48 protein-coding genes and 1 pseudogene (1 of these 49 running past the window's edge) are annotated in these 57,671 nt (G+C 58.9%); 21 read left to right on the top strand and 28 right to left on the bottom strand.

Features of this window, described 5'->3' with window-relative positions; genetic code table 11:
- The 5 genes from QA648_RS19560 to QA648_RS19540 all read left to right on the top strand — a co-directional run.
- Positions 1 to 716, top strand: the final stretch of a protein-coding gene (locus QA648_RS19560) for an ABC transporter substrate-binding protein (RefSeq protein WP_104825991.1). 1,186 nt of this gene lie to the left of the window's left edge; the window shows 716 of its 1,902 coding nt (coding positions 1,187-1,902); its start codon lies off the left edge, out of view; it ends in the stop codon at positions 714 to 716.
- A gap of 110 nt (positions 717 to 826) precedes the next feature.
- On the top strand, positions 827 to 1,831 hold the full coding sequence (locus tag QA648_RS19555; protein WP_104825990.1) for an ABC transporter permease: 1,005 nt from the start codon (positions 827 to 829) through the stop codon (positions 1,829 to 1,831).
- Between the two features lie 3 nt (positions 1,832 to 1,834).
- On the top strand, positions 1,835 to 2,692 hold the full coding sequence (locus QA648_RS19550) for an ABC transporter permease (protein WP_104825989.1): 858 nt from the start codon (positions 1,835 to 1,837) through the stop codon (positions 2,690 to 2,692).
- Between the two features lie 2 nt (positions 2,693 to 2,694).
- A complete protein-coding gene (locus tag QA648_RS19545; protein WP_283053053.1) occupies positions 2,695 to 3,684 on the top strand; it encodes an ABC transporter ATP-binding protein in 990 nt (329 codons plus the stop codon).
- The gene (locus QA648_RS19540; protein ID WP_260304595.1) at positions 3,681 to 4,514 is read left to right on the top strand and encodes an ABC transporter ATP-binding protein; all 834 of its coding nucleotides are present in this window, start codon (positions 3,681 to 3,683) and stop codon (positions 4,512 to 4,514) included. Before QA648_RS19545 ends, QA648_RS19540 begins: the two co-directional genes overlap by 4 nt.
- A gap of 27 nt (positions 4,515 to 4,541) precedes the next feature.
- On the opposite strand, the gene QA648_RS19535 is transcribed toward QA648_RS19540, so the two are convergent.
- From QA648_RS19535 to QA648_RS19465, 15 genes and pseudogenes are all read right to left on the bottom strand, one after another.
- The gene (locus QA648_RS19535; RefSeq protein WP_283053051.1) at positions 4,542 to 7,121 is read right to left on the bottom strand and encodes a methyl-accepting chemotaxis protein; all 2,580 of its coding nucleotides are present in this window, start codon (positions 7,119 to 7,121) and stop codon (positions 4,542 to 4,544) included.
- 61 nt (positions 7,122 to 7,182) lie between these two features.
- The gene (locus QA648_RS19530; protein WP_283053049.1) at positions 7,183 to 7,572 is read right to left on the bottom strand and encodes a tautomerase family protein; all 390 of its coding nucleotides are present in this window, start codon (positions 7,570 to 7,572) and stop codon (positions 7,183 to 7,185) included.
- A gap of 77 nt (positions 7,573 to 7,649) precedes the next feature.
- Positions 7,650 to 7,763 (bottom strand): annotated as a pseudogene (locus QA648_RS19525) (5-deoxy-glucuronate isomerase); the annotation flags it as partial.
- Between the two features lie 12 nt (positions 7,764 to 7,775).
- Positions 7,776 to 9,614: a 3D-(3,5/4)-trihydroxycyclohexane-1,2-dione acylhydrolase (decyclizing) gene (gene iolD, locus QA648_RS19520; protein WP_283053047.1), complete on the bottom strand. Its 1,839-nt coding sequence runs from the start codon at positions 9,612 to 9,614 to the stop codon at positions 7,776 to 7,778.
- Positions 9,611 to 11,533 carry a 5-dehydro-2-deoxygluconokinase gene (gene iolC, locus QA648_RS19515; RefSeq protein WP_283053045.1) on the bottom strand — a complete coding sequence of 641 codons (1,923 nt, stop codon included), beginning with the start codon at positions 11,531 to 11,533 and terminating at the stop codon, positions 9,611 to 9,613. Before iolC ends, iolD begins: the two co-directional genes overlap by 4 nt.
- A gap of 18 nt (positions 11,534 to 11,551) precedes the next feature.
- Entirely contained in the window at positions 11,552 to 12,481 is a 930-nt protein-coding gene (locus tag QA648_RS19510; protein ID WP_283053043.1) for a TIM barrel protein, read from the bottom strand.
- The gene (locus QA648_RS19505) at positions 12,482 to 12,775 is read right to left on the bottom strand and encodes a putative quinol monooxygenase (protein ID WP_283053041.1); all 294 of its coding nucleotides are present in this window, start codon (positions 12,773 to 12,775) and stop codon (positions 12,482 to 12,484) included.
- Positions 12,772 to 13,713, bottom strand: coding sequence for a sugar phosphate isomerase/epimerase (locus tag QA648_RS19500; RefSeq protein WP_283053039.1), 942 nt, complete (start codon positions 13,711 to 13,713; stop codon positions 12,772 to 12,774). The genes QA648_RS19505 and QA648_RS19500 overlap by 4 nt, the downstream gene beginning before the upstream one ends.
- A gap of 78 nt (positions 13,714 to 13,791) precedes the next feature.
- Positions 13,792 to 14,964 carry a Gfo/Idh/MocA family oxidoreductase gene (locus tag QA648_RS19495; protein ID WP_260304590.1) on the bottom strand — a complete coding sequence of 391 codons (1,173 nt, stop codon included), beginning with the start codon at positions 14,962 to 14,964 and terminating at the stop codon, positions 13,792 to 13,794.
- A gap of 11 nt (positions 14,965 to 14,975) precedes the next feature.
- Positions 14,976 to 16,037: a Gfo/Idh/MocA family oxidoreductase gene (locus QA648_RS19490; protein ID WP_283053037.1), complete on the bottom strand. Its 1,062-nt coding sequence runs from the start codon at positions 16,035 to 16,037 to the stop codon at positions 14,976 to 14,978.
- The gene (locus tag QA648_RS19485) at positions 16,034 to 16,939 is read right to left on the bottom strand and encodes a sugar phosphate isomerase/epimerase (protein WP_104825977.1); all 906 of its coding nucleotides are present in this window, start codon (positions 16,937 to 16,939) and stop codon (positions 16,034 to 16,036) included. Before QA648_RS19485 ends, QA648_RS19490 begins: the two co-directional genes overlap by 4 nt.
- 97 nt (positions 16,940 to 17,036) lie before the next feature.
- Positions 17,037 to 17,843: an ATP-binding cassette domain-containing protein gene (locus QA648_RS19480; protein WP_283053035.1), complete on the bottom strand. Its 807-nt coding sequence runs from the start codon at positions 17,841 to 17,843 to the stop codon at positions 17,037 to 17,039.
- A gap of 10 nt (positions 17,844 to 17,853) precedes the next feature.
- Positions 17,854 to 18,849 (bottom strand): ABC transporter permease, encoded by a 996-nt coding sequence (locus tag QA648_RS19475; protein ID WP_104825975.1) that lies wholly within the window; start codon positions 18,847 to 18,849, stop codon positions 17,854 to 17,856.
- Between the two features lie 10 nt (positions 18,850 to 18,859).
- Positions 18,860 to 19,909, bottom strand: a complete 1,050-nt coding sequence (locus QA648_RS19470; RefSeq protein ID WP_283053031.1) for an ABC transporter permease — start codon at positions 19,907 to 19,909, stop codon at positions 18,860 to 18,862.
- Between the two features lie 96 nt (positions 19,910 to 20,005).
- Positions 20,006 to 20,980, bottom strand: coding sequence for a sugar ABC transporter substrate-binding protein (locus tag QA648_RS19465; protein WP_199773635.1), 975 nt, complete (start codon positions 20,978 to 20,980; stop codon positions 20,006 to 20,008).
- Positions 20,981 to 21,127: 147 nt separating this feature from the next.
- On the opposite strand from QA648_RS19465, the gene QA648_RS19460 reads away from it, so the two are divergent.
- Positions 21,128 to 22,168 carry a LacI family DNA-binding transcriptional regulator gene (locus QA648_RS19460; RefSeq protein ID WP_104825973.1) on the top strand — a complete coding sequence of 347 codons (1,041 nt, stop codon included), beginning with the start codon at positions 21,128 to 21,130 and terminating at the stop codon, positions 22,166 to 22,168.
- A 63-nt stretch (positions 22,169 to 22,231) separates the two neighbouring features.
- On the opposite strand, the gene QA648_RS19455 is transcribed toward QA648_RS19460, so the two are convergent.
- Both QA648_RS19455 and QA648_RS19450 read right to left on the bottom strand, forming a co-directional pair.
- On the bottom strand, positions 22,232 to 24,193 hold the full coding sequence (locus QA648_RS19455; RefSeq protein ID WP_283053028.1) for an elongation factor G: 1,962 nt from the start codon (positions 24,191 to 24,193) through the stop codon (positions 22,232 to 22,234).
- A gap of 240 nt (positions 24,194 to 24,433) precedes the next feature.
- A complete protein-coding gene (locus tag QA648_RS19450) occupies positions 24,434 to 25,993 on the bottom strand; it encodes a radical SAM protein (RefSeq protein ID WP_283053026.1) in 1,560 nt (519 codons plus the stop codon).
- A gap of 290 nt (positions 25,994 to 26,283) precedes the next feature.
- Between QA648_RS19450 and QA648_RS19445 the strand changes: the two genes are divergently transcribed.
- Positions 26,284 to 26,880 (top strand): hypothetical protein, encoded by a 597-nt coding sequence (locus tag QA648_RS19445; RefSeq protein ID WP_245464138.1) that lies wholly within the window; start codon positions 26,284 to 26,286, stop codon positions 26,878 to 26,880.
- Positions 26,881 to 26,922: 42 nt separating this feature from the next.
- Here QA648_RS19445 and QA648_RS19440 read toward each other — a convergent pair whose 3' ends face one another.
- From QA648_RS19440 to repA (QA648_RS19430), 3 genes are all read right to left on the bottom strand, one after another.
- A complete protein-coding gene (locus QA648_RS19440) occupies positions 26,923 to 27,273 on the bottom strand; it encodes a hypothetical protein (protein ID WP_104825970.1) in 351 nt (116 codons plus the stop codon).
- 83 nt (positions 27,274 to 27,356) lie between these two features.
- Positions 27,357 to 28,382, bottom strand: coding sequence for a plasmid partitioning protein RepB (gene repB / locus QA648_RS19435; protein ID WP_283053024.1), 1,026 nt, complete (start codon positions 28,380 to 28,382; stop codon positions 27,357 to 27,359).
- Positions 28,379 to 29,554: a plasmid partitioning protein RepA gene (repA, locus tag QA648_RS19430; protein ID WP_283053023.1), complete on the bottom strand. Its 1,176-nt coding sequence runs from the start codon at positions 29,552 to 29,554 to the stop codon at positions 28,379 to 28,381. Before repA (QA648_RS19430) ends, repB (QA648_RS19435) begins: the two co-directional genes overlap by 4 nt.
- 399 nt (positions 29,555 to 29,953) lie before the next feature.
- Between repA (QA648_RS19430) and QA648_RS19425 the strand changes: the two genes are divergently transcribed.
- From QA648_RS19425 to QA648_RS19385, 9 genes are all read left to right on the top strand, one after another.
- Positions 29,954 to 31,006 carry an alpha/beta hydrolase gene (locus QA648_RS19425; protein WP_283053021.1) on the top strand — a complete coding sequence of 351 codons (1,053 nt, stop codon included), beginning with the start codon at positions 29,954 to 29,956 and terminating at the stop codon, positions 31,004 to 31,006.
- A gap of 124 nt (positions 31,007 to 31,130) precedes the next feature.
- Complete coding sequence (locus tag QA648_RS19420; RefSeq protein WP_104827811.1) at positions 31,131 to 31,871, top strand: response regulator; 741 nt, start codon at positions 31,131 to 31,133, stop codon at positions 31,869 to 31,871.
- Complete coding sequence (locus QA648_RS19415) at positions 31,868 to 33,190, top strand: ATP-binding protein (RefSeq protein ID WP_283053020.1); 1,323 nt, start codon at positions 31,868 to 31,870, stop codon at positions 33,188 to 33,190. Before QA648_RS19420 ends, QA648_RS19415 begins: the two co-directional genes overlap by 4 nt.
- A 182-nt stretch (positions 33,191 to 33,372) precedes the next feature.
- Positions 33,373 to 35,139: a cytochrome c biogenesis protein DipZ gene (locus tag QA648_RS19410; protein WP_283053018.1), complete on the top strand. Its 1,767-nt coding sequence runs from the start codon at positions 33,373 to 33,375 to the stop codon at positions 35,137 to 35,139.
- Positions 35,140 to 35,150: 11 nt separating this feature from the next.
- Positions 35,151 to 35,888, top strand: coding sequence for a peptide-methionine (S)-S-oxide reductase MsrA (msrA, locus tag QA648_RS19405; RefSeq protein ID WP_245464214.1), 738 nt, complete (start codon positions 35,151 to 35,153; stop codon positions 35,886 to 35,888).
- A 282-nt stretch (positions 35,889 to 36,170) separates the two neighbouring features.
- Positions 36,171 to 36,587 carry an organic hydroperoxide resistance protein gene (locus tag QA648_RS19400; protein WP_104827810.1) on the top strand — a complete coding sequence of 139 codons (417 nt, stop codon included), beginning with the start codon at positions 36,171 to 36,173 and terminating at the stop codon, positions 36,585 to 36,587.
- A gap of 247 nt (positions 36,588 to 36,834) precedes the next feature.
- Complete coding sequence (locus QA648_RS19395; RefSeq protein WP_283053015.1) at positions 36,835 to 37,791, top strand: trypsin-like peptidase domain-containing protein; 957 nt, start codon at positions 36,835 to 36,837, stop codon at positions 37,789 to 37,791.
- Between the two features lie 150 nt (positions 37,792 to 37,941).
- Positions 37,942 to 38,307: a hypothetical protein gene (locus QA648_RS19390; RefSeq protein WP_283053013.1), complete on the top strand. Its 366-nt coding sequence runs from the start codon at positions 37,942 to 37,944 to the stop codon at positions 38,305 to 38,307.
- 277 nt (positions 38,308 to 38,584) lie between these two features.
- Complete coding sequence (locus QA648_RS19385) at positions 38,585 to 39,784, top strand: MFS transporter (RefSeq protein ID WP_283053012.1); 1,200 nt, start codon at positions 38,585 to 38,587, stop codon at positions 39,782 to 39,784.
- Positions 39,785 to 39,819: 35 nt separating this feature from the next.
- On the opposite strand, the gene QA648_RS19380 is transcribed toward QA648_RS19385, so the two are convergent.
- Complete coding sequence (locus tag QA648_RS19380; RefSeq protein WP_283054324.1) at positions 39,820 to 41,049, bottom strand: ATP-binding protein; 1,230 nt, start codon at positions 41,047 to 41,049, stop codon at positions 39,820 to 39,822.
- Between the two features lie 226 nt (positions 41,050 to 41,275).
- On the opposite strand from QA648_RS19380, the gene QA648_RS19375 reads away from it, so the two are divergent.
- From QA648_RS19375 to QA648_RS19365, 3 genes are all read left to right on the top strand, one after another.
- The gene (locus QA648_RS19375) at positions 41,276 to 41,434 is read left to right on the top strand and encodes a hypothetical protein (protein WP_283053010.1); all 159 of its coding nucleotides are present in this window, start codon (positions 41,276 to 41,278) and stop codon (positions 41,432 to 41,434) included.
- Between the two features lie 143 nt (positions 41,435 to 41,577).
- Positions 41,578 to 43,461, top strand: a complete 1,884-nt coding sequence (locus QA648_RS19370; protein WP_283053008.1) for an MFS transporter — start codon at positions 41,578 to 41,580, stop codon at positions 43,459 to 43,461.
- A gap of 149 nt (positions 43,462 to 43,610) precedes the next feature.
- Complete coding sequence (locus QA648_RS19365; RefSeq protein ID WP_283053006.1) at positions 43,611 to 44,705, top strand: LLM class flavin-dependent oxidoreductase; 1,095 nt, start codon at positions 43,611 to 43,613, stop codon at positions 44,703 to 44,705.
- A gap of 45 nt (positions 44,706 to 44,750) precedes the next feature.
- Here QA648_RS19365 and pepT read toward each other — a convergent pair whose 3' ends face one another.
- From pepT to QA648_RS19350, 3 genes are all read right to left on the bottom strand, one after another.
- The gene (pepT, locus tag QA648_RS19360) at positions 44,751 to 45,983 is read right to left on the bottom strand and encodes a peptidase T (protein WP_104825959.1); all 1,233 of its coding nucleotides are present in this window, start codon (positions 45,981 to 45,983) and stop codon (positions 44,751 to 44,753) included.
- A 354-nt stretch (positions 45,984 to 46,337) separates the two neighbouring features.
- Positions 46,338 to 46,856 (bottom strand): DUF992 domain-containing protein, encoded by a 519-nt coding sequence (locus QA648_RS19355; RefSeq protein WP_104825958.1) that lies wholly within the window; start codon positions 46,854 to 46,856, stop codon positions 46,338 to 46,340.
- 234 nt (positions 46,857 to 47,090) lie between these two features.
- Positions 47,091 to 48,353 (bottom strand): adenylate/guanylate cyclase domain-containing protein, encoded by a 1,263-nt coding sequence (locus QA648_RS19350; RefSeq protein WP_104825957.1) that lies wholly within the window; start codon positions 48,351 to 48,353, stop codon positions 47,091 to 47,093.
- 399 nt (positions 48,354 to 48,752) lie between these two features.
- On the opposite strand from QA648_RS19350, the gene QA648_RS19345 reads away from it, so the two are divergent.
- The gene (locus QA648_RS19345) at positions 48,753 to 49,919 is read left to right on the top strand and encodes a M20 aminoacylase family protein (protein WP_283053004.1); all 1,167 of its coding nucleotides are present in this window, start codon (positions 48,753 to 48,755) and stop codon (positions 49,917 to 49,919) included.
- A 76-nt stretch (positions 49,920 to 49,995) separates the two neighbouring features.
- Here QA648_RS19345 and QA648_RS19340 read toward each other — a convergent pair whose 3' ends face one another.
- Positions 49,996 to 51,096: a heparin lyase I family protein gene (locus QA648_RS19340; RefSeq protein WP_283053003.1), complete on the bottom strand. Its 1,101-nt coding sequence runs from the start codon at positions 51,094 to 51,096 to the stop codon at positions 49,996 to 49,998.
- A 381-nt stretch (positions 51,097 to 51,477) separates the two neighbouring features.
- Between QA648_RS19340 and QA648_RS19335 the strand changes: the two genes are divergently transcribed.
- Positions 51,478 to 53,148, top strand: a complete 1,671-nt coding sequence (locus QA648_RS19335; RefSeq protein WP_283053001.1) for a transposase — start codon at positions 51,478 to 51,480, stop codon at positions 53,146 to 53,148.
- 577 nt (positions 53,149 to 53,725) lie between these two features.
- Here the strand turns inward: QA648_RS19335 and repC are convergent.
- The 3 genes from repC to repA (QA648_RS19320) form a co-directional block, all read right to left on the bottom strand.
- Positions 53,726 to 55,036 carry a plasmid replication protein RepC gene (gene repC / locus QA648_RS19330; RefSeq protein WP_283054323.1) on the bottom strand — a complete coding sequence of 437 codons (1,311 nt, stop codon included), beginning with the start codon at positions 55,034 to 55,036 and terminating at the stop codon, positions 53,726 to 53,728.
- Between the two features lie 386 nt (positions 55,037 to 55,422).
- A complete protein-coding gene (gene repB / locus QA648_RS19325) occupies positions 55,423 to 56,331 on the bottom strand; it encodes a plasmid partitioning protein RepB (protein ID WP_349254311.1) in 909 nt (302 codons plus the stop codon).
- A 116-nt stretch (positions 56,332 to 56,447) separates the two neighbouring features.
- Positions 56,448 to 57,671, bottom strand: coding sequence for a plasmid partitioning protein RepA (gene repA, locus QA648_RS19320; protein WP_104827806.1), 1,224 nt, complete (start codon positions 57,669 to 57,671; stop codon positions 56,448 to 56,450).

Raw genomic sequence — 57,671 nt, 5'->3', positions numbered from 1 at the left:
AGCAGCCGAAATTCAAGGACCAGATCCCGACCGATCCGGCAGCCATCAACACCGCGTTCGGCTACGGCTGGTGGAAGCCGGATCCCCAGGCTGCAGCCGAGCTTCTGGAAAAGGCAGGCTTCAAGAAGACTGGCGGCAAATGGATGACGCCAGATGGCCAGCCGTTCAAGATCCGCATGAGTGTCGAAGGCGACACCCGCTCGGTCTTCACCCGCGCCGGCACGCTGATTGCCCAGCAATGGGCCGCTTTCGGCATCGATTCCAAAGCCGTTCCGTCCACCAGCCTGTGGCAGACGTCACTCCAGCCGGGTGACTTCCAGGTGGCGATCGCCTGGAGCGTCGAAACCTGGGGCGGCGATCCCGACCTCTCTTTCTTCCTCGATAGCTGGCATTCGGAATTCGTTGCCAAGAAGGGTGAAAACCAGCCGCCGCGCAATTGGCAGCGCTGGTCCAATCCCGAGCTCGATAAGATCATCGAGAGCATTCGCAAGGTCAGCGCCGACGATCCCAAGGGCATCGAACTGGGCAACGACTATCTGAAACTGGTGGCCCGTGAAATGCCGACCATTCCGCTGATGTCCTACAACGTCTTCACGTCGATGGATACCACCTACTGGAAAGGCTATCCGACCATTGCTGATCCTTATACCGATCCGGTTCCCAATTGGGCGAACTCCCGGTTGATGATGGTCAAGCTGAAGCCGGCGCAGCCATAATCCTCCCGACCCTGACGCGGTGTCCGCCGCGTCAGGTACCTGTCGCCGGACACTAGGCAGGTCCGGCGAACTTTCTTGAAGCAAGTGCCAGCAGCAAGGAACACCGCGGTATGGCGTCTTATCCTGTTTTCTTATTGAGGCGGTTCGGCCAGTTCCTGCTCGTGGTCTTCATCGGCATTTCCGCGACCTTCTTCGTTACGCATCTGACACCGATCGATCCTGTCGAGGAAAGCATCGGCTCGATTCAGCAGATGGGTCAGTCCGACCCGCGCGCCGTCGAATTGATGCGACAGTCCCTTCGTGCGCTTTACGGTCTCGAAGGGTCCATATGGCAGCAATACCTGCATTTCTGGGGCCGTCTTGCGACCGGCGATCTCGGCCCCTCGCTCTCGGCCTTCCCGACGCCCGTCTCCACAATCATCCTGCGCTCCCTGCCCTGGACGATTGGGCTCATGACAGTTTCGACGCTGATCACATTCATTCTTGGCAATATAGTCGGAGCGCTGGCTGGGTATTATCGGAAAAACATGGCGCTCAAGGCCGTGAGCCTCATCTTCATCGCCATGCAACCGATCCCCTACTATATCTTCGCTTTCGTGCTGATCATCCTCTTCGGTTACGTGTGGCCGATCCTGCCGATCAACGGCGGTTATGAGATGAACACCAATCTCAACCTGTCTCTGGCTCTGATCCTGGACATTCTGAAGCATTCGATCCTGCCGGCGCTTTCGCTGATTCTCGTCGGCACCGGCAGTTGGCTGATCGGCATGCGTGCCTTGGTCTCCAACATCATCACCGAGGATTACGTAGTCTTTGCCGAACTCGGCGGCGTCCAGAAAAGGCGCATTCTCCGCTCCTATATCGCTCGCAATGCCATGGTGCCGCAATTCACTGGCCTTGCGATGTCGCTCGGCGCCATCTTCAACGGCACGGTGATCACGGAGATCGTCTTCGGCTATCCCGGCATCGGCAACCTGCTGATTTCAGCGGTGCATGCCGGTGATTACAGCCTCGTCCTCGGCCTCAGCGCATTGTCGATCGTCGGTGTCGCGGCGGCCGTCTTCATTATCGACGTCCTTAGCCCGCTTATCGATCCGCGCATCAAGGTGGAATAGAGCATGTTTACGATCATCCGCGACCTCGCGCGGCAAAACGTGGAGTTCTTGAGCGGCCTGCTGCTTTTCGCCGTCATCGTCGGCCTGATAGTCGTATCCTATTTCTCGCCATACGGCCCCACGGACATCTATCTTCTGCCGCCAGACATGCCGCCCGATAGCCAATATTGGCTCGGCACGACGTCGCGCGGCCAGGACGTCTTCTGGCAGCTCGCCACTGCGCTGCGCAACACGCTTTATTTCGGCATCGGCGTCGCCTTTCTCTCGCGCATCATATCGCTGGTGGTCGGTCTCGTTGCCGGCTATGCTGGCGGCGCGGTCGACCGGGTGCTGATGGCGATCAACGACAGCGTCATGGTCATCCCGCAATTTCCGTTGCTGATCCTGTTCTACTTCGTGCTAAAGGACAGCATGACCTGGAGCGTTCTCATCGTGGTGATGGCCTCGCTCGGCTGGTCCTACGATGCAAGGCTCATTCGCTCCGTCGCAATCAGCCTCAAGACAAGACCATTTACCACCCAGAGCGTCTATTCCGGCATGAGCATGCGGAAAATCCTCGTGGAGGAGCACCTTCCCTATGTGCTTCCGATCGTCTTCGCCACGACGATGAACAATATGATCTGGTCGATCGGCATGGAAATCACGCTCTCGGTGCTCGGCTTCACCGATATCGAGACGCCGACCATGGGCATGATGATCTATTGGGCCAATGCCCATTCGGCGCTTATCGCCGGGACATGGTGGTGGGTAGCGGCGCCCGTTGCCGTCATCGTGCTCCTCTTCCTGGCGCTGTTCCTGCTGTCCATGTCGATGAACGAATACAACGATCCGCGCAGCCGGCTCAATCGGATGGGAGGTTAGCCATGGATGCCCTGGTCGAAATCGAGAATCTGAAAGCCTACTACCGCGCCTTCCTCTACGGCGTCGACCGCGAGGTGCGCGCCGTCGACGATATCAGCCTGACGATCGGCCGCGGCGAGATCTATGGCGTTGCCGGGGAGTCGAGCAGCGGCAAGACGACCCTGATCAAGACCATCGCCGGCGCCATCCGGCCGCCGCTCAGGGTCGTCTCAGGCAAGGTGACGTTCCATTTCGCCGGCGGCACGCAGGATATCTATGCCATGAAGCCGGAGCAGCGCATGGCGCTGCGCTGGCTGCATCTGTCCTATATCATGCAAGGCTCGATGAACGTGCTCAACCCGGTGCGTCGCATCCGTCTTTCCTTCACGGATTTCGCACTTCGGCATATGAAAGTCGGCAGGGACCAGTTTTTCGACAAAGTCGCCACCCATCTGCAGCGGCTGAAGCTCGATCCAAATCTGCTCGACGCCTATCCCCATGAACTCTCCGGCGGCATGCGCCAGCGTATGACCATCGCGCTCGCCACGATCCTGACCCCGGAGTTTATCATCGCGGACGAGCCGACGACCGCGCTCGACGTCATCGTCCAGCGCGATGTCCTCTCGATGATCCGCGAAATCCAGCACGAGATGGGTTCGTCCTTCCTGTTCGTCACGCATGATATGGGTGTGCACGCGACCGTCTCTGACCGCATCGGAATCGTCTATGCCGGCCGCCTGGTCGAGGAAGCGCCGACCCGCAAGCTCTTCAACATGCCGCTCCATCCCTATACGCAGCATCTGGTTGGGAGCCTCCCGCGCATCGGCGACGTCCAGACGCGTCCGTCACTGGAGGGACGTCCTCCCAATCTTGCCATGCCGCCGGAGGGTTGCCGGTTTCATCCGCGCTGTCCGAAGCGAATGGATATCTGCACGCAGAAAGTTCCGCCGCTAGTTACAGTGGAGCCCGGCCGGCGCGTGGCTTGTTTTGCCGTTACGGGAGACCAGGTTTGAGCGCTCTTCTTACCCTCTCGCATGTCACAAAGATCTTCCGGCAGGGCGGCATCCTCGGCCGGCGCCAGATCACGGCGGTCAAGGATGTCAGCTTCGAGCTCAGCGAAGAGCCGGAAATCCTGTCGATCGTCGGAGAGTCGGGCTCGGGGAAATCGACGATCGCGGCGATGATCCTCGGACAGACGACACCGTCCGCAGGCGAGCTGGATTTCCGCGGCAAAGCCGTCGCCATCCATGGCGCAGCCGAGCGCCGAGCCTTCATGAGAGAGGTGCAGCCTGTTCTGCAGAATCCTTTCGAGGCATTCAATCCGCTGAAACGGGTCGACCGCTATCTCTTCGAAACGGCCCGCAACTTTTCGGCAGGCTCGCAGCGACCGGATCGTCAAGAGATCGAGCGGATAGCCGATGCCGCATTGGCGCATGTCGGCCTTAGCCTTGCGGAGGTGAAAGGCCGTTTCCCGCACGAACTGTCCGGCGGCCAGCTACAGCGCACCGCCATTGCGCGTGCCCTCATCCCCCAGCCGCGCCTTCTCGTCGCCGATGAACCCGTTTCCATGGTGGACGCATCGCTGCGCATGTCGATCGTCAATTTGTTCGGGCAGTTGAAAAGCGAGCTGGGGCTTTCGATCATCTACATCACCCATGATCTCGCGACGGCCTACTACATCAGCGACAAGATCATCATCATGCGCAAAGGCGAAATCGTCGAGCAGGGCCAGGCGCGCGCCGTCCTCGACAATCCGCAGCATCCCTATTCCCGCGCACTGAAAGACGCGGTCCTTTCCGCCGACTTCGGATCGACCACGTTGGAGGCCCGGCGAAGGTCCTAGCCGTGGTCTCTCGTTCGACCAGAATCGCTACGCAGCCGTCACCCCATCTTCAAGATTTTTGACTTCAGTTCCGCCAAGTTCAAAACGCGCAAACTGGTCATGCAGCCGTTCGGCTTCCCCTGACAAAGCTGCCGTGCTGGCCGAGGCTTCTTCCACCATAGCGGCATTTTGCTGGGTCATATGATCCATGGAACGCACAGCGGAATTTACCGATGAGATGCTGGCAAATTGCTCCTGAGAGGAATTGGCGATTGCCTTGACGCGTTGGTGCATGTCGTTGACGTAGCGATCGATCTCCTGGAGTGTCCCACCACTTTCCGTAACAAGGCTGACGCCGGCAGTGACATCCGCGTTGGATGTGTTGATCAGGGAGGTGATCTCCTTGGCCGCCGTGGCCGATCTTGCCGCCAGTTCGCGGACCTCCTGCGCCACAACCGCGAAGCCGTTTCCAGCCTCGCCTGCGCGCGCCGCTTCTACGCCGGCATTGAGCGCGAGCAGGTTCGTCTGGAACGCAATATCGTCCATGACGGAGATGATCTGTCGGATTTTTTCCGACGATTGCTCGATCTTGGCCATGGCAGAAACCGCGTTTCGCACGACATCCTGCGCATGCGACGTCGCGTCGGATGTTTTCGCGGCAATCTGCCCGGCTTCGTTGGCGCGGTCGGCGGAGGCACTTACGGTGGCCGTGATCTCTTCCAAGGCGGCGGCTGTCTCCTCAAGAGACGTCGCCTGCTTTTCCGTCCGGCGAGAAAGGTCATTCACCGCCAAATCGAGTTCGCGCGTGTTGGAGCGGATGGAAGTGGCGCTTCGTTCGACATCAGACAAGGCGACGCGAAGATGCGCCTGCGCCGAATTGAAGTCTGTGCGCAACCGATCCAGTTCATCACTGAATTTTTCATCAATGTCGATGGAGATATCGCCGGCAGCAAGGCGTCTGAGACCGGCAGCCAAGGCATTGACGGCCTTTTGAAGCTTCGTGGCCTCCAGTAATTTTTCACGCTCGCGGTTGTTACGCTCGATCTCGCTTTCGCGTCGATTTTGTTCGGCCCTATCCTCGAGGGAGAGTTTTTCGATTGCGGTCGCTCGCAGAACCTGGACAGCTTTTGCCATGATGCCGATCTCGTCCCCACGATTAATGCCGGGGATGAGGACGTCGTTTTCGCCGCTTGCAAGCTTTCGGATGACGTCTGTCATGGATTGGATCGGGCGGCTGATGGCGAAGTTGAGCATGACGGCAAGGCAGATGCCGCCGGCAATCGCAAGCAGAACTGTGACTGCGATTTTGAATGTGGCAGAACCGGCTGCCGTATGAGCGGTATTAATTTGCTCGGCATTGAGCGTATCGATTTTCAAACTGACCTCAGTCGTCAGCTTCGCAAGCTGTTCCCGCTCCCTTGCCAGATCGGCCTGCGCAACAAGCATTTCCCTGAACGCCTTGTCAAAGATCGCAATCGAGACAGGGATTTGCTTTACGTCGTCGGCAATGGAGGGAAGTGCGGTTGCGGCAGTCGCAATGGTCTTTTCCAGCGCGACGAGGCCCTTAAGCTGCCCCTCGACCGGCGCCGGATCGGTATCGCCGAACCCACCGAACAGGTTGAGCATTTCGGCGCGGGCAGCGAGCGCCAATCTGCCGAGCGTTTCGGCCTGGACTGCAAGTTCCCTGAATTTGGAAAGCTCCGCCGATGATGCTGATGCCTTGTTCATGGCGGCATCCACCAGCGGAAAGGTCTGCGCCTGGATGCTTTGGGTCAAAGCGAGGATTTCGTTGACCGTTTTTCCGACGATCGTTTGCGCGTCGAATTTCCTCTTAAAATCCTCGGTGCTGCCAATGTCGTCCAGCGACTGTTCAAGCAGTTTGCCTGCCTGGGCGAGTTTCGGAAGCACCGCCGGGTCCAAACCGTCTATTTGCTGTCCATTGAGTTTTTCCGTCTCGGCGACGATGCTTTCAGCGACAGTTTTCGCCTGCTGAAGAAAATCGCCCAGGAACGCGCCGCCGCTTTCCTGCTGGATGCTTTTGATCGAGTTCGCACCCTGCTGCAGTTTGACCGCGCTGCCGAGCAGCCCATTGGCGGCGCTCAATTCCTTGTTCGCCGCGTCTGCTGCGACCCGGATTCGGCTCTCTTCCTTGCCCACGGCATCATTGATCGAGGCCGCCAGCGCTTCCAGATCCGAAATGCTTCGCTGAAGCGTGGCAAGGCGCTGTTGCTGCTGATCTGTCTGTGCAATCACTCTGTCAAATGTGGAAGCGAACTCATCGACCGTCGCCTTGACTTCCGCGACCTTGGCCGTGACCAACGGATCGTTCTTTACCGCTTCAGAAAGCGTTTCGAGCGCCGCGTTGAGATCCTTGATCCGCTGGCGCGTGGCGCTGGCACTCTCGATGCCAGGATCGAACAAATATCGCTCTCGCTGAAGCGATGTCGACTGCATCTCGTTGGTGACCTCTGCAGAACGACCAACGATGCTGAAGCGCGATGACAGGTCGACAATTGCGGAATATCCAACCGAGCCGACAATCGCAGCCAAAATCAATATGACAAGAAAGCCGCCTGCAACCTTGAATCTGAATTTAAGTCCGGAAAACCATTTTAAAAATAATTTCATTGCGCCCTGCTCCCGCTCTAGCAATAAAATTGGCTGATCTCATGAAATGAAGGTTCCTGTGTCAGAGCTCACCCGTCAGGAACTGCGCACGGCCATAACCGAACGACCAATCCTCATCGGAATTCTCGATGAATGAGACCATCACGTCGGAGGCTGGCACATCGCATTTGTCCGCGAGTGCCGAACATAGGTTCTGATAGAAGGCGACTTTCGCTTCTCGGCCGCGGGGTCGCGAGATGACCTCCACGAGCACAAATTTTTCAGTCCGCGGGATTCCCAGCCCGGTGTCGCAGGCCTGCATATAGGGATGCTGGTATTCCGACACGACCTGGTAACGGTCGTCCCGAGGCACGCCAAATGATTGCACCATCGCGTCATGGGCGGCGTCCAGCAGCAAGGCTACTTCGTCAGCCGTACGCCCTTTATGGAGATGAAACTTCAGCAGCGGCATGAGACGAATCTCCATGACACGACGGCTGGAAGTGCACGCTTGATCATTTTGCATCCCGCTCCATGATCCACTCGACCTCCGGCGCGCAGGCGATACAGCGAGAGGCCGACGAACCGCCAGCCTGCCGATTGAGGCGTAATCTCATGGACTTGGCCATGACTGCCAAAGGGTTTGCGCAAAAGATCGGCCATGCTCGATCGCCCTCAGTCGAAGGTCCGCTGGTCGCGGGCGTTTCGATTATAGTGTTCGCGGGCGCGCTCAAGCCGCTCGGGGCCGCCGGCCTGCGGGACGGCAACGTCCCACCAATGTCCGCCCGCTCCCGTGCCGGGGACCGCATCCGTATCGATGACGATGACCGTCGGTATCGAGCGCAAGCGTGCGTCGGCGATCTTCTTTTCCAAATCGGCGATGTCAGCGGCTTTTTCCGCTTGGGCACCCATCGAGCGCGCATGACCGACGAAATCGAGCTCAGGCATGACCTCTATGTTGGAGTCCTTGTACATATTGTTGAATTCGGCCCCGCCGCACTCGATTTGCAGGCGGTTGATGCAGCCATAGCCACGGTTGTCGGTAAGAACGACGGTGAAGGGAACGCGTCGCATCACTGCGGTCGCCAGTTCGGAATTGGCCATCATGTAGGAGCCGTCTCCGACAAAGCAGATGACCTCCTTATCGGGCGCCGCAAGCTTGATGCCCATGGCGCCTGCTACCTCATAACCCATGCAGGAATAGCCGTACTCCATGTGATAGCCACCCTTGACGGACTGCCACAGAACCTGCAGCGCACCCGGCATGGTGCCGGCGGCGCACATCACCACGGTCTTGTCGGTGGCCACGCGTTGAACGGCACCGATGACCTGGGCATCGGTGGGAAGATGGTTGACCAGGTCGGCTTCCGGCGCCGCCGTGACTGCCTTCACGGTCTCGTGCCATTGAACCCTGCTTTCCGCATCGAACGACGGAGCCCGATAGTTGCCCAGCAGGACGGAAAGCTTCTCGAGCGTCACACGTGCGTCGCCGACGACCGGCGCCGCACCATGTTTAGTGGCGTCGTAGCCATGCAGGTTGATGGAGATGAGCTTTCGCCCCTCGTTCTTGAACAGCGCCCATGATCCGGTGGTGAAATCCTGAAAGCGGGTACCGACCCCGATCACGAGGTCCGCCTTCTCCGACAGGCGATTGGCGCATTCGGATCCGGTAACGCCGGGCGAGCCGAAATTGAAGGCGTTATCCCATGCGTTCGCCCCCTTGCCTGCCTGGGTCTCCACGAACGGGATGTTGTGGCGTTTCGCGAATGCGGCGAGCGTATCTTCCGCGTCGGAATAAAGCACGCCGCCGCCCGAAATGATCACCGGGTTCTTGGCAGCGCCGATCAAGACAGCAACTTCTTCCAATTCCCGCGGATCAGGCTCCGGCCGCCGGATACGCCAAACCTTGGGCTCAAAGAAGCTTTCGGGATAATCATAGGCATCCGCCTGCACATCCTGGCAGAAAGCAAGGCATACCGGCCCGCAATTGGCCGGATCCGTCATGACCGAGAAGGCGCGCGGCAGCGCGGTCAACAAATGTTCGGGCCGGGCAATGCGGTCGAAATAGCGCACGACAGGCCGAAAGGCATCGTTGGCGCTAACCGTGCCGTCATCGAAGTCCTCGATCTGCTGAAGAACGGGATCGGGCCGCCGGTTAGCAAAGATGTCACCTGGGATGAATAGCACCGGCAGGCGGTTGACATGCGCGAGCGCCGCCGCCGTCACCATGTTGGTGGCTCCTGGCCCAATGGAGGAAGTCACGGCATGAGCGCGTTTGCGCCTTTTTGTCTTGGCATAGGCGATCGCCGCATGGGCCATGGTCTGTTCATTCTGACCACGCCACGTCGGCAAGGCATCGCCGATGCCGTGCAGGGCTTCGCCGAGCCCCGCAACATTGCCGTGGCCGAAGATCGCCCAGACACCTTCGATGAAGCGCTCGCCATCCTCCGTCATCTGGACCGAGAGCCATTTGACCAGAGCCTGTGCGGCTGTAAGCTTGATTGTCTTTGTCATGCTGCCTTCTCCCGTGCGGCCGTCCGTGCTTCGTCCCAGATCGAGGACAAGCGTCGATAGCGCCTTGCCATCTCTTCAACGGCGGCGGCGTCTTTGATTTCACCATTCATCCAGGCGCGTGCGACGTCGCCGAAGATGGTTCGGCCGACGGCAAAGCCCCTGACCAGACTAAATCCGGCGGCGACCTCGAAGCTCGCGGCCAGCTCCGCCTCCGGCGCATCGAGGCCGAGCACGACGATGCCGCGTGTATGTCGATCATTCTCTTCGATGGCGGCGATGGCGTTGGACCAGCCGGTGGCGGTTTTCATCGGCTCGAGCTTCCACCAATCGGGGAAGACGCCGATCTCGTAGAATTGCCGGATCAGGATCGCGGTCGTCGCGTCATTGACCGGCCCGACCTTCGACGGAATGATCTCGAGCAGGAACTCCAGATTGTTGCGGCGCGATGCCTCGAACAGGCGCTTCACGGTTGCTTCCTGATCGGCGCGCGTTGCGGCGTCGTCATCGGGATGGCAGAAGCAGAGCACCTTGACGACGTTTTCGCGCGCCCATTCGGCCAGGCCGCCATAGTCGCTGCCGAGTTCGGGTTCCAGTGTCAGAGGCCGCGAACCCGGCCATTCGCAGGGCCGCCCGATCCACAGACCGGCGCCGGAGGCTGCGTGCAGCGCCTTTCTGCCGATCCGGTTGTCGCAGAGGATGCCGTAGCCGGGACGGCCGGCCTGGACCTGCACGGCCGCCTGCAGGCAAAGCTCCTTGAAGGCGCCGCCTTTTTCGAGTGTATAGCCCGGCATCTGCTCAAGCTGAATGCGATGGTCGAAGGCGAAGATCCGATAGTCCGACCAATCTTGCCCATGATTGCGGTGGCGATTGGTCGACCAATGGATCTGTTCGACGGCTTGATCGTTTCGCAAATCGCTGCGCTTGACCCCGCGTTTCAGAAAGAATTCCAACTCCTCAAGCGAGGGGTAGGCCGGCGTGCAGCCGTGGCGGGATACGGCGAATGCGCCGCAGGCATTGGCGTATTTGAGCGACGTCGGCCAATCTTCGCCATCCAGCCAGCCCTTGAGAAGACCGGAGAAGAAGCCGTCTCCGGCGCCGAGCACATTGAAGACCTCGATCGGGAAGCCTTCGCCCGAAATGCCGGCATCGAGATTGTCCGGAATGGCGCCCTCGAAAGCCACGGCGCCCTTGGCGCCGCGCTTGCAGACGAGTGTTGCAGACGAGACGGCACGAACGGCCTTCAGTGCCGCGACGGTATCCGCGGTTCCGCCGGCGATATGGAATTCTTCCTCCGTCCCCACGATCAGATCGAAAAGATGTAGCGTCGACTGAAGTTTCTCCGTAACCTCCCGGCTTGCGACAAACCGGCTCTCCCCTTCGCCATGACCGGCGACACCCCAGAGGTTCGGCCGATAGTCGATATCGAGGGCAGCCCTGGCGCCACTTTCGCGCGCAAAGCCGAGCGCCTTGAGGACGGCCGCTTCGGTCCGGGGATTGGAAAGATGCGTGCCGGTTACGACAACTGCGCGCGCCGAGGCGATGTAATCCCGACGTATGTCGTCTTCGCAAAGCGCCATGTCGGCGCAGTTCTCGCGGTAGAAGATCAGCGGGAACGTGTCCTCGTCGCGGATGCCGAGCAGTACGAGCGCCGTCAGACGCTCCGGATCGGTGACGACACCGCCGACATCCACGCCTTCGCGGGTCAACTGTTCACGGATGAAGCGACCCATATGCTCATCGCCAACCCGGGTGATGAGGCCGGATTTGAGGCCAAGCCGGACGGCACCGCAGGCGATATTGGTGGGCGAGCCGCCAATGTATTTGTTGAACGAGCCCATGTCCTCGAGCCGGCCGCCGACCTGCAGACCGTAGAGGTCGACCGAGGATCGGCCGATCGTGATGACGTCGAGTGATTTCATGTCGAAACGCCCCGCTGTTTAGAAACCAACTTGTGTTAGAAACGACCGGCTGGCCGCCAGGTCATCGAGGATGCAGCCGGCGTTGCGCGGGTCGCGCTCCTGCTCGATCGTGATGTAGCCGCCGTAACCGAGTTCGGTGAGAAGAGCCCGCACCGCGGTGTAATCGATGGATCCGCGTCCAATTGGGCACATGACACCTTCGGCGCAGGCATCGAAGAACCGGATGCGCTTGCCCATCACGTCCTGATAGATTTTGGCGTCGATATCCTTGAAATGGATGTAGTCGACGCGATCCCAGTAGCGGCGCAAGGTGGCTACCGGATCCATGCCGGAATAGACCATGTGCCCTGTATCAAGGCAAAGACCGGCCAGGTCGGCGGGGATGTCATTGACGACACGCTCCAGCTCGTCGGCAAACTCTATGTAGCCACCGGCGTGCGGATGAATGGTCGCGCGCATGCCATATCGGTCACGGGCGAGCGTGGCGATGGCGCGGATATTTTCGACCATTCCGTTCCATGCAGCCTCTTTGAGGCGAGGAGCCCGATCGCTGTGACCTGCAGCATAGTCGCGCTCATCGTGGCCCCAATCCATGACGGTGAGGTAAGGCGCGGCGTAACGTTGGCCCGTATGGTTCTGAGGCCTCGGCAAATGGCTGATCAGCGCGCAGATTTCATCGGTCTGCCGCAAAAGGTTCTCGCGATTTCCAGTCGAAACAAGGTCATCGAATATGGTACCCGCGACAACCGTTAGCTCGCGCTTGTTCAGCGCCTCGGAGATCAGGCCGAGATCGAGAGGCAGATAGCCATAGGGCCCGAGCTCCAGCCCGCCGAAGCCGGCCTGTTGCGCCTCGTCCAGCACTTTTTCCCAGTGCGGCAGATGCGGATTTTTCACATCATCGACACCCCAACAGCAGGGCGCGGTGGTTATGGTGATGGGGTTGCGCATTCAGGTGTCAGCCGTGATTGTCTCGAAGATAAAGGAGCGGTGAAAAGGTTCGTAGAATTCCAGGAAGCGTTGCGTGTGCTCCTGCAAAAGATGCTCCGCATAGGCGGTTTCGTCTCTCCAGGCCTCGACGAAAACCAAGCGGTTGGGGTCATCGGTGCAGGTGAAGCAGTCGTAGGAGAGGCAACCGGTTTCCGCCCTCGTCCTCGCCTGTACGTCCGGGGCGCGGGCGAGGATTTCGTCCCGCGTCCCCGGAACAAGCTCAATCGTGACGATGAACTTGTACGGTCGTTTCATCGGCTGATCGTGGCCTGGAGCGCGTCGATCGAGGATTGGATGCCAGCGTCCGTCGACATGGTGAAATCTTCCATTTCGAGGCTGACCCAACCATTGTAGCCAACCATGCGGACGACGGAGAAGAACTCCTTCCACCATTGCAGATCGTGGCCGGCGCCAACGGCGACATAGTTCCAGCTACGGTTTGCGACGTCGGTGACGTCCTTGAGCTCAAGCAGCCCATTGACGTCAGCCAAACCGCGTTCGATGCGTGTATCCTTGCCGTGGCAATGATGGATCGCGCCGCCGAGCGCACGCGCCGAAGCGATCGGGTCCGCACCCATCCACATCAGGTGGGACGGATCGAGATTCATCCCGACCGTCGGGCCGACTTCGTTGCGAAGGCGGAAAAGGGTCTCGGGATTCCACACCAGCATAGCCGAGAAGTTTTCGAGCGCGTATTTTTCGACGCCAACTTCTTTGGCCAGCTTCACCAGATCATGCCAGAGCGGGAAGGCCCGGTCTTCCCACTGATAGCGGTCACGCTCGGGCATCTCGTCGGGCCAGCTCTTGGTATAGACGAGCCAATTGGGAACGCTGTCGCCGGGAGCCGCTTCCGGCAGGCCCGACATGGTGACGATGGTCTTCACGCCGATCTCGCCGGCAAGGCGGATGGTCTGCTCCATTTCCCTGCGATGGCGCTTGCCCATGTCGCCTGGATCAAGCGGGTTTGCCGAGCAGTTGAGCGCGGCGATTTCGAGGCCACGCGCCTCGATCTCCTTCAGCTTTGTCTTGAGAAGCTGCCTGTCCTCGAGGAGCTCGTCGGCGCGGAAATGCGGTGCGCGCGACCAGCCGCCGCCGGTCATCTCGATACCCTCGACACCGAGTTTGACGCATTTGTCGAGCATCTCCGTGAAGGAAAGGTTCCCCATCACATCGGTGCAAATGGAAAGTTTCATGGCCTTGTCTTTCTTGTTGCGAGAGGGTTGGGGGCGCACTTGGGAGGAGTTGGGAGGGATCAGCGCGCCCCCGGTTGATCACTTGAAATCGATCCAGGCAGAGCCAGCGTCAGCCGAACGCACGCAATTCTCCAGCCAGCGGACACCTTCGGTGCCGGCCTTGATGCCCGGATAATGATGATCTCTGAGAAACGCTTCGTCGCCGCGTCGCTTGGCGTCGATGGCCTGGGCAATCCAAAGGTAGATATTCGACCAACTGTCCCCGAGACCTTCGGTATGCAGCGCGCCCATGCGGTCAACTGCCAGGCTTTCCTTTTCGAGATAAGGCATGCCGTGATGCAGGATGCGGTTCGGCTCGCCCTGCACGTCATAGAGCAACTGGTCGGGATGGCTGTCGGACCATTCCACGGAAGCCTTGGAACCGACGAAGCGGTAACGCTGCGATCCCATGTTGCCAGCGTTGACGGAGGACACCCATAGCCGGCCGCGCGCGCCGTTGTCATAGTGCATGAGCACGGTGGCATGGTCTTCGAGCGGCGCGCGGCTCGGGATGAACGCCTTGCGGTCACACAGAAGCTTTTCGATCTTCAGGTGCGGCAGCACGACCTCGGACAGGTAATAGAGATGCGTGCCGATATCGCCGAGAACGAAGGTCGGGCCGGCGGTTACGGGATTGGTGCGCCACTTCACGGCTTCGGGCGCATTCACATCATCGCCCGCGTTGAAGCCGTGCGTGTATTGCAGATCGACGATGCGGATCTCACCCAGCATGCCCTTGGCAACCATCGCCGCCATCTGGTGCACCAGCGGGTGGCCGGTGAAGCCATAGGTCACGCCGACGATCAGTCCTTTTTCCTCGGCAAGCCTCTCGATCTCCTCGCATTCGGCGACGCTGAAGAACAACGGCTTTTCGCAGATCACGTGGAGGCCGGCTTCGAGGCAGGCCTTGGTGATCTCATAATGCGTGAAGTTCGGCGTGGCGATCGAGACGACGTCGACGCCGTCCTCCCGTGCCGTCTCCTTGGCGATCAGCTCCTTGTAATCGGCATAGCAGCGCTCGGCATCGACCCCGAGGTTCACGCCGAAATCGCGACCGCGTTCGGCGTCGAGGTCGAAGGCACCGCACACCAGCCGATAGGTGCCGTCGCGCAGCGCGCCGGTTCGGTGCTTGTATCCCACCTGCCCGGTGCGGCCGCCGCCTACCATCCCCCAACGCAAGGGGCGTTCGATAAGTCTTTCTCCGTTCAGCATGTATGAACCTTTCAGGACGCTGATTTCATTCGCTGTTGCGAAAATTGCCCGTGATCGGGCCGATCGTTTTCGGAAGCGTAGAGAGCCGGTCGGGTGACCATATCCACCTTTTCAAGAGCACCACTTTCCACGGCTCGAAGAGCGGCGTCGGCAACCAGCGTCACGGCATAGCCGTCCCACGTGGAAGGACCGGTCGCAGTGCCCTGCCCCGCCGCGACGATCCACTCGCGGAATTCCTGATCGTAGGCCTCTATGAAGCGCTCGCGCCAATCTATCGGCACGGCCTGGCGAACACCGTGGATGTCCCGGATAACGCTTGCGGGGCGAAGCGGCAGGCTCACCGTACCGGCTTCGCAACTGACCTCTCCGCGGATGTCATAGCCATAGGCAATGTTCACGGAGATCTCGACATCGACAAGCGCGCCGGAGGCCATATGCAGTAGCACCACGACGGGATCGCGAAGCTCGTTTCCGCGGCTTGAACGCCGAGGCACGCGGACCTCAACGCCCGCGACCTCATCATCGAGCAGCCAACGCGAAATGTCGGCGTCGTGGACGAGCGTGTCGTTGAGCGGCATCTCCGACGTATATAGTCCCTCCGGCACAGAGGCGTTTCGATGCGTCGAATGGAACATCAATGGGGCGCCGAGCGCGCCGTCGTCCAGGGTCGCTTTCAAGCGGCGATAATCGGCATCGAACCGCCGCATGAAACCGACTTGAACAAGGCGCCGACCGAAGGCGACTTCGGCATCCATCACACGGCGGGCCGCCGCCGCCGTCGTCACCAACGGCTTTTCGCAGAAAACGGGCTTTCCGACAGCGATGCATTCCAGAAGCTGTTCCTCATGCGCCGGCCCCCAGGAGCAGACGACGACCGCCTCGACTGTTTCGGCCCGAATGAGCTCACGGGCCGTATCGAATACCGTCGCTCCATCAGGCGCGACCAAGGCTGCGCGAGCGGCATCAATATCGTTCACCGCGACGACATTGACGCCGGAGAGCACCTTCGTCAGGCGGCGGATATGATCCTGCCCAATCATGCCGGTGCCGATCACTCCAACGTTGAGGCTCATTTCGCGCTCCAATACTTGTCGACGTAACGCTGCATTTCGGAACGCATGAACTTGCCGGAGTGATCGGCCTTGTCTTCCCAGGCAAAGACGCAGGCCGTCATGATGCCGTCGAAACCGATGTCTGCGAGGGTGCTGAAGAAATCGTCCCAGGGGACTTCTCCCTGACCGATATTCAGATGCTGATGTACACGCGCCTGCGTGCCGGGCGGATTGAGGATGTAGCGCAGGCCGGAAGACGCCTTATGGTTAAACGTGTCGCCGACATGGACATGCGCGAGCACATCCTTGGCTTCGCGCAGCATCGCCTTGGTGTCGTCCCCGAAATAGAAGGTGTGAGGCGCGCAATAGAGGAACTTGACGTTCTTGGAATTGACCGTGCGGATGATGTCGAGCGCCGGCTGAAGGGTTTCGCACCAATCCTCCGGATGCGGCTCGACGTGGAGATTGATCCCCTCCTTTTCGAAAATCGGCACAAGTTCTTCCATCGAGCGCCACCAGGCGTCTTCGCAGGCTTCGATCATCGAACCGGTATGGCAGCAATAGCAGGAGCCCTTGTCGGGATGCGGGCCGCGCCCGAATTCCGAGTTCATGACATCCACTTCCAGCTCGACCGCAATCTGGATGGCGCGCTTCCAGTGCTTGACCGCGGCTTGGCGCTCGACCTCGTCATTCGAGGCCCAGCGATACATCGGCAGGAGCGATGCAATGCCGACGTCCGCGTCCTTCAACGCGCGTTTGAACGATTTGATGCGTTCGGGAAACACGCGCGGCGCCTTGAACCACTCAAGGAAATCCCCACGCGGAGAAAGTTCAATCCAATCGTAGCCAAGTTCCTTCACCTTCGAGGGCAGGTCCTCGAGAGAGAGATGGCGGTGCATAAAGGGGTCGATAGCGATTTTCATGAATGGTTACCCGAAAAAGGTTGCACTTGGAGATCCCACCCGCGAGGGCGGGTGAGCCGGTTTCGTGTTTGTCGTCGTGTCTCGTGTCGGTAGCGGTTCAGGCTACCGAGGCGTGCCCGCTGTTTGCATGGGCTTCGATCTCGGCCTCCAGCTCGGCCATCGCCTCGCCGCCCGCCATGAGATCGGTAATTTCTTCGCGGCTTTTCTCACCCTTGCGGAAGTCGGCCGCCTTTTCGCCCTTGATCAGGACCGCGAAATGATCGCCAACCGTCATCGCGTGGATGACATTGTGGGTAATGAAGATGACGGCCAGGCCGCGCTTTCGTGCCTCAAGCACGATGCGCAGCACGTGCGCTGCTTCCTTGACCCCGAGCGCGGCCGTCGGCTCGTCCAGGATCAGCACGCGGGCGCCGAAATGGACCGCGCGGGCGATGGCGAGCGACTGGCGCTCACCGCCGGAGAGGCCGCCGATGAGGCGATCGCCATCGTCAATCCGGGTAATGCCGAATTCGCGAACCGCTTTGACCGCAATCTCGTTGGCGGTCTTGCGATCGTAGATCTTGAAGGGACCGAACCCTTTCGTCGGTTCCCGCCCCACAAAGAAGGATCGACCGATACTCATCAGCGGAAACGTGCCGCCAAATTGATGAACGGTGGCGATGCCCATATCGGCGGCTTCACGCGGGTTGTTGAACGACAAGGGCTGGCCTTCGAATTTCACGGTACCGCTGGTCGGCTTGTAGACGCCGGCAAAGGTCTTGATGAGCGTCGACTTGCCCGCACCATTGTCCCCGAGAAGGCAAAGGACTTCGCCGGAGTGAACTTGCAGATTGATGTTATGGAGGACATCGATAGGACCGAACGACTTGTTGACGTTCTCGAGTTCCATGATCGGCGTTTTCATTGGCCCGACCTCACTTCTTTTTCGGCGCGTAGGTAAGCGCCATGTTACGGAAAGTGTTGTTCATCAGCACAGCAACGAGCAGCATGATGCCGATGATGAGGCTCGACCAATTGCGGTCGATGCTGGTGAAGTAGATGCCCTGGTTGACGATGGCGAAGGTGATCGTTCCAAAGAAGATCCCGATGGCCGAACCAAATCCGCCCGTCAGAAGCACGCCGCCCACCACGACCGAGACGACCGCGTTGAATATGTAGTTCATCCCGCCGGAGACCTGGGCCGAATTGAACAGGATGGCGCCGCACATGCCGACGAACGATGCGCTGGTCGAGGAGAGCACGAAGAGCCAGACCGTCAGGCGGCGTGTCGGAATACCGGCGTTGCGCGCGCTTTCCTTGTCGCCGCCCATGGCAAAGATCCAGTTGCCGAAGCGGGTTTGATGGAGAACCACTGCATAAATCGCAGTCACCGCCAGCCACCAGAGAATGATGATCTGATAGTTGCCGCCGAGCAGTTGGCCGAAGATCATCTTGGCCCAATCAGGAGCATTCAAAGGAACGCTGGCGTTGCCCGTGATCAGCACGGAGGCCGTCAGCACAATGCCTTGCATGGCCACGAGGGTACCGAGGGTGATGATGAGCGAAGGCACCGAGGTGCGAACGGCGAGAATACCGTTCAGCAGGCCGACCAGAATGCCGATCCCCAGCGCTGCCCCGATGCCGACGACGATTGGCAATCCATAGTAGCCGGAGATGACCGCAATGCTCATGGACCCTGCCGGGATCATCGCACCGATCGAGATGTCCAGTTCGCCGGCGATCATGAGCAAGCCGACGGGAAGCGCAACGATGCCGAGATTGGCCGCAAAGTTCACCCAGCTTGCCGCGCCGAAGAGATTGCCGAGCTGGACACCTCCGAAGATCACATAGAAGGCGATGACGACGATAAGGCTGAGAATCGATCCGGCCTCGGGACGCCGCACCAGATTTCTGAAATCGGGTCTGTACATAGCTTCCCCCTCAGTTCTTTTTCTTTGCGGAGTAAGACAACGCCATCTTGCGGAAGGTGTCGTTCATCAGAACAGCAACCAGCAAAAGTGCACCGATGATCACGCTGCCCATGTTGGGGTCGAAGCTCGTGAAAAAGATGCCCTGGTTGACCATCGCGAAAGTGATGGTGCCCAAAACCACGCCGATGATCGATCCGAAGCCGCCGGTCAGGAGAACGCCGCCGATCACCACGCACATGATGGAGTTGAATATGAAGGATTGGCCCGCCGCGACTTGGGCGCTCTGGTAGACCATTGCCTGGCTTACACCGACAAAGGCTGCGCAGAAGCTGCTGATCATGAAGAGCGAGATCGTCAGGCGCTCGGTCGGAATGCCGGCATTGCGGGCGCTGACCCTGTCGCCGCCCATGGCAAAAATCCAATTGCCGTAGGGCGAAATGTGCAGGAGATAGGCCAGAAGGGCCGCGAAGAGAATCCACCAGAAGATCGTGACCTGGAACATGCCCGCGATGAACTGCCCGAACAAGGCCTTCGACAACTCATGGGGCACGATAGCCGTGCTGGTGGAGCCGGTCAGCAAGACCGCGAAACCCAAGGTCAGCCCCATCACGGCGAACATGACGCCGATCGTGACGATGAGCGAGGGGACCCCGGTGCGCAACACGAGATAGCCGTTCACGAAACCGACGAGAAGGCCCATGATCAGCGCCGCAGCGATACCAACGCTGTCCGGTGCGCCATAGTAGCCGGAGATGATTGCCACGGTCAGAGACGAGGCCGGAATGACGGCGCCGACGGACAGGTCGAGTTCACCGGCAATCATCAAAAGTCCGATCGGAAGCGCAACGATGCCTATTTCGGCTGCAACGTTCAACCAGCTCGCAAAGCCCGCCGCCGAAACAAAGACTTCTCCTGCGAAAATCGCAAAGAAAACAAACACGGCGATCATGCCGAGAAAGGAGCCTACTTCGGGCCGACGCGACAGTCGTCCAATTGAAGCCCGGAACCCTACGCTGGCGGGCTTCGTGGTGGCGACCTTATTCTGGGTGGCTAAAGCCATTACTTCCTCCCCGAAGGTTAAGGGTGAACTCGACCGGCGCCGCACCGCCCGGCGCTTATGGCCGGGCAATGCAGTCGTCGATTGCCCGCGACGCGCTTAGCGAGCGCCGCCCTTCACTCCCGCAAGCGTGGCTTCGACGTTTGACGCGTCGACAATCCCAGGACCGGTCAGGATTTCGCGGGTCGGCACGGTCAGGCCATAATTCACATTGCCGTTCAGGATCGACACGGCCAGATAGCCCTGCAGATAGCCTTGCTGGTCGATCGTGAACATCTGCGTGCCGCTCTTGATATTGTTGAGGATGGTCTCGTCCATGTTGACGCCGCCGACCTTGACCTTGCCGACTTTGCCGGACTGCATGATGCCGTTGATCGCGGAATTCGCGTCGACGTTTCCGATCGTGTAGACGCCGCCGACATCCGGATGCTGGAGCAGATAGGCTTTCACGGCCTGGGCAACCGCTGTGGAATTGCCGAAGGAGGTTGCCGGCAGCGGCAATGTATCTCCCTTGCCGCCCGCTTCCTTGACGCCATCGGTCATGCCCTTGCAGTGCGCTTCGATGTTGGCGGCACCCGGAAGCGTGTTGATGCAGACCAGGCTTTTGATGTCGTTCTTCGCAAAATACTTACCGGCGGCAACGCCAGCCTTGTAGTCGTCGCTGCCAATGTAATTCATGGCGCCCAGACGATCCGCAGCGGCAACACCGCCTGCATTATAAATGATCAGAGGGATCTTCTTGTCGACGACGGCCTTGAATGCAGGGTCCATCGCTTCCGGGACCCAGTCGGGGCCGACGATGGCGTCCGCGCCCTGGGAGATGGCTTGGCGGATCAGTTCAGCCGCATCGACACCGAGATTGTCGTAGTTCTGCGGGCCGAGCCAAGTGACGGAACCGCCCTGTGCCTTCACAACAGCACCGGCATCCTCTGCACCGCGCTTTACGATCGACCAGAACGGGTCGTCAGGCTTTCCGCCGACGACAAAGATTTTTGCGGCGAACGCTGTCGTAGCACCCATGGACAGGGCAACAGTCGTCAGCAACGCTGCACCGATAAGCTTCATGCGTTTCATATCTTCCTCCCGAGCCCCATCAATTGGGGACCACAATGCGACATGATGTTTAATCCTTGAGATGCCATTGCGAAACTGTAATACTGACACGTAGGTGATTTTGTTTCATAACGTGTCTTTCAAAAATGACACTTTTCGGGAGCTGTCATGAATAGACCAACCATCGCCGATCTGGCCCGAGCATCGGATGTGAGCCTTTCGACAGTGAACAGGCTTCTCCACGGGACGGGCTCTGTCAGGCAAGACACAGTTGAGCGCATTCTGAAAGCCGCAGACGAAATCGGCTTCTACGGCCTGGGCGCGCTACGCGAACGAAAGCGGGACAACCTGCCCCATCGAACGCTTGCCTTTCTGATGCAGCAGTCTCACAGACCGCTGTATCAAATGTGGGCCGAGGCGCTGACGAATTCGGCCTTGCGTCACCGCGATGTGGTCATTGAGCCCAATGTCGTATTCGAGGACGATCTTTCGCCCGAGGCGGTTTCTGCCAATCTCCTGAAAATGGGAGAAACCGCGGACGCCGTCGCGATGATTACGGCCGATCATCCGCTGGTCAGCCAGGCGATAGACGAATTGCGGAGCAAGGGGGTGCCGGCGGTCGCATTCGTGACCGACATCTCCGCAGCGAGCCGTGCGGGGTTCGTCGGCACGGACAACTGGAAAATCGGCCGCACCGCGGCGTGGTTTATAAACCAGGCGGCACATGAGCCCGGGAAAGTATTCCCCTTGATCGGAAGCAACCGCTATCAGTGCCAGGACATAGCGGATGCAAGCTTTCGGTCCTATATGCGCGAGCACGCACCGCAGCTCCATGTCAGCGAACCGCTGCTGACTTATGAAGAGCCCAACAATGCCTATGAAATCGTGCGGAACCTCTTGGCAGTTGAAAACGAGCTTTGCGGCCTGTTCGTCAATGGCGGGGGGATTTCCGGCGTATTGCGCGCCGTACGGGAATTATCGCCGGACAGGCAGCATAAGGTGAAGATCGTATCCCGTGATGTCGGACCGGAGACGAGAAAGGGATTGAGCGAGAGGCTCATCACGGCGTCGCTCTGCCATCCCTCGGAAAAGATGGCAGAGGAACTGATCGACGTCATGTTACGGCGCGTCGAATCGAGAGACACGCCCTCGATCGAGCAGCGGATTGTTCCCTTCGATATCCTGACGCCGGAAAGCATGTGGACTTGATCCAACTCTACGCAGCAAGGGCGTCACGCCTCGCTGCGTACATGCTTATCCGTCGCGAACGCTTCAGTGCTCGACCCGTTGTGTCTCGTGCGCCTTGATGACCGCGTCCGCCTCCTTGCCGTAAAGCTCCTCGAAGTGATCGAAGGCCTTGGAAAAATAACCGATGCCTTGCGTCGCCGAGCGCAGCGCCCGCGCCAGATCGTCAAGGGCGCTGCCCGGAACGAGCGCGCGGAAAATATCCCATCCCTTGGCGGCTTCATCCCGGTCGAAGCCAAGTACCTGACCTTTGAGAGCGGAGACGATCTGGACGAGATTGCCCGAATAGACCGACGGAATGTGGATTTCGCTGCGGAAGATCGGCTGCATTAGGACAGTCGATCCTTCGGAAAGCGCCTGTCGCACTCCCATCCTCGACGCGGTCCGGAAGGCGTGTTCCGAACTGTCGACGGCATGATGCTGGCCATCCGATAGGGTCACTCCGACATCGATGACCTGAAAACCGAGCGGCCCTTTCTCCATCGCTTCGCGTGCGCCTGCTTCGACCGCCGGGATATAGTTGCGCGGAACGACGCCGCCCTTGACCGTTTCGTTGAAGGTGAAACCCTGGCCGCGGGCGTTGGGGTGGATGTTCAGCTTCACATCCGCGAATTGCCCCGCACCGCCCGTCTGTTTGCGATGGCGGTAGTGAACATCCGAAGATTTCGCGATCGTCTCGCGGTAGATCGGGCTGGGCGTCCGGTCGGTCACGTCGATATGAAAGACATCGGCCAGGGTTCGGCAGAGATCGCGCAGATGCACCGGTCCCTGGGCGCGAACGAGCTGGGCGCCGGTGCCCTCTTCCTGCAAGACGATCAGGCCGCGATCCGTCTCGGAAAGTTTTGCCAGCGTTTCGGATAGCTTGTTTTCATCGCGTTCGCTGCCCGGAACCAGGATTCTTTCAAGCATGGGCGTCGGTGGTTCCGTCCACTCGGGCGGGGCGACCGTCGCGTCCGATGTCAACAGCGAAGGCACGGGCAGGTGATCTGACTTGACCGCCGCGAAGACATCTCCCGGCGCAGGCACGACAGCCGCATTGGACTTTCCGTTTGCGGGACCCTGCACGGCGCCGAGGCTGGAGCCGCCCAGCGATGCGCCCTGCCGCAGCCCCTCGCCCAGCGCACGCACCAACACCGTCTTGCCGATATTCTGACGATGATAGGCATGGAAGCTCACCGCTGTCAGCCTCCCTTCCTCGACGGAGGCCGCGCGAGCAAGACGCTGGCGAAGAGCCGTGACCTGCGGCGCCTCATGACGCAACGCCTTCATCAGCCTCATCATGCCGTTTCCGTGACTTGCGGCACCGATCAGCACCGGGATAACCCTGTTTTCCTTCAAGACCCGCGATGAAATGGCATAAAGCGCGTCGCTCGCCGGTTCCCGGTCCTCGATCAGTTCCTCGAGGAGCCAGTCGTCGAATTCGGACAGATGCTCCAGGAGCTCGGTGCGCGCTTCCTGCTCGCGTTCGGCGGCACTTTCGGGGATTGCGATCAGCGCCGAAGTCTGGCCTTCCCGGTACTGCCATGCCCGCTCCGAAATCAGATCGCAGCTCCCGACGATCCTGTCCCCCTCGCGGATCGGGACCTGGCGAAGCAGAAGGGCGTGATTGGCGTAATCTTGAAGCGCTGCAATGACATCCCTCAGCCGCCCCCTTGGTTCATCCATCCGGTTGACAAAGAGGATGCAAGGCGTCCCCGAGGACTCGATCACGCGCAGATAGGGCGCGGCGAGCACAGCCTCCTCGGGAGCCGGTGAAATGCACAGGATGCAGGCGTCGCTGGCAAGAAGGGCATGCTGCACATGCGCCAGCGCTTCGTTGGGTCCCGGCGCATCCAGCGCACACCAGGTTTCGTTCGCAAAGGTAAATTCCGTCAGGTTCAGCCCGTAAGGGGAGCTGGATTTTCTCGGCGGCCCTTCCAGGGAGCTGAGCTTTTCAACGACCGTCGATTTTCCGGTCTGCGAGGGTCCAAGTACGGTAAAACAGCGCATCGGTATTCCTCCAACTGCCATAAAGTACAATTTTCGGCCATCACAGGATGCCCCGAACCGCGGCAAGGCGCCAGAGGCACATTTTTCTTATTAAGATGTAGGTGAGATTAGCTTGTGTTCGCTGTGATCGTGGTGAGATCGATTTGATCGGACCGGTAAGGTCGGAAGCAAGAATCTCCGTTGCGCCTCGCCTGCGGGCGACCGTGTCGGCGGCCCGCCCTCCCCTCGTCGGGTTGCCAATCAGAATGAATTGACGATGTCGCCGCCGGACCGCATTTGCTGGACCATTTTATGCGCATGATAATGCATGGCGCATTTGATGGCATAGATCTGTAGGATCACGGGAGAACGACGGCGCAAAAGGAGTTTCCACAGGCGTTGGCGATAAATATTGCGCAGCTCCGGATCCTGGACCCGGCGCATCAATCTCGTGAAAATGCCCGCAGCTTCAAAAGCCCATGTGAGATTTAAGGCGATGAGGCGGATGGGATGGCGGCGCAGATGGCGCAGGCGCGAGCGTTCCGGCTGAATACGGGCATCGAGATAAAGCGCATCAAGCCTGTCGAAATAGGCAGCGGGCTGGTGAAGATCGCTCAACACGGAGAGATAGCCGTCGCGCAGGGTTTCCCGGCTGAGATTAAGGGGAATGACATTGGTGCCAAAGGCTGGAGGATCATCGTGATCCAGCCGTCCCTCCTTCTCTAGGCGCGTATAAAGCGGCGTCTTGGGAATGGCGGCCAGCATACCGATCATGGCGTTGACGATCCGCGCGTCCTTGATGAAGACGCGTTGGGCTTCGAAGATCGTCGGGTCGTCGCTGTCGAAACCCACGATCATGCCGCACCACACTTCCATTCCGGTCTGCTGGATGATGTGGATTTTCTCCAGCATCGTGCCGCCTTTTCTGAGATTCTGGAGTTTCTTGGTTTCGCGCAGTGCTGCTTTGTTCGGCGTCTCGACGCCGATGAAGACGACACGGATATTGGCATCGACCATGAGCTGCATCAGCTCGTCATCGTCAGCAAGATCGATTGAGGCTTCGGTGAGGAACGTCATCGGATAGTGGTTGCGTTCCTGCCAAGCGACGACGTCGCGCAGAACCTCCTTGATCGCCTTCTTGTTACCAATGAGATTGTCGTCGACGATGAACGCCGTATCCATTCCGACAGACAGCAATGCCTCCATCTCGGCTATGATCTGTGCGCTGGCCTTGATCCGCGGCTTGCGCCCGAACACGACGATAATATCGCAGAAGTCACAGGTGAACGGACAGCCTCGCGAGAACTGGATGCTGCCGACCGCATATTCATCCATTTTCAGCAGATCGAAACGCGGGATCGGTACCTTGCTCATGTCGGTCTTGTCGGATTGCGCGTAACGCCCGGCATGACGACCCTCCGCCCATTCGAGCAGGAACTGCGGCCAGGTCTCCTCGGCCTCGCCGATGAAAGTGACGTCGACAAGTCCCTCGAAATAGTCCTCCTTGACCGTGACCCACGGTCCTCCGACCACGGTGAAACAATTGCGTTCTCGAAGCTCGGTCAGGATTTCCTTCATCCGGAACCGCTGGACGATCATGCCCGTGAGCGCGACGATATCCGCTTGCGCGCACAGATCGTAGTCGATCGGCTCGACATTCTCGTCCACAAGCGTGACGGTGTGTTCGGCAGGCGTGAGCGCCGCCAGGAGAGGCAGGCAGGCGACCGGAAGGTTCGCCTTTACGTCAAACAATGGAAGCGCGTGTTCCATGCCCCAATAAGAGGTTTCGAAACGCGGATTGATGATGATGATATGAGCCATTGAATCCACCGCTCCATGACTTGGAGGATCTAGTACGGTATTCTGCTAAGGCTATTTTCGGTTGGATTGGGCTTGATGCTTGTTCCGCTATCCCAACCCGAACGGGAGCCATATCTCTGGCGGCAGCACAGAATGCAGTATTAGCAGCCGTAAATGAGCTCAAAATTAAATTTCGATGAGCTAACGAAAGGCGGTAGCTTATCGAGCGTCGGCAATTTCAATTCATCAGAACAGACCGTTGGTACACCGAGAACCGCTTGATCCGCTTTCCTGACACGGAGGACTATCCAATGGCAGAACCCGTGAACATCGCGCGGCGCTTCCTGGAACTTGCAAGCCGGGCAGGCGTTGACGAAGATTCGACATTGAGGTGGTCTGCCGTGTCTTTCCTCGCGCGGCTCGCCCTGACCTTATCCATTGGCCTCTTCCCAAGCTTGGCCGCGGCGGACGACAGCGGTTTCCTTCAATCTCTGCAGGGAAAATGGAGTGGCAAGGGAACCATCATCAGGCGGCTGGGAACCTCGCCAATCGACGTCACATGTACATTTGCAGTGACGGCGAGCGCGCCGTCGCTTTCCATGCGCGGCAATTGTCGGGCTTTACTCGTGGTAAGCCGTGCGATCTCGGCGGATCTTCGAGTGAACGGCCAGCGCTACAACGGCGTTTACGTCGGCCCCTCGGGGGGACGCTCCGGCCTGTCTGGAGTGCGTCAGGGCAATACCATCGATCTCGTCGTTCATTGGGCAAAAGAGGTCAACGGCGACCGGTCCGCGAACATGCTAATACAAAAAATCGGCGGCAATAGCCTCAATCTGCGAACGATAGACCGTGATCCGAAAACCGGAAAATCGGCGATAACCAGCGATATCGCGCTTCGACGGATCTAGAACAGTGAGCGGATCGGGGTCGTTTCGCCAACGAAAAGCGGTCTAACCAAGCATCTTCTGACTGCTGATGCCAAGAATGTCGTTTGCAAGAGCGATTGCGATCCCAGCCGCCACGATGAGCACCCCGATTAGAAAAAGACGGCGGGCGCGGTCGTATTTGACGACCAGCAGCGAATCCCTTGCGAGCAAATCGGCGAAGACTTTCACCTGCACGGCAATGCCGACGACCATGACCGCCATCGGCAGAATATCGACGCGGCTCCAGTCGTTCGGACCGGAAACCCAGCGATTGATGAAACTCAACGAGAAACCGACAATAATCCCAACGGCGGTCAAGGATCCGTTGCGAAAGGTCGAATCGATTTTTTCCTGATCGTCCGTTTCCGGCGCCATGTCGCTTTGTGATCCCGTCAATGACGACCAGGTCGTCGAGATAGTTGGTTCAGCCAAGCACCCCTGCTGCTTTCTGTCCAGACCTACCGAGCCTCCCGCTTACTCTGGCTCTCTGCCTTATGGGATTTGCCGAGATATTCTTCGTGCAACCCCTCGATCCGGCTCAGCAGATATTGCACGAAATCGTCGGGCACGGCTTTCGTGAAGGTAAGCTTGGTTCCCGACTTGGCGTAGTTGACCACGGCAAGCGTCAACCCCTTGGAAACGACGTCTTGAACGAGATCCGCAGGGGCTGGGGCAACCCTTTTTGTAGGAGAGACCGCATTCAACACGGCGGCAAATTTGTTATCGCTGGAAAGAGGCTGAATGTCCGGTTCCGCGAGAACACGCTCCGCAACCCCTGCGGCATCGGCATTTGCACTCCAACGCTCCGCCAATTGCGCCCAGCGCCGCCGGCCAGTTTCCGGAGCGGAGCCAATACCCGCTAGCACGGTTTTTGGGAAGCTTCTTGCGACCTGCAGCATCTCGGAGACGTGCGACTTTCCGGTCGCCAGCGAGGCACAGATCACTTCGCGCTTAAACCCTGCCTCTTCCTGGCTGAGGGCGAAAACGCACTTCTCGATAAAGGACAGGTCATCACGGTTGGCATTTTCTTCGCCCTGGATGACGATCGCCTGTTCGTCCGAAAGATCACGGACGATCGCTCTGAACTTAATGCCGAGAAGCTTTGCCGCCGCAAGACGGCGCCGGCCGAAGACGATCTGAAATTTGCCGCCCTCCCCGTCGACTGGCCGAACCAGACCGGGGGTGGTCTGTCCGTGCTCACGCATCGACTGTACAAGGTCCTGGAGCCGGTCGGCTTCGTAAGCACCGTCGAACCGATCCCGTATCTGCGACGGCAAAACCACGTCCACGTCAAGTTCGATAATATGATCCGCATTCCGTAGCAGCTTATCGGCAAGTTCGCCGCGCTCCTGAAGCTGGCGAACGCCGGCTGCGACCTTGAGGAGATGCGGCGATGGCGATGTCGCCAGCGGCGGCGTAGACGCCTCCTGGCCGAGCCCGACCAAGAGGTTGGCGAACATGCCTTTGGAATCTTTTCTGCTCATTCGCGCCCCCATGCTCTCCAAAAAAGCTCTTCGATTTCGGCATTCGCGGCATTGATCGATTCAATTGCGCGGTCATAGGTCTTCGGAGCGGAGAATCTGGCGCGCTGCACTTCGTAAAGGCTCTGCTTCCAAGTCAGGGCATCGGCGACAGCGGTTGACTTGATCACCGAATTCAAAAGAAGATCGTCGCCAAACACCTGCCGCATCAGCGCCGTCATATTCGCCTGCGGATGATCGTTCGGCTCGAATTTGGTGATCAGGAACTTGGCGAAATCCCATTGCGCCGAGGTGCCCACCTGCTCAAGGATCTGCATGTAGGATCCGGCAAGCTCGAGGAATTTTGCCGTCGAGTCGACATCGAGCATATGGGCGGGAACAGGGATCAGAACGCCCGTCGCCGCCGTGAGGGACGACAGGGTGAGAAAGTTCAGCGACGGCGCCGAATCCATCAGGATGATGTCGTAGCGATCCGCGATCTGCTCCAATGCCTGCGAAACGCGTAGCAGGAAGCTCGTGCCGGCGGATTTACGCATTTCCAGAGCGACGGCCGTTTCGAATTCCGTCAATTCGAGACCGGCGCAAATAACATCGAAGCCGGCAATATGCGTCTGATGGATCACCTGCTCGGTGGGCACGGGATCTTCGAAACGAATGGCCGAATAGAGCGTATCGCCATCGCGGTAATCGAAATCGGGCAGGCTTCCGTGAAGGCTGGTCAACGACGCCTGCGGATCGAGATCCACCGCAAGCACGCGATAACCTTTCAAGGCCAGATAATGGCCGAGATGGATCGTGGTCGATGTTTTGCTGGAACCGCCCTTGAAATTCGTGACCGCCAGGATCTGGCATTGTTCGGCGCCTATCCGGCGCGGGTTCATCCGCTTCTTCCGGCCATTTTGCGCAAGATGCATCCTGAGCTCGAGGATCTGCTCCATCGTGTAGAGACGCCGACCATTTGCGACTTCCGGCGACGGCCCCTGCTCTTTCAGCGAAATCTGCCTAATGTAGGCCTCGGTAACGTTGAGCAGCTCAGCGACCTCGGAGGAGCTGAATTTGCGCATCGTGCGGCGGGCATTCGGAGGAAATTGCGCGAGGCTAAGATTGCCCAGCGCAACGTCGAGTTTCGCAGAGAATGTCTGCATGAAGGCGAGGCTGCTCAGATGTCGTGTCACGGCACTCTCCCATTTTGGCCGGCTTACTAAGCGCCTCGATGGTAAATGTTTAATGAAAGATCTCGTAGTTACGCAGAATGCCGATATTACTCACATTTTGCGTAGATAAAGAGGTAGCGCGATTCTATCGGCGGGAGCAACCGCGCGGGTTCCCCGCGGGGAACTTTTACCCTGATATGTCAAAATAAGGGAGTTCCCCACGGGGAACATTGCGGTGCGGCAGGCGAGCTTGGTAGCGTAGTGCTGTTAAACGGCGCGCGCGCACCATCCTTTGTAACCAATTGTATCCGGAGCGGTAAAAGTTACATCCCCATTCAAACCCGAGGGGATCGCGACACATCGCGGATACATGGAAGCGGTTTCTTCATGACGACCCAAGGCCCTACTGGAGAGAGATCAATGTCCGAAGACATCAACCATCACCGCCGCCGCTTTTTTGGTACCGCGGCCATGACCATCGCCGCCGCTCAGCTTGGCATGTTCGGAATCGCACAAGCACAGTCCGCGGAGACCAAGCCCACGGCCCTGCCCGCGGTTAAGCCGGGGACGAATACGTCCTTCGGTCCTCTCAAGCAGATTGATGCGGGCGTGCTGAATATCGGATATGCCGAAGCCGGCCCCGCCGATGGTCCGCCGGTCATTCTTCTGCATGGCTGGCCTTATGACATCCACACCTTTGTCGATGTTGCTCCCTTGCTGGCGCAGCAAGGCTATCGTGTGATCATTCCCTATCTGCGCGGCTACGGCACGACGCGCTTTCTTTCAAAGGATACGGTCCGCAATGGCCAGCAAGCGGTCGTCGCTGTCGATATCCTTGCCTTGATGGATGCCCTGAAAATCCAGAAGGCGATCCTTGGCGGCTTCGATTGGGGTGCGCGAACGGTCAACATTCTCGCGGCGCTGTGGCCGGAGCGCTGCAAGGCCATGGTTTCCGTCAGCGGTTATCTGATCGGCAACCAGGAAGCCGGCAAGACTCCGCTGCCGCCGAAGGCCGAGCTTCAATGGTGGTACCAGTACTATTTTGCCACGGAGCGCGGGCAGGCGGGTTACGCAAAATATCGGAGCGACTTTGCCAGGCTTATCTGGCAGATCGCTTCGCCAAAGTGGAACTTCGACGACGCGACCTTCGAACGCAGCGCCGCATCCTTCGACAATTCGGATCACGTTGCCATCGTCATTCACAATTATCGCTGGCGACTGGGCCTCGCGGAAGGCGAGGCGCAATATGACGATCTGGAAAAGCGGCTGGCAAAGGCTCCGATGATCAGTGCGCCCACCATCACAATGGAAGGCGATGCGAACGGTGCGCCGCATCCCGAACCCGCCGCGTATCGCAATAAGTTTACGGGCAAGTATGAGCATCGGACCATCGATGGCGGCATCGGCCACAACCTGCCGCAGGAGGCCCCGCAAGCTTTCGCCCAGGCGGTCATCGACGTCGACAGATTCTGATCTTCCGAGCAGGGGGCCGGCACTGGTATAGAATACCGCTGCCGGCAATATTCTGTTCAGGGGCATCGAGCTACCGTTCAAAAATTGCTGCTGCGCCGTTGCGGACAGAAGAGGGCACCCAATGATGGATCACATCGACCACATCCTGATCGTTGATGACGATCGCGAAATCCGTGAGCTGGTGTCGAGCTATCTAAAAAAGAACGGGCTACGCGTCACCGTCGCCGCGGACGGCCGGCATATGCGGGCGTTTCTGGAAACAAGCTCCGTCGATCTCATCGTCCTCGATGTGATGATGCCGGGCGATGACGGCCTGGTTCTCTGTCGCGAGTTGCGCGCCGGCAAGCACAAGTCGACACCGATCCTGATGCTGACCGCACGCAACGATGAAACGGACCGTATCATCGGCCTGGAGATGGGCGCGGACGACTATCTGGTAAAGCCGTTTGCTGCACGCGAGCTCCTGGCCCGCATCAAGGCAATCCTGCGCCGCACCCGCATGCTTCCGCCCAATCTTCAGGTGACGGAAGTCGGTCAGCTCCTGTCCTTTGGCGATTGGCAGCTCGACACGACCGGCCGGCATCTGCTCGATCGCGAAGGAACGGCGATCGCGCTCAGCGGCGCGGAATATCGTCTGCTCCGTGTCTTCATCGACCATCCGCAACGCGTCCTTAACCGGGATCAGCTCCTGAACCTGACGCAGGGGCGGGACGCCGAATTGTTCGACCGGTCCATCGACCTGCTGGTGAGCCGGCTTCGCCAGCGCCTGGGCGATGATGCGCGCGAGCCTGCCTATATCAAAACCGTCCGCAGCGAAGGCTATGTTTTCGCAATGCCGGTCGAAATATCCGAGCTGCGCCGATGAGCGCCGTCGCGCGGTTTCGAGGATTCCGGCCCTGGCCTCGTACCTTGGGATCAAGGCTGTTTCTGATCCTTCTCGCCGGGCTGCTGCTGGCGCAGGGGCTTACCTTCAGCGTCCAGTTCCTCGAACGCTACATATCGGCCAAGACGGTGATGCTCAACACACTAGAGAACGATGTGGGGACCTCGATCGCCGTTCTCGACCGTCTGCCGGCCGCCGAGCGGGCCGATTGGCTGGACCGCCTCGATCGCGGAACCTACCGTTTTGTCCTCGGGCCAGGTCTTCCCGGCGTGCCCGATATGACGGAGCAGGGCAGGCAGATCGCCGGAAAAATACAGGATGCCGTCGGCAAGCGTTTCCCCATCCGCTTCGAATCGATACCGGGTGACGGCAAACGCCTCCAGGCCCATCTGACCCTAAGCGACGGCAATCCGCTGACGATCGACGTCAATCCCGCACCCATCATGCCGCTGGCCCAGTGGCTGCCTTTCGTTCTTCTCGTGCAACTCGGTCTTCTCATTTTCTGCACCTGGCTCGTCGTCCGGCAAGCGATCCGGCCGCTAGTGAACCTCGCCCATGCCGCCGACGCTCTTGATCCGAACAAGAAGACGCCGCGCCTGGCGGAAGCGGGGCCAACCGAGGTCGCCCATGCCGCCCGCGCCTTCAATGCGATGCGGGATCGCATCGCCCACTATCTTGAGGAGAGGGTGCAGATTCTCGCCGCGATCTCCCACGATCTTCAAACGCCCATCACGCGCATGAAGCTCCGCGCCGAAATCGCGGAAGATTCCGCAGAGAAGGAAAAGCTGGTTCAAGATCTCGCCGAAATCGAACGACTTGTCCACGAAGGGGTGGCCTATGCCCGCAGCGCCCATGGAAATACCGAGAAACCCTCCCGCATAGACATCGGCTCCTTCGTCGAGAGCCTTGCCTATGACTACCAGGACACCGGCAAAGCCGTGATGGTCGCCGACAAGATCGATGGCGCAATCGTCACGCGGCCTCATGCTCTGAGACGAATCCTGACAAACCTCATCGACAACGCGCTCAAGTTCGCGGGCACCGCGGAGATTTCCGTACAGAAGGACAGTACCGGGGCAGTCCTCATCAAAGTGCTCGACCGCGGTCCCGGCATTCCCGAGGATCAGCTCGACGCCGTAATGCAGCCCTTCTTCCGGCTCGAACAATCCCGCAGTCGCGGAACCGGCGGAACGGGCTTGGGATTAGCGATTGCCGGCCAACTCGCCCTTGCGATTGGCGGTTCGCTCACCTTGCGCAACCGCGTGGGCGGCGGGCTGTCGGCGGAAATCTCGGTCCGCTAAGAAGCGGAGGGCCGCGATCGGTTTGTATCCGAACGTAGCGGCTCCCCCTCGTCAAACACTTCGTTACATTTTCGCCCGATCGGGACACATGCGGGATACGTCCGCTCCCCCTTATGCGGCCAGTGGCTGCTCGTCGGCCATTGCGCCTCGGCGCCCGATCAATCCCTTCAAAGGAAACGAAGATGACGCTACTTGTCATTGCCTATCTCGGGGGCGTGCTGACAATCCTCAGCCCGTGTATTCTCCCCGTTCTTCCCTTTGTCTTTGCCCGTGCCGGACAGCCCTTCGTCAAAAGCGGCCTGCCGATGCTTGCCGGCATGGCGATGACCTTTGCCGCAGTCGCAACCCTTGCGGCCGTCGGCGGCGGCTGGGCCGTCCGCGCCAACGAGTATGGCCGCTACGCCGCTATCGTCTTGCTCGCCGTCTTCGGCGTGGCGCTTGTCTCGCCGCAAGCAGCGAGCATTCTGACCCGGCCGATCGTCGCCTTGGGAAACAGGCTGATGAATTCGCCCGGCCAACGCTCCGGCTCGACAGTTGGGAGTTCTCTGGTTCTCGGCATCGCAACCGGGTTGCTGTGGGCGCCCTGTGCCGGCCCTATCTTTGGCTTGATCCTGACAGGCGCCGCCCTTCAGGGGGCGAATGCCCGCACGACATTGCTGCTGCTAGCCTATGCAGCGGGTGCGGCAACCTCGCTCGCCGCCGCGCTTCTGATCGGCGGCCGAGTCTTCACCGCCATGAAAAGCTCGGTTGGTTCCGGCGAAAGAATTCGCCAGGCGCTCGGCGCGGCGGTCCTCGCCGGAGTCGCGGCGATTGCGCTTGGCTTCGACACGGGATTTCTGGCCCGCCTGTCCTATGCCAGTACCTCGACATTCGAGCAGGCCGTTCTCGATAATTTCAACGCAGATCACCGGGAGCCGGCAGCGACGATGGTGGCCAGCAACACACCGATGATGGCCGCGGCAAAGCCTCGCTTCAAGAGCAAGCTTCCCGTCGAAGGCCGGCTTCCCTCGCTGGACGGCGCCGTCGAGTGGCTGAACTCGCCGCCGCTTACCGCCGAGCAATTGCGCGGCAAGGTCGTCCTGGTGGATTTCTGGACCTATTCCTGCATCAACTGCATCCGCACCATCCCCTACATCAAAGCCTGGGCGGAAAAATACCGGGATCAGGGGCTGGTCGTGATCGGCGTGCATGCGCCAGAATTCGCCTTCGAGAAGAAGATCGAGAACGTCAAGGGAGCCCTCAAGGACTTCCAGATCGACTATCCCGTCGCCATCGATAACAATTACCGGATCTGGCAGGCGTTCCAGAACAGCTATTGGCCGGCTCTCTATTTCGTCGATGCCAGGGGGCAGATCAGGCACCATGTTTTCGGGGAGGGGGAATACGACACCTCCGAAAAGATCATTCAGGAACTGCTGGCCGATGCCGGCAGCCAGGTCTCCGAAAACAATATGGTCAGGCCGAACGCGCCCGGCGCCGAGGCAGCGCCCGATCTCGGCAATATCAAATCCGGCGAGACCTATATCGGCTATAAGGAGGCTTCGAACTTCGTATCGCCGGAAGGCCTGAGCGGGAATGCCGCCCAGGACTACACGACAGGCGAACCCGGTCTCAACGAATGGGGCCTCTCCGGCAACTGGACGATCGGTCCCGAACAGGGGACGCTCAACAAGGCCGGCGGCAGCGTCACCTATCGATTCAGCGCTCGTGACCTGCACCTCGTTCTGGGCCCCGGCGCTGACGGCAAGCCCGTGCGGTTTCAGGTGACGATCGATGGCAAGGCGCCTGGTGCAAGCCACGGCGCCGACACCGACGCCGAAGGCAACGGTACCGTTACTGAAACACGCCTCTATCAGCTCGTGCGCCAGCCCGGCGATGTCGGGGAACGGACTTTCACGGTCCGCTTCCTCGATCCCGGCGTAGAAGCCTACGTATTCACCTTTGGATGAGGAGCGGAATGATGCAGATGAAAACGCGTTCGAAGTCTATCACCCGTTTTGGGATCGTCCGTCCCTTTCTGATTACCGGAGGTCTGCTCGGCTTTCTCAGTGCGGCGCTTCTCGCCAATTCATCGGCCGCCGAAGAACCGCGGCTGGTTCCACCCGCGATTCATGACGTGGCGGACACAACCAGCCAGCAAACCGCCGTGTTCGCCGGCGGATGTTTCTGGGGCATGCAAGGTGTGTTCCAGCATGTCGACGGCGTCATCAGCGCAACGTCCGGTTATGCCGGCGGCAGTGCGGAGACCGCGAACTACGAGCAGACGGAAACCGGAACCACGGGCCATGCCGAAGCCGTGCAAATCGTCTTCGATCCCAAGAAGATCAGCTATGGCAAGCTGCTGCAAATCTACTTCTCGGTCGCGCACGATCCCACACAGATCGACCGGCAAGGACCTGACAGCGGCACGCAGTATCGCTCCGCTATCTTTCCGGCCGACGCGGAGCAGGGGAAAGTCGCCTCGGATTATATCGCTCAGTTGGAAACGGCCCATGTCTTCAAGGCGAAGATTGCAACGGCCGTCGAGCCCGGCAACCCCTTCTACAAGGCCGAGGTCTACCATCAGAACTATATGACCAACAATCCTGGCCAGCTCTATATCGTGATCAACGAGCAGCCGAAGGTCGACAATCTGAAGAACCTCTTTCCCCAAACCTATCGGGAGAAACCGGTTCTGGTCTCAGACAACCAGGGCTGACGGAGGCCTCGAAGCGCCTACTCTGCCTTATAAGCTTCTGACTGTCTGCCGAAACAAAACTCCTCTGACGCCAGGCCGGAGGAGTTTTTCATTTCAAGAAGTGCCAGCCGGCTTGCCTTGTACGGCAATGTACACAGCCGCTGCTATCCCACACTCCGGTACACTTCGGCTCAATCAGGACACATGCCGGATACGTCACCAGCGCTTTATGCGGGCAATGGCTGGTCAGCAGTCATTGCGTCCCAAGAGGACGCTATCAACCGCTTCAAAGGAACCGACATCATGACCCAGACCGATAAGGTACTCTACACCGGCAAGACCCACACCACCGGCGGCCGCGACGGCGCGTCGCGCAGCTCCGATGGCCGTCTCGACGTCAAGCTTTCCTCTCCTGGCATCTCCGGCAGCGGCACCAATCCGGAGCAGCTCTTCGCTGCCGGCTGGTCAGCCTGCTTCGAAGGTGCGATTGGACTTGCTGCCCGCAAGATGAAGGTCGCCGTCCCGGCCGACGCGGCCATCGACGCCGAGGTAGATCTGTGCCTCATCGACGGCGCCTATTTCCTTCAGGCCCGTCTCAACGTCAGCCTGCCAGGCGTCGAGCGCGACGTCGCAGAGGCCCTCGTGGACGCTGCGCACCAGACCTGCCCCTATTCCAAAGCCACCCGCGGCAATATCGATGTCGTAATCAACGTGGTCTGAGCGAATCCGCCTTACAGACGCTGCGCCTCCTTCATGGGATCATCATCGCACGCCGGCACGAGAGCCGGCGTGCGATTGAATAAGTCGTCCTGACATCGAAGCTCTCTGCAGCCAGAGCCTCGCATCCCGACTTGAACACAAGCCGACGCCCATCCATCTAATCTTAATGACAGCGTCATGGCGAACCAGGCATCCCTGTGATCGCCGACGGCAGCGGCGATAGGCGCCGCTGTTTGAGGATCAAACGATGGGTTTCATAGATAAGGACATAGTGCCCGCGGACGACGGGGCACTGATAGATGCATATTCTCAATCGATAGCTGGGGCAGTGGATACGGTCGGCCCGGCGGTCAGCCGGATCGAGCGGGTTGGCGGCAGGGGCGGGCATGGTTCCGGCTTTGCCGTCTCGCCGGACGGGCTGATCGTCACCAACAACCATGTTGTCGACGATGCCAAGATTGTCCGCATCACCACACCTGACGGTTCCATCACGGAAGGTCGCGTCCTTGGACGCGACGTGGACACCGACATCGCTCTCATCCGAGCGAATTCCGGCGTCGGCGCCTGGGCCCGGCTCGGGGATTCCAAGCGTCTGCGCAGGGGCCATATTGCGATCGCCATCGGCAATCCGCTCGGCTTCGAGTGGACGGTGACCGCCGGGATCGTATCGGCACTCGGTCGCTCGATGCGGTCCGCGAGCGGGCGGCTCATGGACGACGTCATTCAGACCGACGCCGCGCTCAATCCGGGTAATTCCGGCGGGCCGCTGGTATCGTCGAGCGGCGAGGTCATCGGGGTCAATACGGCCGTCATCCAGGGCGCGCAGAGCATCGCATTCGCGGTGGCCTCCAATACGGCGAACTTCGTGGTTTCGGAAATACTGCGGTATGGCCAGGTCCGGCGCGCTTTCATCGGGATCGCCGGCGATACGATCGAGCTGCCGCGCAGGATCGCCCTTGAAGCTGGCACCGGCCAGACAACCTCGGTGCGCGTCAGACGGGTGGAACCCGACGGTCCTGCCGACCGCGCAGGCTTGCGGGACGGCGACTACATTCTGGCGATCGACGGTACCCCGGTCGGCGGTGTCGACGATATCGTCAGATTGATGAGCGGCGAGAGAATCGGCCGAAACACCGATCTGCTCGTCTTCTCTGTCGCAGGCCGAATTGAGAAACGAAACTTGCTGCCGGTTGCCCGGTCGTAAATATCCGGCGAAAGCGGCCGTTCGAATTGGCGGCTCAGGTGCGAGCGGCACCGCGACGCGCGGGTGACGAGGGCGTCGGGCATCGCGACATCGGGGAACCGTGAAGTGCCGCCATCGTTATGACATCAGGTATAGCGATGGAGAAACACCATGGAAATCGCAGGAAGACCGGGCTCGCATGCGCTCAGCGCATTTTTTGACGACGAGTCCGACGCCGAAAAGGCGTCCGAAGAACTTATCGAGGCCGGCATCCCGAAAGACGCCATCACCATGACACCGGGAAACCGGCCCGACATACCGCCGATCGACCATATCGGCTTCCTCGACGCGCTGACCGGGTTCTTCTTCACGGAAGAGCAGCGCAAGAACTATGCGGAGGCGCTCCGGCGCGGGGGCGTCCTGCTGACCGTACAGGAAGTGAGCAAGGCGCAGCACGACGCCGCCCTGAACATCCTGACGGAAAGGGGAAGCATCGATATGGATGAACGCGTGGAGGAGTGGCGGCGCGAGAATTAGAAATAGGTGGATCCGATAGCCGGGCATCCCTTCACCATCGCCTAACGCCGCATCAGCCGCGTGAAAGCTGGCGACCTCATCTCCGTTGCCATTCGCGAACCCTTCGTTCACCTGTTCGATGAAACCGAATCCGCCGTAACCTTCATCGCACGTCCAAGAATAAAAATGATAGGACATGTCGAAATCACGCCAGCTCGAGCGTCTTAGGGAATGGATGGCGCTGCGGAGCGGGGCCGTCCATGCCAAGATCGATCGTGCAAAATGGGGTTGAGCGGATATGGGCATTTCCTATCGTTGGGTCATCGTGGCCGCCGGCGCGCTGATGACCTGTGTTGCGCTGGGCGCAATGTTTTCACTGGCTATTTTTCAGGTGCCGATCGCTACCGCCACTAATTGGTCGCATGCCGGCATTGCGAGCGCGATGACGCTCAATTTCCTGGTCATGGGTCTCGGCGGTTTCCTGTGGGGCGCGGCAAGCGATCGCTTCGGTCCTCGTATTGTCGTACTGACGGGCGCAATCCTGCTAGGCCTCGCGCTTGTCCTGGCGAGCCGGGCGGGATCGCTTCTCGAATTTCAATTGACCTACGGCATTCTCGTCGGCCTCGCCGCCAGCGCATTCTTCGCGCCGATGATCGCGGCCACGACCGCATGGTTCGATGAAAACCGCAGCCTCGCCGTTTCACTGGTCTCCGCCGGCATGGGGGTTGCGCCGATGACGATTTCACCATTCGCCCGCTGGCTCATTTCGGCTTACGAATGGCAGACGGCCATGATGCTCATCGGTTTTCTCGCCTGGATACTGCTGGTGCCGGCGGCACTGCTCGTGCGACGCGCCCCTGCGGCTGCGGCGGGCCCGGATACCGATCTCGCGGCCGAAGGCCCCAACGTACCGCTCGGACAGATATTCCGATCGCCGCAATTTCTCGTTCTCGGCGGAACCTTCTTTGCCTGCTGCGCGGCGCATTCAGGGCCGATCTTCCACATGGTAAGCTATGCGACGATCTGCGGCGTGGCGCCGATGGCGGCGGTGAGCATCTACAGCGTCGAAGGGCTTGCGGGGCTCGGCGGCCGGCTTCTATATGGCACGCTTGCAGACAGGCTCGGCGTCAAGCCAGTCTTGGTCGCGGGCCTGCTGCTGCAGGCGGCGGCGCTCGCGACCTATCTCCTCGTCAGCCAGCTTAGCGAATTCTACGCGCTCGCGGTCATCTTCGGCAGCGCCTATGGCGGGGTTATGCCCCTCTATGCGGTGCTTGCGCGCGAGTATTTCGGACCACGCGTCATCGGCACTGTCTTCGGCGCGGCAACCATGCTGTCGAGTATCGGAATGGCATTCGGCCCACTGGCGGGCGGCTGGATCTTCGATACGTTCGGGAATTATTCCTGGCTCTTCATCGGATCGTCCATGGTGGGCCTCGGCGCAGTCGCCACCGCACTCGCCTTTCCACCATTGCAGCGCGTCAGGCTTCAACCGGCATAGTTTGAGGGCAGCGCCAACGCATGTGACGTAAATGATCACGGCCCCCATAGACATGAGATGGGGGCCGCGTAGAGCCGTTCGCCGAAAGGCAAGACTTTGTCTCCATCGTAAAGCACAAGCCCGAGCCGAAAACCATCACCTGCCACCTGCCCAATTTTCCGCAGACCCTTAAAATCCGCATTCGAGACGGAGGCCGCGGCCTTAATCTCGATGCCGACGATAGCGCCGGTATTGTCTTCAAGAATGATATCAACCTCGTCCTGGTCCTTGTCACGATAGTGGTACAGGGTAGGAGCAGTCTCGCACCATGTTGCCAGTTTGAGGACCTCGCTCAAGACGAAGGTTTCAAGCAGCGGACCAAGGAGAGAGCGGTTCGTGGCAATCCGGTCTGGAGTAACGCCTAAGGTGGCGGCGAGCAGTCCTGAGTCCAAAAAATGCAGCTTTGGCGTTTTTACAAGCCGCTTGAGCTGGTTACGGAACCATGGCTCGATCCGCCTTGTGAGAAAGAGTTGTTCGAACAACCCGACATAACGCCTGGCCGTTTTATCATCCAGGCCGATCTGCCCGGCCAACTGAGTGAAATTGACAAGTTGCCCGGAGTGATGCGCGAGCGCGCGGAGCAGATGCGGCATCTGACCCAGCCTCTCGATGTCGGCGATATCACGCACGTCGCGCTCTACGACGGCCCGGACATAGTCTCTTGCCCAGGCGGCGCGTCGATTAGGTGCACTGCGTCCGATCATCTCGGGATAGCCGCCAATGAGGACGGCTTCAACGAGCTCCTTTCCGACAATGGACGACCGTGGAGAGATCGCCCGCCCGGAGAAAGCATTGTCGAGGAAACTTGACCCGAGGCCACGGATTTCGGATTGAGCCAGCGGCAAAAGCGTTAGGATTTCCATCCGTCCGGCGAGGCTCTCCGCTACGGTCGGCAGAGTGAGAATATTCGCTGATCCCGTGAGCAGGAATCGTCCCGGCCGACGATCGTCATCGACCGAGCGCTTGATAGCCCGCAAAAGGTCAGGTGCACGCTGTACCTCATCGATGGTCGCGACGTCGAGGTCTCGAACAAAACCCGTCGGATCAGCACGGATCGAAGCAAGAGTGGTGTCGTCGTCGAGGGTGAAATAAGGCCGATCGACCGACATCAGCCTACGTACCAGCGTGGTCTTACCACACTGTCGCGGACCGTTGACCAGCACGACAGGTGTATCGGCCAGAGCTGCCGAGATTTGCTTGGTTACCCCTCGAAAATAAAGGGGCAGGCTAGCTTCTTCTTCAAGCAAAAGGATATTCCGTTCAATTCGGATTTTTGTTTCGTCCAATTCGGATTTTATATTCGTCTAATCCGGATTTCAAGACCGTCCAATCCGGATTTTAAAGTCGTCCGATCCGGAACTGAAACAGACAGCCGTATTGAGCGATTTCGACGATCCGAGGCTGTAGCTTCTGCGGAAACCATTCTTCTCATATCGATTTTGGAGATCGCGCTTGGTATCCTTCAACCGCGACCACCAAGGAATGAGCGATATCGCGGATTTCCTTGTCCCTCTCACCGCCTTACACACAGTTTTAGACAGCGGACGTAAGTTGCTGGCATTGCATTTTTCAATTTTTGGTCAACACTTCTCCTGGGCATCAGGTGCGTAATCTCTGGGGGGAGGAAATCCGGAGGCATTCGCCGGCGCCTGGTTTGCCGCCGAAAGGCCGGGAAACCAGGCGCAATGCCAACATGGGAGGGTATGGCATGGCTCCCGCCGTCCATGTCCTTGGTGCAACTGGGAGGAATAAAAATGGTAAGCACCTCTGTAGGTGAAACTTCTGGTCGGGGTATGACCAGGGAAGAGAAGAAGGTGATCTTTGCATCTTCGCTCGGAACTGTTTTCGAATGGTATGATTTCTATCTCTATGGTTCCTTGGCCACATTCATCGGTGCGGCCTTTTTCAGTGATTATCCGGAGGCGACCCGCAATATTTTCGCGCTGCTCGCTTTTGCAGCCGGCTTTCTTGTCCGGCCGTTCGGCGCGCTGGTCTTCGGACGGATCGGCGATCTCGTCGGCCGCAAATATACGTTTCTAGTCACGATCACGATCATGGGTCTGTCGACCTTCCTGGTCGGCGTCCTGCCCGGTTCGGCCAGTTGGGGCATCATCGCCCCGGTCATTCTAATCGGATTGCGCCTGTTGCAAGGCCTTGCGCTCGGCGGGGAGTATGGCGGCGCGGCGACCTATGTTGCGGAACATGCGCCCAACAACCGGCGCGGCTATTACACATCCTGGATCCAGACGACGGCAACGCTCGGGCTCTTCCTGTCGCTCATCGTCATTCTGGTCGTGCAGAATTGGCTTGGCAAAACCGCCTTTGCCGATTGGGGCTGGCGTATCCCCTTCATCCTGTCCTGCGTCCTTCTCGGCATTTCCGTTTGGATTCGACTGTCGCTCAGTGAATCCCCGGCCTTCCAAAGGATGAAGGAAGAGGGCAAGGGCTCCAAAGCACCCCTATCTGAGGCTTTTGGCCAGTGGAAGAACGCCAGGATCGCTCTGCTCGCGCTGCTCGGCCTCACCGCCGGCCAGGCGGTCGTCTGGTATGCGGGCCAGTTCTATTCGCTGTTCTTCCTTCAGAACGTGCTGAAGGTCGATGGCCAAACCGTCAATATCATGATCGCTATAGCGCTCTTGATCGGCAGCGGCTTTTTCGTCGTGTTCGGTTGGCTATCCGACAAGATCGGCCGCAAGCCGATTATCATGGCCGGTCTCGCCTTGGCGATCTTGACCTATTTCCCGCTGTTCAACGCATTGACCCGCGCGGCAAACCCGGCTCTCGCCCAGGCGGAGCAGACGATCCGCGCCACCGTCACCGCAGCACCCCACGATTGCACCTTCCAGTTCAACCCGGTCGGCACAGCGAAATTCAACAACTCCTGCGACATTGCGACTTCGTTCCTGTCGAAGAGCTCCGTCCCCTATGCCATCGTCGATGGCCCCGCCGGCCAGCCGGCAACGGTGACGGTCGGCGATACGACGGTCACCTCGTACAATGCCGTCACCGCCGGCGCGGACGCTGCGGCAAAGAGCGCAGTATTCACGCATGATCTGAATCTTGCCTTGCAGAAGGCCGGCTTCCCGCTCGCGCGCGATCCCGCCAAAGTACCGGATGTGAAGCTGGATGGCTTCATTGCCGCAAATCCTGAACTCGGCCTCAATGCAACGACGATCCGCGCCGGCGACAAGACGGTCACGCCGGTGGCTGACCTCGTCAAGGCGAAGCTGCTCACGGCTGACCAAGCTGCGGGGGCGACGGAAATGCCGGTTTACACCATAGCGAACGGCGGCGCATTCAAGATGGTCGCCGATCCCAATGCGGTAAACTGGCCCCTCACCATCGCCATTCTCACCATTCTCGTCATCTATGTGACCATGGTCTATGGTCCCATTGCCGCGATATTGGTTGAGATGTTTCCGACCCGCATCCGCTATACCGGCATGTCCTTGCCCTATCATATCGGCAATGGTTGGTTCGGCGGCCTGCTTCCGGCAACGGTCTTTGCAATGAGTGCTGCCACAGGCGATATCTATTATGGTCTCTGGTATCCGATCGCGGTTGCCGCGATGAGCCTTGTCATCGGCCTCATCTTTATCCGCGACACCAAGGGCATTGATCTCAACGCCATCAAGTAGCAACATATGAAAAGCCCGGCGCGAAACGATATCGCGCCGGGCTTTTTTGTGCCGGACGTCCGGCACTTTCACGATTGGCAATGTTTGGGCAAGTCCTGTTCTACCCGCCATCCGTCTTGCCCGCCGAAGACGAAAATGAAGAGGGAAAAATGATCAAGCCGCATCCGCAGAAAGGCCCGAACCGGCTGAAGCTTGGCGTATTCTCCGCCAATGCCGATGGCGGGCTGGCGATCACCGATGTGCCGGAACGCTGGGCCGCTGGCTGGCAGGACAATCTGACCGCCGCGCAGATCGCCGACCGCGCCGGGCTGGAATTTTTTCTGCCGATTGCCCGCTGGCGCGGCTTCGGCGGTAAGAACCGAGTGCGCGAGTGGTCGTTCGAGACCTTCACCTGGGCGGCGGCGCTGGCGGCGGCGACCGAGAAGATCGGCCTGTTTATGACGGTGCATGTGCCGCTGGTTCATCCGCTTTATGCCGCCAAGTCGCTGGCGACGGTCGATCATGTCAGCCAGGGGCGAGCCGGCCTCAACATTGTCTGCGGCTGGAACCCCAAGGAATTCGGCATGTTCGGCATTCCCCTGGTCGAGAAGGGCTACGACCAGGCGGCGGAATGGCTGGAGATCCTTGAAAAGGTCTACGCCTCCGACGATCCAGTCGACTATGCCGGCACCTATTACACGCTGAAGGAAGCCGTGAGCCGGCCGGCAAGTCTGCAGGCGCCGCGACCGGTGACGATGAACGCCGCTTTCGGCGGTCCGGGCCGCGATTTTGCGGCGGCGAGCTGCGACTATCTCTTCACCACCTTCACCGAGATCGCGGATGCCGGAAAACATGTCATCGATATCCGCGAAAGGGCGGAGAGAAAGGGCAGGGATGTCGGCGTCTACACCGTTTGCCACGTCGTCTGCCGCCAGACGCAGCAGGAGGCGGAGGACTATTACACCCGCTACGCCGTCACCATGGCCGACCACGCCGCCGTCGATCAGCATATGGCCGGCAAGAAGGAATTCTCGCAATCGCACGACCGCGATGCCTATGACCGATACCGCCAGCGCTTTGCCGGCGGCGCGGGCAGCTATCCTTTGATCGGCACGCCGGAAAAGATCGTCGAGGATATGATCGCCATATCCGCTGAGGGCTATGCCGGCATAGCTCTGTCCTTCGTCAACTATACGCAGGAACTGCCCTATTTTTGCGATCGGGTCATCCCGCTTCTGAAAAAGGCGGGACTTCGAGTCGAATGAAGGAAAGGCGTCAATCTATTTCAGACGACGCTATCATCGCATGCGTTAGGCGCGCTCCGCCCAGAGTTTTGCCAGTTCGACAAGCGTCTTGACGCCCTTCTCCATGTCTTGCCGGCTGACCCATTCGAGCGGCGAGTGAAAGGCATGGCCTCCGGCGAAGATGTTGGCGCAGGGCAGGCCCATGAACGACAGTCGCGAACCGTCGGTGCCGCCTCGGATGCTGCCGCGCACGGGCGTCATGCCAGCGCGCCGGACGGCCTCGATGGCGTTGTCGGCGATCTCCGGATGGCGGTCGAGGATGGTCTTCATGTTGCGGTACTGCTGCCTGACCTTGAAGGAATAGGTGGAGCCGGGATATTCCGCCATCACCTCCTTTACGGTCGCCTCGAGCATAGCCTCCTTGGCAGCGAGACCATCATCGTTGAAATCGCGAATGATAAAGCTGAGGGCTGCCTTTTCCATCGAACCGGTCACACCGGTTGGATGGACAAAACCATCCCTGCCGTCTGTCGTCTCCGGCGCCATGTCTTCCGGAAGCCGGCTAATGATCGCGCCGGCGATTTTGATGGCGTTCTCCATCTTACTCTTGGCAAAACCTGGGTGGATGGCAACGCCTTGAATGGTGATTTCGACGCCGTCGGCGGAAAAGGTTTCATCCTCGATATGGCCGGCCGTTTCGCCATCGACGGTGTAGGCGAACTCTGCGCCGAGCTTCGTCAGATCGACCTTGTCGACCCCACGTCCGATTTCCTCATCCGTCGTGAACAGAAGCTTGATCGTTCCGTGTTCGATCTCCGGATTGTCGACCAAAAACTGGGCGGCCGTCATGATTTCCGCAAGGCCAGCCTTATCATCGGCACCGAGCAGCGTCGTGCCGTCGGAGGTGATGATGTCGTTGCCGATCTGGTCGCGCAGAACCGGATTGTCGCTGACGCGAATGACCTGTTGCGGATCGCCCGGAAGCTGGATGTCGCCGCCACCATAGTTTCGCAGGATTTGCGGCTTGACATTGGTGCCGGTGAAATCGGGCGCCGTATCCATATGCGAACAGAAGCAGATGACCGGCACTGGCCTGTCGACATTGGACGGGACGGTTGCATAGACGTAACCGTGCTCATCGAGATGCGCATCGGAAAGGCCGATCGCCAGCAATTCCTCCACCAGGAGTCGGCCAAGATTCCTCTGTTTTTCCGTAGACGGCTGCGTCGATGACGTGGGATCCGATTGGGTGTCGATAACGACATAGCGAAGGAAGCGATCGATAACGGTATCAGTCATGAGTTCAGGTCCACGTATTCATCGACGATGGACAGCTATAGCCCTCGCGGACGCGGCCGTGAATGCATTTTCGTTTTGCCGAAGCGTTTTGTCGGTATAGCAAGAGATAACCTTAGCTGGTATAAAATACCACAAACACGCTAAGGGTGTGCCCATGCCACCGAGACCGCCGGCGGCACGCGTTGTCTGGGGCTGAAAATGCGTCAGCCAGGTAGTTGAGTAACCCACCAAAGACAATCATTTGCACGATGACCACGTTTTAAAAGTGTCCCATCATGCATCCGTAGTCGCACCCTATGCGTACCCTCCCTAGAGAAGATACGCACGGGGCGGAACTGGCAAATGAAGATACGCTTAGTCTATCGTGGTCAGCGTCACCGACGTACCTGTAGCGGCGACGTTGAGCCCGAGCTGGCCGGTTACACTGATTAGCTGCAGATGCACGGAGCCGGAGCTGCCACCGAGAAGAACGTTGGCACCAACGCCGGCACCAAGGGTCGCCTCCGCGGTAACGCCCGTATAAAGGCCGCTTAACGCACCATGATGATAGCCGGCTGTCGGAGCAAAAACGAGCCAGACAAGACGGCTGCGGGTGGTGAAGCCGAGATCGACGCCCAGTTTTCTGATCGCACCGCTATAATGGTCAATGCGCTCCTTTCCGACGGTCGAGCGGAAAACGCAGTCGGCCTCTTTTGCAGAGCCAAGCACATAGCCGACACCGCCGCCGACGTCGCACGTAAGATAGCCGATCTTTACCCCATTGCGCTCGTCCGGCTCCTGGTAGGTGGTTTGCAGGTCGGCCGCGCGTACCCCCGTCCCGCCGATGACGATTAATGCTGCTACTGAAAATGCCGTGGCGAGTAATTTATTCATCTTTCTCTCCTTGTCAGAGTATTCAGGGTGCAGGGCACCCGGTCGCCGAGCCGTTGAGTCGGCCCAAACTAACGTCCGTGATCGCAGAACGATCCCACGAAATTGAGGCGGCTATCGTCTTTCCACTCGTCCTAATATACAAGAGACGACAGCCCTCGACACTTCACGTTTTGCGATCAGCTTTTTCGCTCCGCGAGGTCCAGAAAATGGACCGGGCATGATCTCGGAAACATATCAGGATCGCGCTTTGTGGCGCGCTACGCTATTTCCATTCGTCGCAAAGGCGAAGACATCGACCGGTTCACCAAGACCCTTGAGTGGGAAGGCACCAAGGCTTTCCATTTCGATCTCACAGCCTGCCATATCGACGAAGGCCTTGGACAACAAGACGGGCCGTTTGACCTCCTTGGTCAATGTCTCCAGTCGCGAAGCGACATTGACGGCCGGCCCGATGACGGTGAAATCAAGGCGGGTACGCGAACCGATATTGCCATACATCACATCGCCGACATGCACGCCGACGCCGTAACGCAAGACCTCGCGGCCATTCCGACTATTTTCCTCATTCAACGCGCCGACCGCAGCCTCCGCCTCGCTGATCGCCTGAAGAAGGTTAGCGCAGGCCATGGGATCGCTCAGCGGAAAAATGGCCAGTAATCCATCCCCCATGAATTTGAGAATCTCGCCGCCATGTTTCTCGATCGGCTCCGACATCGCGTCGAAATAGCCGTTCAGAAGGTCGATCACGTCGTCGCGCGGCCACATGTCCGAAATCGTCGTGAAGTCGCGCAGGTCGCAGATGAGGATGGCCGCGCCGACGGTCGTGCCGCTGCCGCGGGTGGTAGCACCCGCAAGGATTTTCTCGCTGGCATGCGGCCCTACATAGGTGCGCAGAAGCGTCCGGGCCAGGATGTTCTTCAGCCGGATCTCGCTCACCAGCGTCAGGGCCGGCAGTAGGTCCTTCAGGAAGGTGACATGCTCTTCGGTAAAGCCGCCCGGTATGTCGGCGGCAAAGGTGACGATATGGCGCTTGCCGAGCGTATGGTAGATCGGCCAGGCGATATAGTCGGTCAATCCTTCGGCATGCATTTCCTCGTAGAGCGGATAGGCGGGCCGATCGGCCGTATCCAGCTTTTCGAGGTTCTGGCGAACCTCGGCGGCTCCATTGAAGATCTCGTTGATCGGGCTAGCCAGAAACTGCGGTGTCGTCTCCACCCCGTAGCTGAAGGTGCTGATGTTTGCCTCCTCCATCCCTATACGCCAGAGGATTCGTGCACCGAGCCATTGCGGATGAAGCGTTCTGAAATGCAACGTCGCCCGTGCGACCGGGATACCCGCTGCCCGCAGTCTCCCGCACAAGTCCACGAGGATATTGTCGATGAAGCGTTCGTCGCGGGTATCATGCATCAGCCAATCGAGGATATTACTCCGTCTTGCCGGCCATATACCCTGGCTCTCGACATGCGAGCGGGACGCCGCTTCCGATGACAATTGCATTACCCGTACCCCACAAATACCTGGTCTCTGTCGTCGCGCAACGATCCACGCCGAAGTGCGAATATACGCCGATTGTCATTTACCTGGAACGACAATCGGCTTCAGCCCATGATTTTATAAACCGAAGCGCGAACCTATACCGCGCCTCGTGCTACCTAGCCAAAGATAGATAGGTCGAATTCCGTATTCTTTAAACGTGAGGCGAACCGTCGCAGGCCGTCAAACGCATGGCAGACGATGAGCAATGTCCCCGGGTCACAAATCAATTGACAGGCGGCACATATCCTGGGCCGTCTGCAAAGGTGACTATACTCGTATGCTGCTCGTCGTTATCTCTGGTACAGATCCGCTCCCGCCGGCATCGCGGCGATTTGTAAGACCTTCTGAAGGAGACTGTTCATGAACCCGTCCGAAGCATCGCGCATCATTGCGGATGAGGCCAAGAACTGGCGTCGCGAGATACATCAATATCCGGAACTTCTATTCGATCTGCCACGCACGTCGGCGATGGTGGCGGAGAAGCTGAGGGCGTTCGGCTGCGACGAGGTAGTGACCGGGATGGCCAAGTCCGGGGTCGTGGCGGTGATCTCGGGCAATCGAGGCAATGGCAAGACGATCGCGCTTCGCTGCGACATGGACGCGCTGCCGATGTCCGAACAGACGAACCTGCCTTACGCCTCGAAGATACCAAACATGATGCATGCCTGCGGCCATGACGGTCACACCGCCATGCTCCTGGGTGCCGCCAAACGGTTTGCCGCCGATCGCAATTTTGCGGGCAAGATCGTTCTGATCTTCCAGCCGGCGGAAGAAGGCGGCGGCGGCGGGCGCGTGATGCTGGAGGAAGGTTTGCTCGATCGTTTCGGCATCGAGGAAGTCTATGGCATGCATAATCAGCCGGGCCTCGCCGTCGGCTCGTTCGCCATCCGCAGCGGCCCGATGATGGCTGCTGGGGACCGTTTCGTCATCACCATCCACGGGCGAGGTGGCCACGCGGCTTCGCCGCATCTTGCCCGCGACCCCGTGCTTGCCGCTTCGCATGTCATCGTCGCGCTCCAGTCGATCGCATCGCGCTTTACCGATCCGTTCGATCCCGTCGTCGTTTCCGTTACCTTCATCAGCGGCGGCGACCGGAAGGCGCTGAACGTCATCCCTCCCGCCGTCGAAATCGGCGGCACTGTCCGCACGATGCTGCCCGCGACACGCCGCGCCGTAGAGCAACGGTTTCGCGATGTGGTGACGGGGACGGCGAAGCTCCATGACACGCAGGCCGAAATCGATTGGCGTCCGGGATATCCGGTGACTGTCAACAATGCCGAGAAGACCGCGGTTGCGATCGCCGCCGCCAGAAGCGTCGTCGGCGCGGAGCGCGTCAACGGCAACTGGCCGATGACGATGGGTTCGGAAGACTTTTCCTATATGCTCGAAAAGCGGCCCGGCGCACTCATCTGGGTCGGCAATGGCGACAGCGCCGATCTGCATAATCCGGCTTATGACTTCAATGACAATGCCATCGCCTACGGCATCGACTACTGGGCCGCCCTGGTTGCGCAGCAATTGTCATAGCTGAACGGAGAAGGCATTCGTTCGCGGGTTTACCATTCGAGCGCCGCGGATTGACGCCTCGCAGGGCAAGGCCGCTTCATTTTCGGGCGGTCTCGATCCTGATCCAGTCCAGCTCCAACGTGTCCGAGGACGGTATATAGTCGCGGTATTGGCCGATCTTAAACTTGGTCATCGGCGGAGATAATGGATCAGGCTCATACCCGATCTTGCCGGTTACCCTGGCGATGAACCGGCCATCCTGGTGAATTTCGATGAAAGCGCTGCCGTCACGACCGGCCTGCACGCGATAACGCATCTCGACCCATTTCCCCGCCGGCGTCGACAGGATGGGATTGCGGCCATATTCCACCTTTAAATCGGGCGTACAGGCTTTGCCGTCGCTGTCCTCCGGCCGGATAGACTGGCAATAATGCGGCGTTCCGTTTTTCCAGGAGAGCTTGCTTCCCTTGGCTGGCGCCGAGGCGATCAAGCACCTGCACATATCGTCCTGAACCGTGACATGCAGGATGCCGTCATCATAGCGCTGGGCAAGAAACGGGCTTGGTGACCAGCCCGCAAACTCCTGCGCGTACTTGCTATTTATAGGCTCCTGTTTCCATTGCGCCGTTATCCAGCGAATGGAATCCTTATCGTTCAAAACCTCTTTCGGCATGCGGAAGCGGAAGGAATAGACGAGCGGCACATCGGACCTTCGAAAGAAGGTCTTTTGCAGGCGAAGCTCTTCACGCTGAATGCATTCGTCCTCCTGGTGAGCTGCCTTGGCCCGGCTCCAGGCGTTGTCGTCGCAATAGGGATCAGGTTGGTTCGCCGTCGGCGCCCACGTCGGCTTCACTTTCGCAAAGAAGTTCGTGCCGAGAAACTCCGGTCTGCTGACTTCGGTCATCAAGAAGTGTTGCGCAGTCAGGACCTCCTGCGGCGCCTTGCAAGCAGGTTCGCACTTCTTGCCGCCGAGTGAGGATTCGTTGACGGTAATCCCGGCTATGTAATCCCTCCTTTCGGCTGGATCGGCCGAGAATGTTACCGGTGTATTTTTGTTATCGATCTGGCAGGAACACCATTGGCTCTGATCTAGCGTCGGCGACCTGAAATCATTGTAGAGAAGCTCGGCTGCCGACGCGCTGGATGTGACCGCGACAAAAATCAAAAGAAACATAGTAGCAGGCGTCAAACGCCACATCTTCGTCTCCCAATAGGCGCGCATCGCACCCTGGAAGAACGTTTAAACATAGAATCTCGTGGATTGAAATCCAGCGAAAAGGACGAGGACCCTGTCCTTCGCGTTGCATCGCCGTCGTGTTGCCTGGCGTTTCAATCTGTCGCCAAATGACTGGAATTGTCAGGATGCAGGTTACTGAAAATAACGGTAGGAGGGATCATGTCCATAGAGTTGCTGCCGGGGTCTCCCGCTCCAAAACCTAGCCATTTTCTCGTACGTGGGGCACATTCGGTGGCAGCGTTTCGGTGAGCGAGCATAGAAGTGTGCATAACCTCGCACTTTGAGCGTTGATCGCGAGCGTGGGGATTCTCTTGCTGGGGCAAATCATGATTCGATTCTGTCATGACGAAACGGCTCCCCTCCCCCGAGCATGCCGACACGCTTTCGCTAAAGGCGTTGCGCAGTTTGGTGACGGGTCTGCTGGAGCGGTCGCAGCAGGCAGAAGCCAGACTTGAGAAGCTTGAGGCCGAGACCATCCAGCTTCGCGAGGAAAATGCGGCCCTTCGGCTCGATAACACCCGCCTGAAACTCGACAACCAGCTGCTGCGCGACGAGATCGCCCGGTTGAAGAACCTGCCGCCGCGCCCGCCGTTTCGCTCCTCCGGTATGGACAAGGCGACGGATGCCAAATCCGATGACAAAGCCCAGACAAAGAAGAAGCCACGCGGCGCAAAATTGGATGTGAAACGGGTGAGCCGGCAGGAAATCCTGCGCATCAATGCCCCGGCCGGCTCACGCTTCAAGGGGTACAAAAGCGTCTATGTTCGCGACCTGGTGCTCAAGGCCGAACTCGTGCATTACCGTCGCGAATGCTGGGTGACGCCGGATGGAAAGACGGTGCTGGCACCCTTGCCGGCGGGGATCATCGGCGGCTATGGCACCAACCTCAGGCGGCTGTGCCTGATGTTGCATGCACAAGGACAGGTAACGACCGCGCGTCTGACGACATTGCTCAATGACATTGGTCTCGACATCTCAAAACGCCAGATCGTCCGGCTTTTGACCCAGCAGCTGGATGGCTTTGTTGCCGAGGACGCGGCGGTGCTGCATGCCGGTTTAGTGTCGTCGTCTTATGTGACGGTTGACGACACCGGCGCCCGGCATTCCCATAATAACTGTTACGCCACACACATCGGCGGCCCGAATTTTACTGTCTTTCGCACCACAAAATCGAAGTCTCGCCTGAATTTCCTGTCGCTGCTGCGCGGCAATTACCAAGACTACGTGCTCAACGATGCCGCATTCGACTATCTGAAAGAGCGCCGTGGCGAGCCAGTCGTGTCCGCTGGACTTCGCACTTTTGAACCACAACGCTTCTGCAACCAGGTGCCGTTCATGGCGCATCTGGCCGACAAGGGTGTCGATATCTTCGATCGGCAGGAGATCGGCACGCTTGCTGAAGCCGCGCTTTGGGGTTCTATCCGCCATCATGGCCTGGTGGGAAACATGGTAATCGTGTCCGACGATGCCGGCCAGTTCCGCGTCGGCAATCACGCGCTGTGTTGGGTCCACGCCGAACGCCTTCTGCAAAAGCTTATGCCGGCCACTGCCAAGGAGGAGCGATCCGTCGCACTTATTCGCGATCTCGTCTGGCGCTTTTACAAGGCGCTGAAGGCCTGGAAGCAGAGGCCCTCACCGCATGCTGCTCCAGCCTTCCGACGACGGTTCGACCGGATCTTCGCCCTGCGCACCGGTTATGAGGCACTCGATAAGCTGCTTGAGCGGCTGCGTCGAAGGAAGAACGAGCTACTCAAGGTGCTCGAGCATCCCGAGATTCCGCTGCACACCAATGCATCCGAAAATGATCTGCGGAGTTTTGTCACGAAGCGAAAGATCTCCGGCGGCACGATGAGCCGCGATGGCCGTGTTGCGCGCGACGTCATGCTCGGCCTTATGAAGACCTGCCAGAAACTTGGGCTGTCCTTTTACCACTATCTCGGTGACCGGCTTGGTATCGGCAACGTCGGCCAACCGGTTCCGCCCCTGTCGGCGATCATTCTCGCTCGGGCTTGAACACCCGAGGCCGCTTCGGCTCGGCTGCGCCACCACCGTTGCCCAATGAACCGGCACCGCCACCAAATCTGCCCCACGTACCCCATTTTCTCCTTTTGCGGATGCAAATTATCCTATGTCTAAATGGCTGTTAAATCTAAGCTAAGCTGCCAAACGGAAGTAATTTCGGCTTTAACTTCCGTCACTCCCTATACCCTTTGGAAGGGCTCAATTTCGATCAAAAGAGTGTCTGGGAGGGGATAATCCGTCGCAGGCAAAACTGCTGAATGCGGATCGATTTGACGAGTAGGAGGTTACTACAATAACGCCGGAACGCAAAGTGAAATAGGTGACATGATTGATCTTTTGGCGCCCGCGTCGTCTCCAACAGGATCCTAACGACGGTCGCTGGAAATTTTCCTCCGAGAGCTCGCAGTTGTTCACGTAGGCATCCTTCCCATGTTCAAGTTCCGGCTCTTTTCTTGAGACAAAGTGTACGGGGTCTCGGCCTAAAGCTTGAGCAAGCGTACAAACTCGAGATCGTTCGCAAGGATCTTGTTCAACACCATTTCCCCCGGTCTTGCGCAGGGGACATGTTTCATGCCGCATCTCGTCCTGGCAGCCTGTGTGACCGCGCCAAAGCCATCAACATTGGACCAATAGCGAATTCACCACATTGCGCTCTTCGCGTCAGATTGCGCAGATAACCTCCTGCCGAATTGATATGCTCTGCCCTCTGCAGCATGCAGGCGATGACGGTTGCTGCATTTTCAGGTCCCATGACGTTGCAAGCGTCCTGGTAAGCGGATGGGCTGATGCCCAACATGGTACGAATGACGATTGCCGCCGTCATGAGGTCTCGCCAGCTCTCGACCTTACCGGCGTGGCCGTATGATGCGACTTCAGGGCAAGCCTGGATCACAAGATCAAGCGGGAAAGACTTCAGCGGCTGAATAGAAGGATTACTTGGTCTTTGGGCTGTGGCCACTCGATATACGTTGCCTGTGGGTATGGAAAGGTGATGCGAACTCTCCTGGCTGTCGCACGCACCAACGGTGTCGTCCTGGGTTGCGTCTCGAGCTGGTTGCGTGCTGGAGGCCGGTTCAGATTCAAGAATGTTTTTTAAATCTGTATTCTGTATATGGCGCTCAGTTTGGGATTCGGTGGCGCTTTGTTTTTGTGTTTCTAGCTGCTTTTCCAATCGGATAAGGATTTCACCCCGCAGCATCTCCAGCTCGTCGAGCACTCCGCTTAAGTCGCCGACATGCGGCGCGCGCGGGATGGCTGCGAGGATCGACTGGAATGTCTTTTGGATCATCATCCAGTCGCCCGGGGCTTGTTCCTGCAGGGCGATCTCGATCAGCTTTGCGATGTCACGGCGGCAAATCGACAGACGTTCCTTGGTGACGCGCAGGCGCTGGCGATCGGCGACGATCCTTGCCGCATGGGCAAAGATTTCATCGGCGCGGGCGATGAGAGACGCCACGCTGAAGCCGAAGGCCTCGTCGATTTCGCCTTTCCGGTCCCGCCTTGCATAGCGTTTGCCGTTCGGGCTGTCTTTGCGGATCAGCAGACCTGCCGCCACCAGAGCAGCGAGATGGCGTCTCAATGTCGCCGGAGCAATGCCATGCGCCCGCAACGACAATTGCGCATTGGACGGAAAAACCACCAGGCCGTTTTCCTCCGACAAGGCATTTTCCGGATAAAAGCTCAAGAGTGCGTTCAATACGGCAAGGGCGCGGTCGGAAATTCCGAAAACGCTTCTGGCCTCGCAGAGAGCGCGAAACAGCTTCCACTTGTCGACGGATTTCCCGGGTTCGATATCCTTGGCGTCATACTGATTTGACAACATGCCAAGCGTCATCGACCGCCGCCCAAACGGCGTCGTTATGAAATTCGAATTGTGCATATCTTCGCCTCTGATCTCAGGCAAAGCGAATACGGCCACCGAAACGACTTCGATGCATTGACAACTGATTCGGGGGGAGCTATTGATATCTTCGCTACAAGAATGCAAAGGCTCTCGAATGGTTCGCCGTTTGGGGGCCTTTTCTTTTTGCCGTCGCTTACCTTTCTCTCTTCGTTTCAATCATGGTTTCTCGGTGTTTGACCGAGCGATTTCCGCTGATTAGCGGATACCAAACAGATCGAAGGTCGCGGCAAAAGAGCAATGATATCTTCGCTACAAGAATACAAAGGCTCTCGAATGGCTCGCCGTGAGGGCTTCATCCGTTGATAAGTTTATTCCAAATCCGCGCGGGGGCGCGGCGATAAAACCCTGTCAGTTGACAGGGTTTATGAATCATCCTGTTTATCTGCGGCATCGAACTTCGCGATCAGCGCCGGTATTTCGCCTTCTAGGAAGGCTGCAAATCGGACACCTCGGTCGGTCTCTGGCACAAGCTTCAGTTCTTTCTTAGAAATCTGAAGCCTCGCCAGGGATTTGCCGCGTCCATCACGAATATCTCGACCGGGCAGGCGGGCCGCAGGAGTTTTCAACATTCCCATGGCCTGACTGAACCGCTCATTCGACATCAAGCGCAAAACCCTGTCAGATGACAGGGTCTCTCTGATCGCCCTAAGTGCATCAGGTTTCGCTTTTAACGATCCGCCGAATTCGACCCATCGCGGGCGCCCAATTTTAGGCGCCCTGCCAATGGCCTCGATGACGTCGAGAGGGACGACGCGATAGACGGAACGCATACGTGCAAGCTCTGCGTCGTCGATCCCAAGCGCTGCATAAATATCTCTCGGGCGGATGCCGGCTTCGTCCATACGCCATGCAAACAGCGCCCGTTCGATCCAGCTCAAATCCTGACGCGCAGCATTCTCGATCCCCTGAACGACAACAAGATCACGATCAGACATGTCCAAGGTCAACGCCTTGATGGGGCGCTGAAGCTCACGGGCGGCGCGCAGGCGGCGATGGCCGTAGATCACCTGATATCGGCCTGCCAACGTCGGATGAAGGCGGACCTGGATGGGGATCTTCTGCCCATCTTCCTCGATGCTCTTCTTGAACTCCGCAAAAGACTCGTCGTTGTCGTCAGGAAGCCGGTCAGGAAAGGGCGACGGATCGATCAGATCGGTGTCGATTTCGGTCGAGCCGCCGGAGCCCGCCTCCAGCATGGCAAGAAGCCGGTCGCGCTCGTCCCTGATGTCACTGATCGCCTTATGGGTCGCGCCAATGACGCCGGCGCCCACACGGACAGGCGCCGAAGCGGACACCTGCTGCTCAACGCTGTTCTTCGTATCGGCATTGATATCGGCTGCCAGCAATCCGAAGCTTGCGGCAAGCGATGATCTTTTTGGGGACTTCGTCATCGCCTCCCCCAACTGCTTTTGATCAAATCCAGGATGGCATCGTTTACGGCATCCATTGCATCGCGGGCACGGCGATGGGTATCGCGGCCGACCTGACCCATCTCCAATTCGTACAGGCTGCGCTTGGCAAGACCTGCGGCCTCGACTGCCGTGCTTTCGATCGCCGTCGGCAAGATGACGTCATCGCCAAAAAGATGGCGAAGCATGGCCACCACCTGCGACTGCGGCTGATCGTTCGGATCGTGGCGGGTGATGAGATAGCGAAAAAAATCCTGCTTCAACACGGCACCGCTCTCGCCCAAAACCTGGATGAGATCTCCCATCATCAACAGGAACTGGCTCATCGACGAGACGTCCAGCATTGCCGGGTGGACAGTTACAATCATCCCCGTCGAAGCGTGAATGGCGCCAAGCGTCAGGAAGCCGAGAGACGGCGGAGTGTCCAAGATCACCACATCGTAACGATGTCTGACTTCGTCCAATGCGAGCTTCAGCCGTTCGAAAAACATCCCCTCGCGACTGCCCAATCGCTGCGCCAGAATGCGAGGCGTCTCATGCTCGTATTCCATAACCTCGAGATTGCTCGGAATGAGATCGATGCCATCAAAGTAGGTTCGATGGATGATCTCTTTCATCGGCCGGCGTTCGTCGTCATACCGCAAAGCGGCATAGATAGTCTCGTTGGCTTGCACGTCGATCTCGGGCTGGAAACCGAACATCGCAGAAAGCGAGGCCTGCGGGTCGAGATCGATCGCCAGAACACGATAGCCGTGGAGCGCGAGATATTGTGCAAGGTGGACGCTGGTTGTCGTCTTGGCGCTGCCGCCTTTGAAGTTTGCGACCGCGAGCACCTGAAGATGCTCCCTGCCCTGCCGATAAGGAAGAAACCGCAATGCGTCCGAAGGCTTCTGCTCGGCAAACATGGCACGCAACTGATTGATCTGCTGCAGCGTATAGGCGCGATGGTTATTCTCTAGCCGGCTAGGAACCGGGCCGCGGCCCTCATTGGACAGCAGCTTCAGGGTCGAGTCGGGAATGGAGGTCAATTTTGAGACCTCATTCGTCATGAAATATCGCAGGCTCTTTTCCGCCTTCGGCGGATACATGCGGGTTCGCAGAGCCTGGAGCTGGTTCGAAAGCATGCCAGCATGCCGGACGATCTTCGTCGCAGCATCCTCGGAAAAAGCATTCTCCTGCTCGATTTGTTCTGTTAGCGCCAT

This window comes from Rhizobium sp. CB3171 (assembly GCF_029714265.1).
Lineage (GTDB): Bacteria > Pseudomonadota > Alphaproteobacteria > Rhizobiales > Rhizobiaceae > Rhizobium.
Note: the sequence above shows the minus strand (reverse complement) of the source record. Positions and strands in the feature narration are given on the sequence as shown.

What these genes read in the sequence shown, in the direction of transcription:
- msrA (WP_245464214.1), top strand. Translation starts at nt 35,151, where the DNA reads ATGCAGATGAAAACGCGTTCGAAGTCTATCACCCGTTTTGGGATCGTC.
- QA648_RS19550 (WP_104825989.1), top strand. Translation starts at nt 1,835, where the DNA reads ATGTTTACGATCATCCGCGACCTCGCGCGGCAAAACGTGGAGTTCTTG.
- iolC (WP_283053045.1), bottom strand. Translation starts at nt 11,533, where the DNA reads ATGAAATCACTCGACGTCATCACGATCGGCCGATCCTCGGTCGACCTC.
- QA648_RS19555 (WP_104825990.1), top strand. Translation starts at nt 827, where the DNA reads ATGGCGTCTTATCCTGTTTTCTTATTGAGGCGGTTCGGCCAGTTCCTG.
- QA648_RS19365 (WP_283053006.1), top strand. Translation starts at nt 43,611, where the DNA reads ATGATCAAGCCGCATCCGCAGAAAGGCCCGAACCGGCTGAAGCTTGGC.
- QA648_RS19480 (WP_283053035.1), bottom strand. Translation starts at nt 17,843, where the DNA reads ATGAAAACGCCGATCATGGAACTCGAGAACGTCAACAAGTCGTTCGGT.
- QA648_RS19385 (WP_283053012.1), top strand. Translation starts at nt 38,585, where the DNA reads ATGGGCATTTCCTATCGTTGGGTCATCGTGGCCGCCGGCGCGCTGATG.
- QA648_RS19440 (WP_104825970.1), bottom strand. Translation starts at nt 27,273, where the DNA reads ATGGCGCCGGAAACGGACGATCAGGAAAAAATCGATTCGACCTTTCGC.
- QA648_RS19420 (WP_104827811.1), top strand. Translation starts at nt 31,131, where the DNA reads ATGGATCACATCGACCACATCCTGATCGTTGATGACGATCGCGAAATC.
- QA648_RS19510 (WP_283053043.1), bottom strand. Translation starts at nt 12,481, where the DNA reads ATGCGCAACCCCATCACCATAACCACCGCGCCCTGCTGTTGGGGTGTC.
- repB (WP_283053024.1), bottom strand. Translation starts at nt 28,382, where the DNA reads ATGAGCAGAAAAGATTCCAAAGGCATGTTCGCCAACCTCTTGGTCGGG.
- QA648_RS19400 (WP_104827810.1), top strand. Translation starts at nt 36,171, where the DNA reads ATGACCCAGACCGATAAGGTACTCTACACCGGCAAGACCCACACCACC.
- QA648_RS19335 (WP_283053001.1), top strand. Translation starts at nt 51,478, where the DNA reads ATGACGAAACGGCTCCCCTCCCCCGAGCATGCCGACACGCTTTCGCTA.
- QA648_RS19505 (WP_283053041.1), bottom strand. Translation starts at nt 12,775, where the DNA reads ATGAAACGACCGTACAAGTTCATCGTCACGATTGAGCTTGTTCCGGGG.
- pepT (WP_104825959.1), bottom strand. Translation starts at nt 45,983, where the DNA reads ATGACTGATACCGTTATCGATCGCTTCCTTCGCTATGTCGTTATCGAC.
- QA648_RS19450 (WP_283053026.1), bottom strand. Translation starts at nt 25,993, where the DNA reads ATGGCTCATATCATCATCATCAATCCGCGTTTCGAAACCTCTTATTGG.
- QA648_RS19490 (WP_283053037.1), bottom strand. Translation starts at nt 16,037, where the DNA reads ATGAGCCTCAACGTTGGAGTGATCGGCACCGGCATGATTGGGCAGGAT.
- QA648_RS19470 (WP_283053031.1), bottom strand. Translation starts at nt 19,909, where the DNA reads ATGGCTTTAGCCACCCAGAATAAGGTCGCCACCACGAAGCCCGCCAGC.
- repA (WP_104827806.1), bottom strand. Translation starts at nt 57,671, where the DNA reads ATGGCGCTAACAGAACAAATCGAGCAGGAGAATGCTTTTTCCGAGGAT.
- iolD (WP_283053047.1), bottom strand. Translation starts at nt 9,614, where the DNA reads ATGACAAAGACAATCAAGCTTACAGCCGCACAGGCTCTGGTCAAATGG.
- QA648_RS19395 (WP_283053015.1), top strand. Translation starts at nt 36,835, where the DNA reads ATGGGTTTCATAGATAAGGACATAGTGCCCGCGGACGACGGGGCACTG.
- QA648_RS19445 (WP_245464138.1), top strand. Translation starts at nt 26,284, where the DNA reads ATGGCAGAACCCGTGAACATCGCGCGGCGCTTCCTGGAACTTGCAAGC.
- QA648_RS19345 (WP_283053004.1), top strand. Translation starts at nt 48,753, where the DNA reads ATGAACCCGTCCGAAGCATCGCGCATCATTGCGGATGAGGCCAAGAAC.
- QA648_RS19415 (WP_283053020.1), top strand. Translation starts at nt 31,868, where the DNA reads ATGAGCGCCGTCGCGCGGTTTCGAGGATTCCGGCCCTGGCCTCGTACC.
- QA648_RS19465 (WP_199773635.1), bottom strand. Translation starts at nt 20,980, where the DNA reads ATGAAACGCATGAAGCTTATCGGTGCAGCGTTGCTGACGACTGTTGCC.
- QA648_RS19485 (WP_104825977.1), bottom strand. Translation starts at nt 16,939, where the DNA reads ATGAAAATCGCTATCGACCCCTTTATGCACCGCCATCTCTCTCTCGAG.
- QA648_RS19340 (WP_283053003.1), bottom strand. Translation starts at nt 51,096, where the DNA reads ATGTGGCGTTTGACGCCTGCTACTATGTTTCTTTTGATTTTTGTCGCG.
- QA648_RS19425 (WP_283053021.1), top strand. Translation starts at nt 29,954, where the DNA reads ATGTCCGAAGACATCAACCATCACCGCCGCCGCTTTTTTGGTACCGCG.
- QA648_RS19535 (WP_283053051.1), bottom strand. Translation starts at nt 7,121, where the DNA reads ATGAAATTATTTTTAAAATGGTTTTCCGGACTTAAATTCAGATTCAAG.
- QA648_RS19545 (WP_283053053.1), top strand. Translation starts at nt 2,695, where the DNA reads ATGGATGCCCTGGTCGAAATCGAGAATCTGAAAGCCTACTACCGCGCC.
- QA648_RS19410 (WP_283053018.1), top strand. Translation starts at nt 33,373, where the DNA reads ATGACGCTACTTGTCATTGCCTATCTCGGGGGCGTGCTGACAATCCTC.
- QA648_RS19350 (WP_104825957.1), bottom strand. Translation starts at nt 48,353, where the DNA reads ATGCAATTGTCATCGGAAGCGGCGTCCCGCTCGCATGTCGAGAGCCAG.
- QA648_RS19455 (WP_283053028.1), bottom strand. Translation starts at nt 24,193, where the DNA reads ATGCGCTGTTTTACCGTACTTGGACCCTCGCAGACCGGAAAATCGACG.
- QA648_RS19500 (WP_283053039.1), bottom strand. Translation starts at nt 13,713, where the DNA reads ATGAAACTTTCCATTTGCACCGATGTGATGGGGAACCTTTCCTTCACG.
- QA648_RS19530 (WP_283053049.1), bottom strand. Translation starts at nt 7,572, where the DNA reads ATGCCGCTGCTGAAGTTTCATCTCCATAAAGGGCGTACGGCTGACGAA.
- QA648_RS19495 (WP_260304590.1), bottom strand. Translation starts at nt 14,964, where the DNA reads ATGCTGAACGGAGAAAGACTTATCGAACGCCCCTTGCGTTGGGGGATG.
- QA648_RS19390 (WP_283053013.1), top strand. Translation starts at nt 37,942, where the DNA reads ATGGAAATCGCAGGAAGACCGGGCTCGCATGCGCTCAGCGCATTTTTT.
- repC (WP_283054323.1), bottom strand. Translation starts at nt 55,036, where the DNA reads ATGCACAATTCGAATTTCATAACGACGCCGTTTGGGCGGCGGTCGATG.
- QA648_RS19475 (WP_104825975.1), bottom strand. Translation starts at nt 18,849, where the DNA reads ATGTACAGACCCGATTTCAGAAATCTGGTGCGGCGTCCCGAGGCCGGA.
- QA648_RS19460 (WP_104825973.1), top strand. Translation starts at nt 21,128, where the DNA reads ATGAATAGACCAACCATCGCCGATCTGGCCCGAGCATCGGATGTGAGC.
- QA648_RS19355 (WP_104825958.1), bottom strand. Translation starts at nt 46,856, where the DNA reads ATGAATAAATTACTCGCCACGGCATTTTCAGTAGCAGCATTAATCGTC.
- QA648_RS19370 (WP_283053008.1), top strand. Translation starts at nt 41,578, where the DNA reads ATGGTAAGCACCTCTGTAGGTGAAACTTCTGGTCGGGGTATGACCAGG.